Annotated in this window: 49 protein-coding genes and 3 pseudogenes (2 of these 52 cut by a window edge); 27 read left to right on the plus strand and 25 right to left on the minus strand. The window is 61.2% G+C overall.

Going from position 1 to position 57,496, the window contains the following annotated elements; genetic code table 11:
• Window positions 1-6 (minus strand): annotated as a pseudogene (locus tag RCCGE510_RS08140) (VOC family protein) (it extends 346 nt beyond the left edge of the window).
• A gap of 180 nt (window positions 7-186) precedes the next feature.
• On the opposite strand from RCCGE510_RS08140, the gene RCCGE510_RS08145 reads away from it, so the two are divergent.
• The gene (locus RCCGE510_RS08145; RefSeq protein ID WP_007628896.1) at window positions 187-801 is read left to right on the plus strand and encodes a GntR family transcriptional regulator; all 615 of its coding nucleotides are present in this window, start codon (window positions 187-189) and stop codon (window positions 799-801) included.
• A 51-nt stretch (window positions 802-852) separates the two neighbouring features.
• Here the strand turns inward: RCCGE510_RS08145 and RCCGE510_RS08150 are convergent, their stop codons facing one another.
• Window positions 853-1,665 (minus strand): ferredoxin--NADP reductase, encoded by an 813-nt coding sequence (locus RCCGE510_RS08150; RefSeq protein ID WP_007628897.1) that lies wholly within the window; start codon window positions 1,663-1,665, stop codon window positions 853-855.
• A 358-nt stretch (window positions 1,666-2,023) separates the two neighbouring features.
• On the opposite strand from RCCGE510_RS08150, the gene pcsA reads away from it, so the two are divergent.
• From pcsA to RCCGE510_RS08220, 14 genes are all read left to right on the plus strand, one after another.
• The gene (pcsA, locus tag RCCGE510_RS08155; RefSeq protein ID WP_007628898.1) at window positions 2,024-2,752 is read left to right on the plus strand and encodes a phosphatidylcholine synthase; all 729 of its coding nucleotides are present in this window, start codon (window positions 2,024-2,026) and stop codon (window positions 2,750-2,752) included.
• Window positions 2,753-2,762: 10 nt separating this feature from the next.
• Window positions 2,763-3,743, plus strand: a complete 981-nt coding sequence (locus RCCGE510_RS08160; protein WP_007628899.1) for a quinone oxidoreductase — start codon at window positions 2,763-2,765, stop codon at window positions 3,741-3,743.
• Window positions 3,744-3,782: 39 nt separating this feature from the next.
• Window positions 3,783-5,372 (plus strand): ABC transporter ATP-binding protein, encoded by a 1,590-nt coding sequence (locus RCCGE510_RS08165; RefSeq protein ID WP_037078097.1) that lies wholly within the window; start codon window positions 3,783-3,785, stop codon window positions 5,370-5,372.
• On the plus strand, window positions 5,362-6,447 hold the full coding sequence (locus RCCGE510_RS08170) for an ABC transporter permease (protein WP_007628902.1): 1,086 nt from the start codon (window positions 5,362-5,364) through the stop codon (window positions 6,445-6,447). Before RCCGE510_RS08165 ends, RCCGE510_RS08170 begins: the two co-directional genes overlap by 11 nt.
• Window positions 6,444-7,364 (plus strand): ABC transporter permease, encoded by a 921-nt coding sequence (locus RCCGE510_RS08175; RefSeq protein WP_007628904.1) that lies wholly within the window; start codon window positions 6,444-6,446, stop codon window positions 7,362-7,364. The genes RCCGE510_RS08170 and RCCGE510_RS08175 overlap by 4 nt, the downstream gene beginning before the upstream one ends.
• Window positions 7,365-7,418: 54 nt before the next feature.
• On the plus strand, window positions 7,419-8,495 hold the full coding sequence (locus RCCGE510_RS08180; RefSeq protein WP_007628906.1) for a BMP family ABC transporter substrate-binding protein: 1,077 nt from the start codon (window positions 7,419-7,421) through the stop codon (window positions 8,493-8,495).
• Window positions 8,496-8,638: 143 nt separating this feature from the next.
• Window positions 8,639-9,601 carry a galactofuranose ABC transporter, galactofuranose-binding protein YtfQ gene (gene ytfQ, locus RCCGE510_RS08185; RefSeq protein ID WP_007628908.1) on the plus strand — a complete coding sequence of 321 codons (963 nt, stop codon included), beginning with the start codon at window positions 8,639-8,641 and terminating at the stop codon, window positions 9,599-9,601.
• A 221-nt stretch (window positions 9,602-9,822) separates the two neighbouring features.
• Window positions 9,823-11,346: a galactofuranose ABC transporter, ATP-binding protein YtfR gene (gene ytfR, locus RCCGE510_RS08190; protein WP_007628910.1), complete on the plus strand. Its 1,524-nt coding sequence runs from the start codon at window positions 9,823-9,825 to the stop codon at window positions 11,344-11,346.
• Window positions 11,343-12,356, plus strand: coding sequence for an ABC transporter permease (locus RCCGE510_RS08195; protein WP_007628914.1), 1,014 nt, complete (start codon window positions 11,343-11,345; stop codon window positions 12,354-12,356). The genes ytfR and RCCGE510_RS08195 overlap by 4 nt, the downstream gene beginning before the upstream one ends.
• A complete protein-coding gene (yjfF, locus tag RCCGE510_RS08200; protein WP_007628916.1) occupies window positions 12,353-13,321 on the plus strand; it encodes a galactofuranose ABC transporter, permease protein YjfF in 969 nt (322 codons plus the stop codon). The genes RCCGE510_RS08195 and yjfF overlap by 4 nt, the downstream gene beginning before the upstream one ends.
• Window positions 13,322-13,336: 15 nt before the next feature.
• On the plus strand, window positions 13,337-14,122 hold the full coding sequence (locus tag RCCGE510_RS08205; RefSeq protein ID WP_007628918.1) for a FadR/GntR family transcriptional regulator: 786 nt from the start codon (window positions 13,337-13,339) through the stop codon (window positions 14,120-14,122).
• 166 nt (window positions 14,123-14,288) lie between these two features.
• Entirely contained in the window at window positions 14,289-15,650 is a 1,362-nt protein-coding gene (gene glmU, locus RCCGE510_RS08210; RefSeq protein ID WP_007628919.1) for a bifunctional UDP-N-acetylglucosamine diphosphorylase/glucosamine-1-phosphate N-acetyltransferase GlmU, read from the plus strand.
• 196 nt (window positions 15,651-15,846) lie between these two features.
• On the plus strand, window positions 15,847-17,673 hold the full coding sequence (gene glmS / locus RCCGE510_RS08215; RefSeq protein ID WP_007628920.1) for a glutamine--fructose-6-phosphate transaminase (isomerizing): 1,827 nt from the start codon (window positions 15,847-15,849) through the stop codon (window positions 17,671-17,673).
• Between the two features lie 134 nt (window positions 17,674-17,807).
• On the plus strand, window positions 17,808-18,515 hold the full coding sequence (locus tag RCCGE510_RS08220) for a DUF502 domain-containing protein (RefSeq protein WP_037078100.1): 708 nt from the start codon (window positions 17,808-17,810) through the stop codon (window positions 18,513-18,515).
• Here RCCGE510_RS08220 and recG read toward each other — a convergent pair.
• On the minus strand, window positions 18,512-20,617 hold the full coding sequence (recG, locus tag RCCGE510_RS08225) for an ATP-dependent DNA helicase RecG (protein WP_007628922.1): 2,106 nt from the start codon (window positions 20,615-20,617) through the stop codon (window positions 18,512-18,514). The two genes, RCCGE510_RS08220 and recG, sit on opposite strands and share 4 nt — an antisense overlap.
• Window positions 20,618-20,709: 92 nt before the next feature.
• Between recG and RCCGE510_RS08230 the strand changes: the two genes are divergently transcribed.
• From RCCGE510_RS08230 to RCCGE510_RS08240, 3 genes are read left to right on the plus strand one after another with little or no spacing between them, the layout of a single operon-like run.
• Window positions 20,710-21,015: a succinate dehydrogenase assembly factor 2 gene (locus RCCGE510_RS08230; protein ID WP_007628923.1), complete on the plus strand. Its 306-nt coding sequence runs from the start codon at window positions 20,710-20,712 to the stop codon at window positions 21,013-21,015.
• Window positions 21,012-24,515 (plus strand): transcription-repair coupling factor, encoded by a 3,504-nt coding sequence (gene mfd / locus RCCGE510_RS08235; RefSeq protein ID WP_007628925.1) that lies wholly within the window; start codon window positions 21,012-21,014, stop codon window positions 24,513-24,515. Before RCCGE510_RS08230 ends, mfd begins: the two co-directional genes overlap by 4 nt.
• A 16-nt stretch (window positions 24,516-24,531) precedes the next feature.
• Window positions 24,532-24,999, plus strand: a complete 468-nt coding sequence (locus RCCGE510_RS08240) for an OsmC family protein (RefSeq protein ID WP_007628933.1) — start codon at window positions 24,532-24,534, stop codon at window positions 24,997-24,999.
• A gap of 118 nt (window positions 25,000-25,117) precedes the next feature.
• Here the strand turns inward: RCCGE510_RS08240 and RCCGE510_RS08245 are convergent, their stop codons facing one another.
• From RCCGE510_RS08245 to RCCGE510_RS08255, 3 genes are all read right to left on the minus strand, one after another.
• Complete coding sequence (locus tag RCCGE510_RS08245) at window positions 25,118-26,071, minus strand: phosphatase PAP2 family protein (protein ID WP_007628935.1); 954 nt, start codon at window positions 26,069-26,071, stop codon at window positions 25,118-25,120.
• A gap of 330 nt (window positions 26,072-26,401) precedes the next feature.
• Entirely contained in the window at window positions 26,402-27,073 is a 672-nt protein-coding gene (locus RCCGE510_RS08250; RefSeq protein ID WP_007628942.1) for a DsbA family oxidoreductase, read from the minus strand.
• Between the two features lie 63 nt (window positions 27,074-27,136).
• On the minus strand, window positions 27,137-28,939 hold the full coding sequence (locus tag RCCGE510_RS08255) for an extracellular solute-binding protein (protein ID WP_007628944.1): 1,803 nt from the start codon (window positions 28,937-28,939) through the stop codon (window positions 27,137-27,139).
• 284 nt (window positions 28,940-29,223) lie between these two features.
• On the opposite strand from RCCGE510_RS08255, the gene RCCGE510_RS08260 reads away from it, so the two are divergent.
• On the plus strand, window positions 29,224-29,883 hold the full coding sequence (locus RCCGE510_RS08260) for an invasion associated locus B family protein (protein WP_007628947.1): 660 nt from the start codon (window positions 29,224-29,226) through the stop codon (window positions 29,881-29,883).
• Window positions 29,884-30,237: 354 nt separating this feature from the next.
• Here the strand turns inward: RCCGE510_RS08260 and hspQ are convergent, their stop codons facing one another.
• The 3 genes from hspQ to RCCGE510_RS08275 form a co-directional block, all read right to left on the minus strand.
• The gene (gene hspQ, locus RCCGE510_RS08265) at window positions 30,238-30,567 is read right to left on the minus strand and encodes a heat shock protein HspQ (RefSeq protein ID WP_007628948.1); all 330 of its coding nucleotides are present in this window, start codon (window positions 30,565-30,567) and stop codon (window positions 30,238-30,240) included.
• A 156-nt stretch (window positions 30,568-30,723) separates the two neighbouring features.
• Entirely contained in the window at window positions 30,724-32,133 is a 1,410-nt protein-coding gene (gene glnA, locus RCCGE510_RS08270; RefSeq protein WP_003559365.1) for a type I glutamate--ammonia ligase, read from the minus strand.
• 79 nt (window positions 32,134-32,212) lie between these two features.
• Entirely contained in the window at window positions 32,213-32,551 is a 339-nt protein-coding gene (locus tag RCCGE510_RS08275) for a P-II family nitrogen regulator (protein WP_003539626.1), read from the minus strand.
• Window positions 32,552-32,894: 343 nt separating this feature from the next.
• Between RCCGE510_RS08275 and RCCGE510_RS08280 the strand changes: the two genes are divergently transcribed.
• On the plus strand, window positions 32,895-34,367 hold the full coding sequence (locus RCCGE510_RS08280; protein ID WP_007628958.1) for a bifunctional ADP-dependent NAD(P)H-hydrate dehydratase/NAD(P)H-hydrate epimerase: 1,473 nt from the start codon (window positions 32,895-32,897) through the stop codon (window positions 34,365-34,367).
• 38 nt (window positions 34,368-34,405) lie between these two features.
• Here RCCGE510_RS08280 and RCCGE510_RS08285 read toward each other — a convergent pair whose 3' ends face one another.
• Genes RCCGE510_RS08285 through uvrA form a run of 3 tightly spaced genes read right to left on the minus strand, consistent with a single transcriptional unit; the run spans window position 34,406 to window position 38,616 of the window.
• Window positions 34,406-35,212, minus strand: coding sequence for a DUF72 domain-containing protein (locus RCCGE510_RS08285; protein ID WP_007628960.1), 807 nt, complete (start codon window positions 35,210-35,212; stop codon window positions 34,406-34,408).
• 24 nt (window positions 35,213-35,236) lie between these two features.
• Window positions 35,237-35,698, minus strand: coding sequence for an N-acetyltransferase (locus RCCGE510_RS08290; protein WP_007628961.1), 462 nt, complete (start codon window positions 35,696-35,698; stop codon window positions 35,237-35,239).
• On the minus strand, window positions 35,695-38,616 hold the full coding sequence (gene uvrA / locus RCCGE510_RS08295; RefSeq protein ID WP_007628963.1) for an excinuclease ABC subunit UvrA: 2,922 nt from the start codon (window positions 38,614-38,616) through the stop codon (window positions 35,695-35,697). Before uvrA ends, RCCGE510_RS08290 begins: the two co-directional genes overlap by 4 nt.
• Before the next feature lie 283 nt (window positions 38,617-38,899).
• Between uvrA and RCCGE510_RS08300 the strand changes: the two genes are divergently transcribed.
• Window positions 38,900-39,406, plus strand: a complete 507-nt coding sequence (locus RCCGE510_RS08300; RefSeq protein WP_007628964.1) for a single-stranded DNA-binding protein — start codon at window positions 38,900-38,902, stop codon at window positions 39,404-39,406.
• Between the two features lie 95 nt (window positions 39,407-39,501).
• Here the strand turns inward: RCCGE510_RS08300 and RCCGE510_RS08305 are convergent, their stop codons facing one another.
• Complete coding sequence (locus RCCGE510_RS08305) at window positions 39,502-40,149, minus strand: MarC family protein (protein ID WP_007628966.1); 648 nt, start codon at window positions 40,147-40,149, stop codon at window positions 39,502-39,504.
• A 248-nt stretch (window positions 40,150-40,397) separates the two neighbouring features.
• Between RCCGE510_RS08305 and gyrA the strand changes: the two genes are divergently transcribed.
• On the plus strand, window positions 40,398-43,220 hold the full coding sequence (gene gyrA, locus RCCGE510_RS08310) for a DNA gyrase subunit A (protein ID WP_007628968.1): 2,823 nt from the start codon (window positions 40,398-40,400) through the stop codon (window positions 43,218-43,220).
• A 330-nt stretch (window positions 43,221-43,550) separates the two neighbouring features.
• Here gyrA and RCCGE510_RS35135 read toward each other — a convergent pair whose 3' ends face one another.
• Both RCCGE510_RS35135 and RCCGE510_RS08315 read right to left on the minus strand, forming a co-directional pair.
• Window positions 43,551-43,706 carry a hypothetical protein gene (locus tag RCCGE510_RS35135; protein ID WP_003586478.1) on the minus strand — a complete coding sequence of 52 codons (156 nt, stop codon included), beginning with the start codon at window positions 43,704-43,706 and terminating at the stop codon, window positions 43,551-43,553.
• Window positions 43,707-43,799: 93 nt separating this feature from the next.
• Window positions 43,800-44,127, minus strand: a pseudogene (locus RCCGE510_RS08315) (hypothetical protein).
• A gap of 90 nt (window positions 44,128-44,217) precedes the next feature.
• On the opposite strand from RCCGE510_RS08315, the gene coaD reads away from it, so the two are divergent.
• From coaD to tgt, 5 genes are all read left to right on the plus strand, one after another.
• Window positions 44,218-44,712, plus strand: coding sequence for a pantetheine-phosphate adenylyltransferase (coaD, locus tag RCCGE510_RS08320; protein ID WP_007628971.1), 495 nt, complete (start codon window positions 44,218-44,220; stop codon window positions 44,710-44,712).
• A 73-nt stretch (window positions 44,713-44,785) separates the two neighbouring features.
• Window positions 44,786-45,358: a peptidylprolyl isomerase gene (locus RCCGE510_RS08325; protein ID WP_007628972.1), complete on the plus strand. Its 573-nt coding sequence runs from the start codon at window positions 44,786-44,788 to the stop codon at window positions 45,356-45,358.
• Window positions 45,359-45,387: 29 nt separating this feature from the next.
• Window positions 45,388-45,897, plus strand: coding sequence for a peptidylprolyl isomerase (locus RCCGE510_RS08330; protein WP_007628975.1), 510 nt, complete (start codon window positions 45,388-45,390; stop codon window positions 45,895-45,897).
• A gap of 71 nt (window positions 45,898-45,968) precedes the next feature.
• Window positions 45,969-47,072: a tRNA preQ1(34) S-adenosylmethionine ribosyltransferase-isomerase QueA gene (queA, locus tag RCCGE510_RS08335; RefSeq protein ID WP_007628977.1), complete on the plus strand. Its 1,104-nt coding sequence runs from the start codon at window positions 45,969-45,971 to the stop codon at window positions 47,070-47,072.
• A complete protein-coding gene (gene tgt, locus RCCGE510_RS08340; protein WP_007628979.1) occupies window positions 47,069-48,199 on the plus strand; it encodes a tRNA guanosine(34) transglycosylase Tgt in 1,131 nt (376 codons plus the stop codon). The genes queA and tgt overlap by 4 nt, the downstream gene beginning before the upstream one ends.
• Before the next feature lie 46 nt (window positions 48,200-48,245).
• On the opposite strand, the gene RCCGE510_RS08345 is transcribed toward tgt, so the two are convergent.
• The 10 genes and pseudogenes from RCCGE510_RS08345 to RCCGE510_RS08390 all read right to left on the minus strand — a co-directional run.
• Window positions 48,246-48,629: a hypothetical protein gene (locus RCCGE510_RS08345; RefSeq protein WP_007628981.1), complete on the minus strand. Its 384-nt coding sequence runs from the start codon at window positions 48,627-48,629 to the stop codon at window positions 48,246-48,248.
• A gap of 109 nt (window positions 48,630-48,738) precedes the next feature.
• Window positions 48,739-49,167, minus strand: a complete 429-nt coding sequence (locus RCCGE510_RS08350) for a DUF4864 domain-containing protein (protein WP_007628982.1) — start codon at window positions 49,165-49,167, stop codon at window positions 48,739-48,741.
• Between the two features lie 79 nt (window positions 49,168-49,246).
• Window positions 49,247-50,512 carry a beta-ketoacyl-ACP synthase II gene (gene fabF, locus RCCGE510_RS08355; protein ID WP_007628983.1) on the minus strand — a complete coding sequence of 422 codons (1,266 nt, stop codon included), beginning with the start codon at window positions 50,510-50,512 and terminating at the stop codon, window positions 49,247-49,249.
• Between the two features lie 13 nt (window positions 50,513-50,525).
• Complete coding sequence (locus RCCGE510_RS08360; RefSeq protein WP_007628984.1) at window positions 50,526-51,032, minus strand: helix-turn-helix domain-containing protein; 507 nt, start codon at window positions 51,030-51,032, stop codon at window positions 50,526-50,528.
• Window positions 51,033-51,096: 64 nt separating this feature from the next.
• Window positions 51,097-51,273, minus strand: a pseudogene (locus tag RCCGE510_RS08365) (DNA mismatch repair protein MutT); the annotation flags it as partial.
• A 133-nt stretch (window positions 51,274-51,406) separates the two neighbouring features.
• Complete coding sequence (locus RCCGE510_RS08370; protein WP_037078105.1) at window positions 51,407-52,228, minus strand: inositol monophosphatase family protein; 822 nt, start codon at window positions 52,226-52,228, stop codon at window positions 51,407-51,409.
• A gap of 46 nt (window positions 52,229-52,274) precedes the next feature.
• Entirely contained in the window at window positions 52,275-53,336 is a 1,062-nt protein-coding gene (locus RCCGE510_RS08375) for an ABC transporter ATP-binding protein (protein WP_007628987.1), read from the minus strand.
• Complete coding sequence (locus tag RCCGE510_RS08380; RefSeq protein ID WP_007628988.1) at window positions 53,333-55,564, minus strand: iron ABC transporter permease; 2,232 nt, start codon at window positions 55,562-55,564, stop codon at window positions 53,333-53,335. The genes RCCGE510_RS08375 and RCCGE510_RS08380 overlap by 4 nt, the downstream gene beginning before the upstream one ends.
• Window positions 55,565-55,651: 87 nt before the next feature.
• A complete protein-coding gene (locus tag RCCGE510_RS08385) occupies window positions 55,652-56,677 on the minus strand; it encodes an ABC transporter substrate-binding protein (protein ID WP_007628989.1) in 1,026 nt (341 codons plus the stop codon).
• A 115-nt stretch (window positions 56,678-56,792) separates the two neighbouring features.
• Window positions 56,793-57,496 carry the 3' portion of an ABC transporter substrate-binding protein gene (locus RCCGE510_RS08390; RefSeq protein WP_007628990.1) on the minus strand. 289 nt of this gene lie beyond the right edge of the window, so only the last 704 of its 993 coding nucleotides appear in the window; its start codon lies beyond the right edge, outside the window; its stop codon occupies window positions 56,793-56,795.

Genomic DNA, 57,496 nt, shown 5'->3' on the forward strand with positions numbered 1-57,496 from the left:
CGGAATGATGGCGCCCTCCGATAAGGTTCAGTCCACAAGAGTAGAAAGACATGGGGCGCACCCAAGTCGCCCGATCACACCGCTGTTATCTCTTTGTCTCCATTCTGATATTTCAATGCCGCCTTGTCTTCGGTTTTTGACCGTGCCACTATGTGATATATCAGTTTCGAGCGACGGATTCTCGGCATGCAGACGTCACAGAGCCATCTCGCCTATCTCGCGCTGGAGCATCTGATCGTCACGCTGGCGCTGAAGCCTGGGGCGCTGGTCACGGAAAAGCAGCTGATCGATATGGCCGGCCATGGGCGTACGCCGGTGCGCGAGGCGATTCAGAAACTTGCCTGGCAGGGGCTGATCCGGGTGAAGCCGCGTGTCGGGCTGCAGGTGGCTGAGATCGCGCCGGAGGATCACGGCAACGTCATGCAGGTGCGCCGTGAGCTGGAGCCGATTGCAGCGAGCCTCGTTGCCGAACATGCGACGGACGAACAGCGTAAGCGTCTCATCGATTGCGCCCGGGCGATGGAGGAATGCGCCGTCACCGGCGATCTCGCCGGCTTCTTCGCTGCCGACAAGGCCTTCGACGAAATTGTCGAGGATGTCTGCCCGAACGGCTTCATCATGGCAGCGCTCGGCCCGGTGCAGACGCATGCGCGTCGCCTCTGGTATTCCACCGCAAGCCCGGAGCGCATGGATAGAGCAATCGCGCTGCATGTCGCCGTCATCCGCGCTATTCATCAGGGCAGGGCGGATGAGGCCTGCGCCAGCATGGCGGTGCTGATCGACTATCTCGCGCACACATAAAAACGGCCCCGTTTCCGGAGCCGTCGTCAGATCTGATTGTTGAAGAAAACGTCAGCCGACGAAAGCGCGCTCGATGACGAACTCGGCAGGCTTGCTGTTGGCGCCTTCATCGAGGCCGGCCTTTTCGAGTAGTTCCTTGGTGTCCTTCAGCATCGCCGACGAACCGCAGATCATGCCGCGGTCGATTACTGGGTCGAGCGGCGGCACGCCGAGATCGGTAAACATCTTGCCGGAGGAAATCAGGTCGGTGATGCGGCCGCGATAAGCGAAATCTTCGCGTGTGACGGTCGCATAATGGCGCAGCTTGTCGCCGACGACTTCCTTCAACAGCTCGTCATTCTGGATTTCTTCGACGAGGTCGAAGCCGTATTTCAGCTCGGCGACGTCGCGGGTCGTATGGGTGAGGATGACTTCCTCGAATTTTTCATAGGTCTCCGGATCGCGGATCAGGCTGGCGAAAGGCGCAATGCCCGTTCCCGTCGAGAACATGTAGAGGCGACGGCCGGGTGTCAGCGCGTCGAGCACCAGCGTGCCCGTCGGCTTCTTGCGCATCAATACCTGGTCGCCCGGCTTGATCGCCTGCAGATGCGAGGTGAGCGGTCCGTCCGGCACCTTGATCGAGAAGAATTCAAGCTCTTCGGCCCAGGCGGGGCTGGCGATCGAATAGGCGCGGAAGACTGGTTTGCCCTCGACCATCAGGCCGATCATCGCGAATTCGCCGGAACGGAAACGGAAGCCTTGCGGCCGGGTCATCGTGAAACGGAAGAGCCGGTCGGTGTAATGCGTCACGGCAAGCACCGTCTCGGCGTAGACGCCGGCGGGGATGGACGAGGCGAAGTCTTCGGTCTTTGCAGGCGCGTTCATTGCGGTAGAGGATCCCGTTTCGTCGGATGAACAGTCGGATGCGAGCGAGATATTACAAATCGAGCCCGAATTAAAGGCATTCCATTCCACGCGACGCTTCTAAAGGGAAATATGCATGTCATTGTCAGGATTCAATGGCCAACCGGGGGGCGGGCGGGGAATGTCGTATTTCCCGCTGGCGAAGCCTGGCAAAGGATGCATATTAGAGCAGCACGCCGGAAACGGATGCCGGTTTTCGGCAAAAACGGTGCGACAACAAATACCTACGGCGTCCAACCCGATTCAGCCACAGGGTTCGGCGTTGGTGGATAAAAAAAGATGCTTGCCGGGGCGAGCGCGATAGGGCGGTCGGGGGAATATGAAGATTTTTAAGTACAAGCGCGTTCCTTACGCGGAGATGCGCGCCTTTTCCGTCCATATCCTGACGGCCTCCGGTTCCTTCCTTGCCTTTCTCGGCGTCGTGGCCGCCGCCGAGCACCGCTTCATCGACATGTTCTGGTGGCTGGGCCTTGCTCTTCTCGTCGACGGCATAGACGGGCCGATCGCCCGCAAGGTGCGCGTCAAGGAAGTGCTGCCGAACTGGTCTGGCGATACGCTCGACAATATCATCGACTACGTCACCTATGTGCTGCTACCGGCTTTCGCGCTCTATCAGAGCGGCATGATCGGTGAGCCCTGGTCCTTTGTCGCCGCCGGCATGATCGTCATCTCAAGCGCCATTTACTATGCCGATATGGGCATGAAGACCGAGGAATATTTCTTCTCCGGCTTCCCCGTCGTCTGGAACATGATCGTTTTCACGCTGTTCGTCATCGATGCCAGCGCAACGACGGCGCTCGCTGTCGTGGCGGTTTCGGTGGTGCTGACCTTCCTGCCGATCAATTTCCTGCACCCGGTCCGCGTGAAAAGGCTGCGCCCGCTCAATCTCGGCGTCTTCTTCCTTTGGTCGGCGCTCGGCATTTTTTCGCTGCTGATGCACTTCGACACGCCGGAATGGGCGCTCATTCTCTTCATCGTGACCGGGCTCTATCTTTACGTCATCGGCGCGGTGCTGCAATTCTTCCCCGCTATCGGACGCGATGCATAGGACAAGCCAGATGACCAAAACGCAGGCGGTTTCATTCTCGAGGACGGGCGGGCCGGAGGTTTTCGATTATGTCGAGCTCGATCTTGCGCCGCCCGCGGCTGGTGAGGTGCAGATCCGCCAGGCCGCCGTGGGCCTCAATTTCATCGATGTCTATTTCCGCAACGGCTCCTACAAGGCGCCGCATCTCCCCTTCGTCACTGGCAAGGAGGGCGCCGGCACCGTGACTGCGGTCGGCCCGGGTGTTACGGATTTCAAGCTCGGTGACCGTGTCGCCTATGCCAGCGCCGACGGTGCCTATAGCGCCGAGCGCAATATCGAGACCCGCCATCTGGTGCATGTGCCTGCTGGCATTGAACTCGAAACGGCCGCGGCGATGATGCTGAAGGGCATGACCGCCGAATATCTCCTGAACCGCACCTTCAAGGTCGGCCCTGAGACGGTCCTCCTGTTTCATGCTGCCGCCGGCGGTGTGGGGCTGATCGCCGGCCAATGGGCAAAGGCACTCGGCGCCACCGTCATCGGCACGGCAGGCTCTGAAGACAAGGTCGAGCTGGCGCTCGCCCATGGCTATGATCATGTCATCAACTATCAGAGCGAAGACTTCGCCGTCCGCGTCCGCGAGATTACCGCCGGCAAGGGCGTCGATGTCGTCTATGATTCGATCGGCCGGGATACTTTTCCACAGTCGCTCGACTGCCTGAAGCCGCGCGGCCTTTTTGCTTCCTTCGGCCAATCTTCCGGGCCGATCGAGAATTTCACCCTGGCAATGCTGGCGCAGAAGGGGTCGCTGTTTGCGACGCGGCCGACGCTCTTTACCTACATCGCCGCGCGCCAGGAGCTGATCGACAGCGCCAAGGCGCTATTTGATGTTGTGCAAAGCAACAAAGTGCGTATCAATATCAATCAAACCTATCCGTTACGTGAGGTTGGGCAGGCTCACGCGGATCTGGAAACAAGAAAAACAACAGGAACGACTCTGCTGATTCCATGAGATCCGAACGGACCGGTCGGCAGAAGAAATGAGGGGAACGTGTCGCCATTGAATGTGCCGGATTCCGGTGCGTTATTATCCGTCCAGAAGCTGACGAAGTTCTTCGGTGGCTTTGCCGCCTGCAATGAAATCGATCTCGATATAGCGCCGGGCGAAATTCATGCGCTGCTTGGCGAAAATGGCGCCGGCAAATCCACCCTGGTGAAGATGCTGTTCGGCGTTTTGGAGCCGACGGACGGGCACATCCTCTGGCAGGGCAAGCAGGTCTCGGTCACCTCGCCGGGTGAGGCCCGCAAGCTCGGCATCGGCATGGTCTTCCAGCATTTTTCGCTGTTCGAGGCGCTGACGGTTGCCGAAAACATCGCACTTTCGCTCGATGACGCCGTCCCGATCGACAGGATCGCCGAGGAGGCGAGGGCGCTGTCGCAAGCTTACGGCCTGCCGCTCGACCCGCATGCCCATGTCGCCGATCTCTCGGTCGGCGAGCGCCAGCGCATCGAGATCGTCCGTGCGCTGTTGCAGAACCCGAAGCTGATCATCCTCGACGAGCCGACCTCAGTGCTGACGCCGCAGGAGGCCGACAGGCTGTTTGAGACGCTCTTCAAGCTGCGCGCCGAGGGCCGGTCGGTTCTCTATATCAGCCACCGCCTGGAAGAGGTGCAGCGCATCTGCGATCGCGCCACCGTGCTGCGCCATGGCCGCGTCACCGGCGCCTGCGATCCGAAGCAGGAAACGCCCGCTTCGCTCGCCCGCATGATGGTCGGCAGCGAGGTGGCGACCGTCACCCATCCGGAGCGCAGCGACAAGGGCGATGTGCAGCTTGCCGTCGCCAATCTTTCCGTCGCAGCCCGCACGCCTTTCGCCATGCCGCTGCGCGATGTCTCGATGACGGTCCGCGCTGGCGAAATCCTTGCCATTGCCGGTGTCGCCGGCAACGGCCAGAGCGAGCTCTTCGATGCGCTGTCCGGCGAATATCCGGTCGCGTCGGCCGACGCGATCACCATCCGCAAAAAGCACGTGGGCAATCAGGGCATTACCGCCCGCCGTCTGCTCGGCGCCGGCTTCGTGCCGGAGGAGCGTCACGGCCATGCCGCCGTTTCCGCCATGAAACTATCGGACAATCTGGTGCTCGCCCGCAGCCAGTCCGACCGCAAGGCGTTTCTCGGCCTGCTCGGCATCATCCGCCATGGGGCGGTGAAATCTGCCGCGCGGCGCATTTCCGAGGCGATGGATGTCCGCAAGAGCGGCGATGATCCGGCCGCCGGTTCCTTGTCCGGCGGCAACCTGCAGAAATTCATCGTCGGCCGCGAACTCGACCGCCAGCCGGCCGTCCTCGTCGTCAACCAGCCGACCTGGGGCGTCGATGCCGGTGCTGCAAGCCGCATCCGTCAGGCCCTGGTCGATCTCGCCAGAAGCGGTTCGGCCGTCGTCGTCATCAGCCAGGATCTCGACGAGATCTTCGAAGTGGCGACCGATATCGCCGTCATCTGCGAGGGCCGGCTTTCCAGCCCGTTTCCCGCGGGCGAACTGACGCGTGAAAAGATCGGCCTGCTGATGGGCGGCTTGCACCAGAGCGGTGGTGCCCCGGAGGCGCCCATGCGCATTGAAGAGGCGCCCTATGCGCATTGAACTCGAAAAACGCCCCGACGTCTCGAAGCTTTACGCTTTCGTCTCGCCGCTGCTGGCCCTTGTGCTGACCTTGGTGTTCGGTGCCATCATGTTCGCCATGCTCGGTAAGGATCCGGTCGAGGCGCTGGATGCCTTCTTCGTCGAGCCGCTGCTCGAGGTCTGGTCGCTGCACGAATTGGCGATCAAGGCCGCACCGCTGATCCTGATCGCCGTCGGCCTTGCCGTTTGTTATCGCTCGAATAACTGGAATATCGGCGCTGAAGGGCAGTTCACCATCGGCGCCATCACCGGCTCCTATTTGCCGATCGTCTTTTACGACTGGCATTCGCCGCTGGTGCTGCCGCTGATGCTCATCCTCGGTGCGCTCGGCGGTGCGCTTTTCGCCGCCATTCCGGCGTTGCTGAAGGCGCATTTCAACACCAACGAGATTCTGACATCGTTGATGCTGGTTTACATCGCCCAGCTCTTCCTCGACTGGCTGATCCGCGGCGCCTGGCGCGATCCGAAGGGCTTCAATTTTCCGGTGTCGCGCGATTTTGCGCCGGAAGCGGTGCTGCCGGCAATCTGGGCAGAATCGGGCCGGGCGCATTGGGCCTTCGTCTTCGCCATCGTCGCGGCTATCGGCGTCTGGTTCATGCTGCGTTATACGTTGAAAGGCTTCGAGATCGTCGTGCTCGGCCAGTCGGAACGGGCAGGGCGCTTTGCCGGCTTCTCGTCGAAGAAGATGATCTGGTTCAGCTTCCTGTTCTCGGGCGCGCTTGCCGGCCTTGCCGGGATATCCGAGGTCTCCGGCTCGATCGGCCACCTGCAGCCGGCGATCTCGCCGGGCTACGGCTTCACCGCCATCATCGTCGCCTTCCTCGGCCGCCCCAATCCGCTCGGCATCATTGCATCAGGCCTGGTGCTGGCGCTGACCTATCTCGGCGGTGAGGCGGCACAGCTGTCGCTCGGCGTTTCCGACAAGGTCACCCGCGTCTTCCAGGGGCTGTTGCTGTTCTTCGTGCTCTCCTGCGATACGCTGATCTATTACAAAATCCGCATTGCCTGGGCGCGGCTAAGGGGCGGGGCGGTATGAGCATCTTCGAAGCCATTCTGCTGACGGTCATTACCGCCTCGACGCCGCTCGTCATTGCCGCCCTCGGCGAACTCGTCACCGAACGTTCCGGCGTTCTCAATCTCGGCGTCGAAGGCATGATGATCATGGGCGCGGTCGCCGCTTTTGCCGGCGCGCAAATGTCGGGCTCGCCCTATGTCGGCATCGTCTGCGGCATTGCGGCAGGTGCGCTTTTCTCGCTGTTGTTTGCCTTCCTGACGCTGACGCTGGTGGCGAACCAGGTGGCGACGGGACTGGCGCTCACCCTTCTTGGCCTCGGCGCCTCCGGCATGCTTGGCGAGGCCTATGTCAGCGTGCCCGGCGTCCGGCTGGGAGAGATCGTCATTCCGGCCTTGTCGGATCTTCCGGTCATCGGTCACGTTCTCTTCAGGCAGGATCTGATCTTCTACCTGTCGATTGCGCTTGTGGTCGGTGTCAGCTGGTTCCTGTTCCGCAGTCGCGCCGGATTGAAGCTGAGGGCTATCGGCGACAGTCACGGTTCGGCCCATGCGCTCGGTATTCAGGTTATCCGCACGCGCTATCTGGCGGTGATGTTCGGCGGTGCCTGTGCCGGTCTCGCCGGCGCCCAGCTGTCGCTCGTCTATACCCCGCAATGGGCGGAGAACATGTCGGCCGGTCGCGGCTGGATCACGCTGGCGCTGGTGGTCTTTGCCTCCTGGCGGCCGTGGCGGGTTTTTGCCGGCGGTTATCTCTTCGGCGCGGTTACCATCCTGCAACTGCACGCGCAGGCTTTCGGTCTCGGCATTCCCTCGCAGTTCCTCTCGATGCTGCCCTATGCCGCGACTATTGTGGTTCTCATCATCATTTCCCATAATCGGCGCACGACGTTGATCAACACGCCCGCCTCGCTCGGAAAAGCCTTTGTGCCGGAGCGATAGGGCAAGAACACAAAGACGGGTTTCCGCAATAACTTCAAACCAACAGGGGTCACCATGAAGAAGTTCGCATTCACACTTGCCGCCTCGGCCGCCGCCGTGATCGGCATCTCCTCCGCTGCTCAGGCCGCTGACAAGACGAAGGTCTGCTTCGTCTATGTCGGTTCGCACACCGATGGCGGCTATTCGCAAGCCCACGATCTCGGCCGTCAGCAGGTCCAGGCCGAATTCGGCGACAAGATCGACACACCTTACCTCGAAAACGTACCGGAAGGCCCGGATGCCGAGCGCGCCATCGAGCGTCTTGCCCGTTCCGGCTGCAAGCTGATCTTCACGACGTCCTTCGGCTTCATGGATGCGACCGTCAAGGTGGCCGCCAAGTTCCCGGACGTCAAGTTCGAGCACGGCACCGGCTACAAGTCCGGCCCGAACCTCGCCACCTACAATTCGCGTTTCTATGAAGGCCGTTACATCCTAGGCCAGATTGCCGCGAAAACCTCTAAGAATCACGGCGCCGCCTACATCGCTTCCTTCCCGATTCCCGAAGTGGTGATGGGCATCAACTCCTTCGAGCAGGGTGCCAAGTCGGTCGATCCGACCTTCAAGCTGAAGGTCATCTGGGTCAACACCTGGTTCGACCCGGGCAAGGAAGCCGATGCCGCCAAGGCGATGGTCGACCAGGGCGTCGACGTCTTGACCCAGCACACCGATACGACGGCGCCGATGCAGGTTGCCGAAGAACGCGGCATCCACGCCTTCGGCCAGGCGTCCGATATGATCGCAGCCGGTCCCAAGGCGCAGCTGACGGCGATTGTCGACACCTGGGGCACCTACTACTCCAAGCGCATCCATGCGCTTCTGGATGGCACCTGGAAGTCCGAGCAGAGCTGGGACGGCCTGAAGGATGGCATCCTGAAGATGGCGCCCTACACCAACATGCCCGACGACGTGAAGAAGATGGCCGAGGAAACCGAAGCCAAGATCAAGTCGGGCGAGCTGCATCCCTTCACCGGCCCGATCAACAAGCAGGACGGCACCCCCTGGCTGAAGGCCGGCGAGAAGGCCGATGACGGCACGCTGCTCGGCATGAACTTCTATGTCGAAGGCGTCGACGACAAGCTGCCGGCGCAATAAGTCGTCTTCAATTCGCAGTTGCGAAGGGCGCCCTCTGTGGGCGCTCTTTTTTTGCTGCAGTGCATCCCAAGATTCCGATTTACAAAAGTAATACTATATGATTTTTTGACCCTGCGCCGCGAGATGCGGCTTGGGAGGAAATCATGAAATTGAAGACTGCACTTTTGAGTGCCACGATTCTTGCTGCCTGCATGTTCGGTTCGGCTTCGGCCGCCGGGCTGACCGTCGGCTTCTCGCAGATCGGCTCGGAATCGGGCTGGCGTGCGGCTGAAACGACCGTGACTAAGGAGCAGGCCAAGAAGCGCGGCATCGATCTGAAGTTCGCCGATGCGCAGCAGAAGCAGGAAAACCAGATCAAGGCTCTGCGCTCCTTCATTGCTCAGGGCGTCGATGCCATTCTCATTGCGCCGGTCGTTGAAACCGGCTGGGACGACGTTCTCAAGGAAGCCAAGGAAGCCAAGATTCCGGTCATCCTTCTCGACCGCACCATCAAGGCTCCGGACGATCTCTACCTGACGGCTGTGACCTCAGACCTGGTTCATGAAGGCAAGGTCGCAGGCGATTTCCTGGTCAAGACTGTCGGCGACAAGAAGTGCAACGTCGTCGAACTGCAGGGCACGACCGGTTCGTCGCCGGCCATCGCCCGCAAGAAGGGCTTCGAAGAAGCTCTCGCCGGTCACGACAACCTCAAGATCGTTCGCAGCCAGACCGGTGACTTCACCCGCACCAAGGGCAAGGAAGTCATGGAAAGCTTCCTGAAAGCCGAAAATGGCGGCAAGGACATCTGCGCTCTCTACGCCCACAACGACGACATGGCCGTCGGCGCCATCCAGGCGATCAAGGAAGCCGGCCTGAAGCCAGGCAAGGATATCCTCGTCGTCTCCATCGACGCCGTTCCGGATATCTTCAAGGCCATGTCCGAAGGTGAAAGCAATGCCACGGTCGAGCTGACGCCGAACATGGCAGGCCCGGCCTTCGACGCGCTCGAAGCCTATCTGAAGGACAAGAAGGCTCCGGCGAAGTGGATCCAGACCGAGTCCAAGCTCTACACCCCTGCCGACGAGCCGTTGAAGGTCTACGAAGAGAAGAAGGGTCAGGGCTACTGATCTGATTTGACCCCGCTGCATAATTCGTGAAATCGGAATCGATTTGACGATAAAATTATGCAGCATTCAAAGCGCTGCAGCCTCACGCGCCATAAAGATGCGTGGCGCTGTAGAACCGCACCGGCCCGTCATGGACCGGTGCGGAACTGCCTTGCCGCCTTGGGACCTCATGTCCGGCCGCGGCGCGGCTTTTGCCGTCAATATCAGGAAAACAGACCCTTATGACTCACGATTTCGAGAACGTTCTCGCCGCTTCCGGAATATCGAAATTTTTTCCCGGCGCAGTGGCGTTGGACAAGGTCGATTTCACGCTGCGCAAGGGCGAGGTGCACGCGCTGCTTGGTGAGAATGGTGCCGGCAAATCGACGCTGATCAAGTGCATCACCGGCGCCTATCATCGTGACGAGGGAAGCCTGAAGCTCGACGGCCATGAAATCAATCCGGCCAATACGCTCGCCGCCCAGAAGCTCGGCATCGGCACCGTCTACCAGGAGGTCAACCTCCTGGCCAATCTGAGCGTCGCCGAAAACCTGTTTCTCGGACGCCAGCCAAGGCGTTTCGGCATGACCGACGTGCGGGCGATGAACCGCAAGGCGCGCGAGTTGCTGACCGGTTACGGCGTTGATATCGACGTCACTGCCGAACTTGGCCGTTTTTCCGTCGCTGTCCAGCAAGTGGTCGCCATCGCCCGTGCCGTCGATCTTTCCGGCAAGGTGCTGATATTGGACGAACCGACGGCAAGCCTCGACAATCAGGAAGTGGCGCTGCTCTTCCGCATCATCGAGGACCTGAAGAAGCGCGGTCTGGGCATCGTCTTCATCACCCATTTTCTCGAGCAGGTCTATGCGATCAGTGATCGCATCACCGTGCTGCGCAATGGCAAGCTCGTCGGCACCCGCGACGCCGCCGATCTGCCGCGCCAGGGCCTGATCGCCATGATGCTCGGCCGCGAACTGGCCCATGTCGAGGAGGCGGTCAGGGAACGCAGTCTTGCGGCCGGCGAGGTCCGATACCGATTTGCAGGCTACGGCAAACGCGGCAAGGTCATGCCCTTCGATCTCGACGTCCGCGCCGGCGAGGTGGTCGGCATTGCCGGGCTGCTCGGCTCCGGCCGCACCGAAACCGCCGAACTTCTCTTCGGCATCGAACATGCCGACAGCGGCAGCGCCACGATCGACGGTCAGCCGGTCACGCTTTCGAGCCCGCGCGCCGCAATCGAAAAAGGTTTCGGCTTCTGCCCCGAGGACCGCAAGACCGACGGCATCGTCGGCGACCTGTCGATCCGGGAGAACATTGCTTTAGCGCTGCAGGCCCGTCGCGGCTGGACGCGGCCGTTGTCGCGCGCCGAGCAGAATGCGCTTGCCGACCGCTACATCAAGGCGCTCGATATTCGTACCACCGATCGCGAAAAGCCGATCCGGCTGCTCTCCGGCGGCAATCAGCAGAAGGCGATCCTCGCCCGCTGGTTGGCGACCAATCCCAAGTTTCTGATCCTCGACGAGCCGACCCGCGGCATCGATGTTGGCGCCCATGCCGAGATCATTAAGCTCATCGAGCAGCTCTGCGCCGACGGCATGTCGCTGATCGTGATTTCCTCGGAACTTGAAGAGCTTGTCGCCTATAGTTCACGTGTCATCGTACTTCGCGACAGGCAGCATATCGCCGAACTGACAGGCGAGCGCATCACCGCCGCCGGTATCGTCGATGCCATCGCCGCCGCCGAGCACAAGATGGAGCAAGCATGAAGTCCTCGCTGAAGACGCTGGCATATCGCCTGGCGCCGCAATTGATCGCGCTCGCTGTCATTCTTCTGTTAAATTTCATAACGTCACCGCAGTTTTTTAATGTCGTGGTTCAAAATGGTCGGCTCTATGGCAGCCTGATCGACGTGCTGAACCGCGGCGCGCCGGTGGCACTGTTGGCGATCGGCATGACGCTGGTGATTGCCACCAAGGGCATCGATCTATCGGTCGGTGCGGTCGTCGCCATCTGCGGCGCCGTCGCGGCCTCGTCGATTGTCGCTGGAAATTCAGTTGCCTACACCGTCATCCTGACGCTGGCGATCGGCATTGCCTGCGGCGTCTGGAACGGTTTCCTCGTGGCAGTCCTCAATATCCAGCCGATCATCGCCACGTTGGTGCTGATGGTCGCCGGCCGCGGCATCGCCCAGCTGATCACCGAAGGCGCCATCCTGACCTTCAACGATGACGGCCTGACCTTCTTCGGCAGCGGTTCCATGGCCCTGCTGCCGATGCCTGTCGTCATCTGGCTGCTCGTCGGTCTGCTCGTCATCCTGCTCGTCCGCCGAACGGCGCTCGGCATGCTGATCGAGGCCGTCGGCATCAATCGCCGCGCCAGCACGCTCTCCGGCATTCAAACGCCGGTGCTGCTGATGGCGGTCTATATGCTGAGCGGGCTCTGCGCTTCGATTGCGGGCATCATCGTCGCCGCCGACATCAAGGGCGCCGACGCCAACAATGCCGGTCTCTGGCTCGAACTCGACGCCATCCTCGCCGTCGTCGTCGGCGGCAATTCGCTGCTCGGCGGTCGCTTCAGCATCCTCGGATCGCTGATCGGCGCGATGATCATCCAGGCGGTGAATACCGGCATCCTGTCCTCCGGCTTCCCGCCTGAATTCAACCTGATCATCAAGGCCGTCATTATTATCGTCATCCTCGTCATCCAGTCGCCAGCGGTGCAATCGCTTGCCATCTTCGCCAGCCGCCGGCAGAGCGGCAGGGAGCAGCCGAAATGAACTCCAAATACCTGCCGCTGCTTGCGACCATCGTCATCTTCGTGCTCGCCTATGCCGGCTGCACGCTGCAATATCCGAACATGCTGTCGACGCGCGTCATCGGCAATCTTTTGACCGACAACGCCTTTCTCGGCATTGCCGCCGTCGGCATGACCTTCGTCATCATTTCGGGCGGCATCGATCTGTCGATCGGATCGGTCATTGCCTTCACCGGCGTCTTCCTTGCGGTGATCCTGCAGAACACCTCGATCCACCCGCTGCTTGCCTTCGCGCTGGTGCTCGTCGTCACCACCGCCTTCGGCGCGGTCATGGGCGCAATCATCCACTATCTCGAAATGCCGGCCTTCATCGTCACGCTTGCCGGCATGTTCCTGGCGCGCGGCATGGCCTTCGTGCTCTCGATCGACAGCATCCCGATCGACCACGAATATTATTCGACGCTGACCAGCCTCTATTACCGTCTGCCTGGAGGCGGCCGGCTGACGCTGATCGGCGGCATCATGCTTCTGGTCTTTGCCGTCGGCATCTTCATCGCCCAACGCACCCGTTTCGGCACCAACGTCTATGCCCTTGGCGGCGGCCCGCAGACGGCGCGGCTGATGGGTGTGCCTGTGGGACGCACGACTATCCAGATCTATGCGCTGTCGGGCTTTCTGGCAGGCCTATCCGGGATCGTTTTTTCGCTGTACACCTCTGCCGGATATTCTCTTGCAGCAGTCGGCGTCGAACTCGATGCTATTGCGGCGGTCGTCATCGGGGGGACGCTGCTGACCGGAGGAGCGGGATTCGTGGCGGGAACCTTGATCGGTATCCTGATCCAGGGGCTCATTCAGACCTACATCACCTTCGACGGTACGCTGTCGAGCTGGTGGACCAAGATCCTGATTGGCCTTCTGCTGTTTGCATTCATCCTGATGCAGAAAGCCATCCTGTTCGTTTCCGGTCTGAACAAGAGGTACGCCTGAGGGGAGAGGGATCGCTTGCGCAACAAATTGGACGAGACCCGCAAGACGGGACGCAGAGCCCGGACGAGCCACGCGCAGGTGGTCGACGAACTCGGCAAGGGTATCGTCGCCGGGACCTATCCCGTCGGCTCGATCCTGCCTGGCGACACCGAACTGGCGCAACGCTTCAAGGTGTCCCGCACCGTCTTGCGTGAGACGATGAAGACACTTGCCGCCAAGGGCATGGTCGTCGCCAAGGCGCGGGTCGGCACGCGTGTGACCGAGAAGAACCTCTGGAACATGTTCGACAGCGAGATCATCGCCTGGCACTTCGACAATGGCGTGACGGAAGAGTTCCTGCTGCAGCTCTACGATATTCGTCTCGCCATCGAACCCTTCGCCGCCGGTCTCGTCGCCGAGCGGGCGAATGCCGAAGATATCGAGACGCTGCGCGAACTGGCGCTCGAGATGGCCGCGAGCGGCCATACTGCCGACAGCCTGGCACTCGCCGACCTTAACTTTCACCTGGCGCTCGCCGAGGCCTCGCACAATCCCTTCATGCGCACCTTGGGCAGCCTGATCGAGGCGGCCCTGGTCGGCATGTTCCGCATGAGCACGCCGCCATCCGAAAACGGCTTCGCCGATATCGCCGACACACATATGCGCATCGTCGACGCGATCGTTGCCGGCGACAGCCTTGCGGCGCGCCGCGCGATGGAGCTTGTCATCCTGGACGGCCGCCATCATGTGCACGAGGCCTTCGCCGCCCGCGGTTCGGAGACCGTCATAGTGCCGATTTCGGCCGAAATTTCACACCTGTAAAGACTTTGCTGATCTGAGAGCGCCGCGCGTCTTTTTCGGGCGCGCAACGGACGCTGCACGACTTTCAATCCACGCATCGTGCTTTCCGAAAATCGATTCCGATTTCTGGAATTATGCAGTAAGAGGCAAGAAAGCCGCCTCATGGCGCGGATTCGCGGAGCACATCATGGAACGCACTTGTCTTGCCGTCATCCTTGCCGCCGGTGACAGCACGCGAATGAAATCCTCGAAATCGAAGGTGCTGCATCCGGTTGCCGGCCGGCCGATGATTGCCCATGTGGTCGAGGCGGTCGCCTCCGCCGGCATCTCGTCCGTCGCACTCGTCGTCGGCCGCGATGCCGAGGACGTGGCAAAGGCAGCAAGCATTGGCGGTGTCGGCATCGAATCCTGCCTGCAGAAGGAACGCCTCGGCACCGGCCACGCGGTATTGGCGGCGCGCGAAGCGATTGCCAAGGGTTACGACGATATCCTCGTCACCTATGGCGACGTACCGCTGCAGACCGACGGTCCCCTCAAGGCCGCCCGCCAGGGCCTTGCCGATGGCAGCGATATCGTCGTCATCGGCTTCCACACCGACCGCCCGACCGGCTACGGCCGCCTGCTCGTCAAGGACGGCGAACTCATCGCCATCCGCGAGGAGAAGGACGCCACCGATGCCGAGCGCACCGTCACCTGGTGCAACAGCGGACTGATGGCGATCAACGGCCGCAAGGCACTCGATCTGCTCTCACGCATCGGCAACGACAACGCCAAGGGCGAATTTTATCTGACCGATCTCGTCGAGATCGCCCGTTCGCTCGGCGGGCGTGTCACCGCCGTCGATGCCCCTGAAATCGAGATGACCGGCTGCAACACCCGAGCCGAACTCGCTGTCATCGAGCGCTTCTGGCAGCAGCGCCGCCGCCACCAGATGATGCTGGCCGGCGTCACCATGATCGCGCCGGAAACCGTTTTTCTCTCCTACGACACAGTCATCGGCCAGGATGCGCTGATCGAGCCGAATGTGGTCTTCGGTCCCGGCGCGGTGATCGACAGCAGCGCTGTCATCCATGCCTTCTCGCATATCGAAGGTGCTCATGTCAGTCAGGGTGCGACCGTCGGCCCCTTCGCGCGGCTGCGGCCGGGTGCCGATCTCGGCAACGGCGCCAAGGTCGGCAATTTCTGCGAGGTCAAGAATGGCCGGATCGGCGAGGGCGCCAAGGTCAACCACCTCACTTATATCGGCGATGCCGTCATCGGCGCCGGCAGCAATATCGGCGCCGGCACGATCACCTGCAATTATGATGGCGTCAACAAGAGCGAGACGGTGATCGGCGAAAACGCCTTCATCGGTTCCAACTCCTCGCTGGTCGCGCCGGTGACGATCGGCGACGGCGCCTATATCGCTTCCGGCAGCGTCATCACCGTGAATGTGCCGGCCGATGCGCTGGCGCTCGGCCGCGCCCGCCAGGAGATCAAGCCCGGCCGCGCGACACTGCTGCGCGAGCGGGCGCTCGCCATCAAGACGGCGAAGAAGGCCAAGGCTTGAGGGCGCTCTGCGTAACTGGCGGAAATTCAAAGTGACCGCCGAGGTGATTGAGAAATAAGCGGAAATGATTAGGACTGGCCTCGTTATTTGGGCCAAAAGCAATTCCAGCAAAAGTGCGCAGCGGTTTTGCGTCCGGAAATTGCGCGAAGAAAACAGAAAGAGCATTTCCTCAAAAATGCTCGGGTGGGGATATTGTATGTGCGGCATTGTCGGGATCGTCGGAACTCAGCCTGTTGCCGGGCGCCTGGTCGATGCGCTGAAGCGCCTGGAATATCGCGGTTATGATTCCGCCGGCGTCGCCACCATCCATGACGGCGTGATGGATCGCCGCCGCGCCGAAGGCAAGCTGTTCAATCTGGAAAAACGCCTCGACGCCGAACCGCTGCCGGGTGTGGTTGGCATCGCCCATACGCGCTGGGCGACCCACGGCGTTCCCAACGAAACCAATGCCCATCCCCATTTCGTCGAAGGTGTCGCCGTCGTCCATAACGGCATCATCGAGAATTTCTCCGAGCTTCGCGACGAACTGACCGCCGAGGGTTCGGTCTTTGAAACCCAGACCGATACCGAGGTCGTCGCTCAGCTGATGGCCAAATACCTGCGCGAGGGCCTGGAGCCGCGCGCCGCAATGTTGCAGATGCTGAACCGACTGACCGGCGCCTATGCGCTGGCCGTCATGCTCAAGGCCGATCCCGGCACGATCATGGCCGCCCGTTCGGGCCCGCCGCTTGCGGTCGGTTATGGCCGCGGCGAGATGTTCCTGGGTTCGGATGCGATTGCGCTGTCGCCCTTCACCAACGAGATCACCTATCTCGTCGACGGCGATTGTGCCGTTCTCACCCGCGACAGCGTCGCCGTCATCGATTTCGCCGGCAAGCCGGTCAAGCGCGCCCGGCAGATCTCGCAGGCGACCGCCTATGTCGTCGACAAGGGCAACCACCGCCATTTCATGGAAAAGGAAATCTACGAACAGCCGGAGGTGATCTCCCACGCACTCAGCCATTACGTCGATTTCGCCGAGAACACGATTGGCGCCAATGCCGCGGCGATCGACTTCAAGGCGGCGACCGGCCTGGCGATCTCGGCCTGCGGCACAGCCTATCTCGCCGGCCTCGTCGGCAAATACTGGTTCGAGCGCTATGCCCGTCTGCCGGTCGAGATCGACGTCGCCTCCGAATTCCGCTACCGCGAAATGCCGCTGTCGCCATCGCAGGCAGCGCTCTTCATCTCGCAATCAGGCGAAACCGCCGATACATTGGCATCACTGCGCTATTGCCGCGACAACGGCCTGAAGATCGGCGCCGTCGTCAATGTCCGCGAATCGACGATCGCGCGCGAATCCGACGCCGTCTTCCCGATCATGGCCGGCCCCGAAATCGGCGTCGCCTCGACCAAGGCCTTCACCTGCCAGCTGGCCGTGCTGGCATCGCTGGCGATCGGCGCCGGCAAGGCGCGCGGCACGGTGAGTGCCGATGAGGAGAGGGCGCTGGTGCGCCATCTGGCCGAAATGCCGCGCATCATGAGCCGGGTGCTGAACCTTATCCAGCCGCAGATGGAAAGCCTGGCGCGGGAGCTGTCGAAGTGCAAGGACGTGCTCTATCTCGGCCGCGGCACCAGCTTCCCGCTTGCCATGGAAGGCGCGCTGAAGCTCAAGGAAATCTCCTATATCCATGCCGAAGGTTATGCTGCCGGCGAGTTGAAGCACGGACCGATCGCACTGATCGACGAGAACATGCCGGTCATCGTCATCGCTCCCTACGACCGCTTCTTCGAAAAGACCGTCTCGAACATGCAGGAGGTTGCAGCCCGCGGCGGCCGCATCATCTTCATCACTGACGAGGCGGGTGCGGCGGCCTCGAAACTGCCGACCATGGCGACCATCACCCTGCCGGTTGTCGACGAAATCATCGCGCCGATGATCTTCTCGCTGCCGATCCAGCTGCTCGCCTATCACACCGCCGTCTTCATGGGCACCGATGTCGACCAGCCACGCAATCTGGCGAAATCCGTGACCGTGGAATAAGCCTGTAACGACCCGATCTTCGCTTCGAAACATATTGTGCCGGGCCCCGAATTCTGGCAATTTTGGTCGGCGGACAAGGGGGAAGGGCCGGCGTACCGGCCTGTCCAGGACTGAGATGGAGTTCATCAGTAGAGATGACCGACAACACCCCCAGAATGCCGGTGGCGACCCGGTTAAGGAACAATTTTCTCGCAGGCCTGATCATCTGCGCGCCGATCGCCATTACCATCTGGCTGACCTGGACCTTCATCCACTGGTCTGACAGCTGGGTCAGGCCCTATATTCCGGCGCGTTGGAACCCGGAAAGCTATCTCAATTTCGCCATTCCCGGTTTCGGTCTGCTGACCGCCATCGTGTTGATCACCGTCGTCGGCTTTCTCGGCAAGAACCTGATCGGCCAGAGCATCGTCCGTTTCGGCGAATCGATCGTCCAGCGCATGCCGCTGGTGCGCACGATCTATAGAAGCGTGAAGCAGATTTTCGAAACCGTGCTGAAGGAACAGGCGAATTCCTTCAAGAAGGTCGGCCTCATCGAATATCCCGGTCCCGGCCTCTGGGCGCTGGTCTTCATCGCCACCGATGCCAAGGGCGAGATCGCGTCGAAGTTCAACGCCATGGGCCAGGATATGGTCGCCGTCTTCCTGCCGCCGACGCCGGTGCCGACGGCCGGTTTCCTCGTCTTCGTGCCGCGCGATAAGATCGTCATGCTCGACATGAGCCCGGAAGACGCCGCCAAATTCCTGATTTCCGGCGGTCTCGTCGCCCCCGGACACAAGCCGTCCGAGCCGAAGCAGAAACATTTGCCGCGGCCAAAGCCGGTGGCGGTTTCTAAAGCCGACTAACCAGCCCTGAGAAAACGGATCGCCTCGTCGCGGCGGAAGAGATAGAGCAGGGTACGGATCGCCGTTCCCCTGTCACTGGTCAATTCCGGATCGCGCTCGATGAGATAGGCCGCGTCCTTGCGGGCGATTTCCAAGAGGTCGGCATGCGCCTCGAGGCTGGCGATGCGGAAGCCCGGCGTGCCGGACTGGCGGGTGCCGAGCAATTCGCCTTCGCCGCGCAGCTTCAGGTCCTCCTCGGCGATGCGGAAACCGTCCTCGGTCTCGCGCATGATCGACAGCCTGGCATGGCCGGTTTCGCCGAGCGGCCCTTTGTAGAGAAGGATGCAGGTCGAAGCCTCGTCGCCGCGCCCGACGCGGCCGCGCAGCTGATGCAATTGTGCCAGGCCGAAGCGTTCGGCATGCTCGATCACCATGATCGTCGCATCCGGCACGTCGACGCCGACCTCGACGACGGTGGTGGCGACCAGAAGACGGGTTTCGCCGTTCTTGAACGCCATCATCGCCGCGTCCTTCTCCGGGCCGCTCATCCGGCCGTGGATGAGGCCGACATTAGGACCGAGTGCCGAGACCAGCGTCGCATGCCGCTCCTCGGCCGACATCAAGTCGAGCTCTTCGGACTCTTCGACCAGCGGGCAGATCCAGTAGGCCTTTTTGCCCTCGACAATTGCGCTTTGAAGCCGCCCGACGATTTCGCCGGTGCGTTCCATCGGCACGGTGATCGTCTGGATCGGCTTGCGGCCGGCCGGTTTCTCGGTGAGTTTGGAAACATCCATATCGCCGAAGGCGGCAAGCACCAGCGTGCGCGGGATCGGCGTCGCCGTCATCACCAGCATATGCGGCGAGATGCCCTTGGCGGTCAGCCTCAAGCGCTGATGCACGCCGAAACGGTGCTGCTCGTCGACCACGGCCAGCATCAGCTTTGCGTAGGTGACGCTATCCTGGAACAGCGCATGCGTGCCGATGATGATCTGCGCTGCGCCCGAGGCGATGCGCTCGAGGATGTCCTCCCGCTCACGTCCCTTGGTGCGGCCGGTCAGGATCTCGATGCCGAGCCCGGCGGAGGCGGCGAATTTTGAAATCGTCGCATGGTGCTGCCGTGCCAGGATTTCGGTCGGCGCCATCAGCACGGCCTGGCCGCCGCTCTCGATGACCGCCGCCATCGCCATCAGCGCCACCAGCGTCTTGCCGGAGCCGACATCGCCCTGCAGCAGCCGCAGCATGCGCTCGGCTCTGGCCATGTCCTTTAAGACCTCGGCGATCGCCTCGTTCTGGCTTGATGTGAGCGAGAAGGGCAGGGACTTCAGGATCTTGCCGCTGATGTCTCCCGTCGCATGCACCGGCTGGGCCGCCATCTTGCGCAGCCTCTGCCGCACCAGGCTCAGCGACAGCTGACCGGCGAGGAATTCGTCATAGGCAAGTCGCCGCCGGGCAGGGGCCTGCGCGTCGATATCGGCAGGGTCGCGTGGCTCGTGCAGCATATGGAAGCTGTCGCGGATCGACGGCAGGCCCTCTCTCTGCGTCAAGGCGAGATCGATCCATTCCGGCAATTCAGGAAAACGCGGCAGGGCAGCGTCGATGATCTTGCGCAGCGTCTTCGGCGAAAGCCCCGCCGTCAGCGGATAGATCGGCTCGACGAGCGGCAGGTTCTCTGCCTCCTCCGCCCTGACGATATAATCGGGATGCACCATCGAGACGCGGCCGTTGAACCAGTCGACCTTGCCACTGACCGTCACCTCCGTATCGATCGGCAGCTGTTTTTCCAGCCAGGCGGCCTGGCCGCGGAAGAAGACCAGCGCCAGCTCGCCGGTCTCGTCATGCAGGAAAACGCGGTAGGGGTTATTGCTCTTGCCGCGCGGCGGCACCTGGTGCCGGTCGACGCGCGCGGTGATGGTCACGATCGCGCCCTGCGGCGCGCGGGCGATACCCGGCTGGTTGCGCCGGTCGATCAGCGAAAAAGGCGCGTGGAAGATCAGATCGATGACCCGGCAATCCTCCAGCGTCTCGCGCCCGAGCAGCTTGACCAGTAGGTCGGCGATCTTCGGGCCGACGCCCGGAAGGCCTGAAATTGGGGAAAACAGAGGATCGAGAATGGCGGGGCGCATGCTGCCAAAATGCGATGAACAATGCGGCCTTGGCAAGGCTGACAAGCCGCTTTCCAGGGTCTATAGAGGCGCATCAACAGGAAGGTAATGCCATGACAGGTGTCACGCTCACCAGTGCCGGTCTCGACCCGCGCCGACGCCGGATCCTTTTCCGCTGCTGGCACCGCGGCATCCGCGAGATGGACCTGGTCTTCGGCCAGTTCGCCGAAGCCGAGATTGCGACGCTGTCGGAGGAAGAGCTCGACGAATTCGAGACGATCATGGCGGAAGAGGACAATGATCTCGTTCGCTGGATCATGGGAACATGGCCTGTGCCTGAGCGTTTCCAGACACCGATGTTTACCCGCCTTGCCGCCTACACCCCCGATTTCGACAAGCCCCTCAGGACGCCGGAATGATCCCTGGTTTCGATGCGAAGAAGCTTGCGGCCATTGCCGAGCCGCTGACGATCGGCAATGTGCCGTCAGGTCTGGAACCTCTGTTGCTCGCCGAGCTCGCCCGAGCGGGAGAGCCGGTCGCCTATGTCATATCAGACGGCCATCGCATGGCCGACCTCGAGCAGATGTTGGGCTTTGTCGCCCCCGATATTCCGGTTCTCACCCTGCCGGCCTGGGACTGCCTGCCTTATGACCGCGTTTCGCCGAGTGCCGATACCTCGGCCCGCCGGCTCGCAGCACTCGGCGGCCTCATCGCCCACCGGAAGAAGCCGCATGCGGCCATCGTGCTCGTCACCGCCAATGCCATGCTGCAGAAGGTGGCGCCGCAGGATGTCATCGAAAGCCTGAGCTTTTCGGCCCGTCCCGGCAACCAGCTGCGCATGGACGATCTTGCTGGCCGCCTGGAGCGCAACGGCTTTGAGCGTGTCGCAACCGTACGCGAGGTCGGCGAATATGCCGTGCGCGGCGGCATTCTCGATGTTTTCGTGCCGGGTTCGGAAGAGCCGGTCCGCCTGGATTTCTTCGGCGATACGCTGGAATCGATCCGTAGCTTCGATCCAGGAAGCCAGCGCACGACCGGGCAGGTGCGCTCCCTCGATCTCAACCCGATGAGCGAGGTGACGCTGACGCCGGACACGATCAGCCGCTTCCGCAAGAATTACCTCTCCGCTTTCGGCGCCACCACGCGCGACGACGCGCTCTATCTCGCCGTCTCCGAAGGCCGCCGTTATCCGGGCATGGAGCACTGGCTGCCGCTGTTCTACGAGAAGCTCGATACCGTCTTCGATTATCTCAGCGGCTTCCGTATCGCCACCGACCATACGGTGCGTGAAGCGGCCGAAGAGCGCTCCAAGCTGGTCTTCGATTATTACGACGCCCGCCTGAATTCCGGCCAGCCGGCCAAGGGCCAGATGGCGCAGGGCACGCCCTACAAGCCGGTGACGCCCGGCCAACTCTACCTCGACAGCAAGCTTTTCGCCAAAACCCTCGACGCGCTCGGGGCGATCCGCATCAGCCCCTTCAACGAGCATGAGGGCGAGGCGCGCCGCGTCGTCAATATCGACGCCCGTCAGGGCCAGCGCTGGGCTCGCTCGAACGCCGAAGGCGGCGGCGATGCCGAACGCATCAACATCTTCGACGTCGTCGTCAAACATATCGCCGACCGCCGTGCCGGCGGGGCGAAGGTGCTCGTCACTGCCTGGACCGAAGGCTCGCTGGAGCGCCTGCTGCAGGTGCTGAACGAGCACGGCCTGGAAAAGGTCAAGCCGATCGAGGCGCTGAAGGATCTCGGCTCGCTGGCGAGAGGCGAGGCGGCCGCCGCCGTGTTCAGTCTCGAAGCCGGCTTCGAAGCCGGCGACCTCGTCGTCATCGGCGAGCAGGATATTCTCGGCGACCGCATGGTGCGCCGCTCCAAGCGCCGCAAGCGCGCTGCCGATTTCATCTCGGAAGTCGCAGGCCTCGACGAAGGCTCGATCGTCGTCCACGCCGAACACGGCATCGGCCGCTTCATCGGGCTGAGGACCATCGAGGCCGCAGGCGCCCCGCATGCCTGCCTCGAACTGCAATATGCCGACGAGGCCAAGCTCTTCCTGCCGGTCGAAAATATCGACCTTCTTTCGCGTTATGGCGGTGAGGGCACCGAGGCCCAGCTCGACAAGCTCGGCGGCGGCGCCTGGCAGATGCGCAAGGCCAAGCTGAAGAAGCGGCTGCTCGATATGGCTGATGCGCTGATCCGCATCGCCGCCGAGCGCCTGACGCGCCATGCGCCGATGCTGACGACGCCGGAAGGCCTTTACGACGAATTTGCCGCCCGCTTCCCCTATGATGAGACCGAAGACCAGGATGCTGCGATCGAGGCCGTGCGCTCCGATCTCGGCGCCGGCCGGCCGATGGACCGCCTCGTTTGCGGCGACGTCGGCTTCGGCAAGACCGAAGTGGCGCTGCGTGCCGCTTTCGTCGCGGCGATGAACGGCGCCCAGGTCGCCATCGTCGTGCCGACGACATTGCTCTCCCGCCAGCATTTCAAGACTTTTTCCGAGCGATTCCGCGGCCTGCCGGTGCGCATCCAGCAGGCGTCGCGCCTGGTTGGAGCCAAGGAACTGGCGCTGACCAAGAAGGAAGTCGCCGAAGGCAAGACCGATATCGTCGTCGGCACCCATGCGCTGCTCGGCGCCGGCATCAAGTTCGCCAATCTCGGCCTGCTTGTTATCGATGAGGAGCAGCATTTCGGCGTCAAGCACAAGGAGCGGCTGAAGGAGCTGAAGAGCGACGTGCATGTGCTGACGCTGTCGGCAACGCCGATCCCGCGTACGCTGCAGCTTGCGATGACCGGCGTGCGCGAACTGTCGCTGATCACCACGCCGCCGGTCGACCGCATGGCGGTGCGCACCTTCATCTCGCCTTTCGACAGTCTGATCATCCGCGAGACGCTGATGCGCGAGCATTACCGCGGCGGCCAGAGCTTCTATGTCTGCCCGCGGCTTGCCGACCTGGAGGATGTGCATGCCTTCCTGCAGTCGGATTTGCCGGAGCTGAAGGTCGCCGTCGCCCATGGCCAGATGCCGGCCGGCGAACTCGAAGACATCATGAATGCCTTTTATGAAGGCCGTTACGACGTGCTGCTGTCGACCACCATCGTCGAATCCGGCCTCGACGTACCCACAGCCAACACGCTGATCGTCCACCGCGCCGATATGTTCGGCCTTGCCCAGCTCTATCAGCTGCGCGGCCGCGTCGGCCGCTCGAAGGTGCGCGCCTTCGCGCTCTTCACCCTGCCTGTCAACAAGGTGCTGACGGCCACCGCTGAGCGCCGGCTGAAGGTGCTGCAATCGCTGGATACGCTCGGCGCCGGCTTCCAGCTGGCAAGCCATGATCTCGATATTCGCGGCGCCGGCAACCTGCTCGGCGAAGAGCAGTCGGGCCACATCAAGGAGGTCGGCTTCGAACTTTATCAGCAGATGCTGGAAGAGGCGGTCGCCGAGGTCAAAGGTGTCGACGAGATCCACGATACCGGCTGGTCGCCACAGATATCGGTTGGCACGACGGTGATGATCCCGGAGGGCTACGTTCCCGACCTGCACCTACGCATGGCGCTCTACCGCCGTCTTGGCGAAATCACCGAACTCAAGGAGATCGACGGCTTCGGCGCCGAGATGATCGACCGCTTCGGGCCGATGCCGATCGAGGTCCAGCACCTGCTGAAGATCGTCTACATCAAGTCGCTCTGCCGCACCGCCAATGTCGAAAAGCTCGATGCCGGCCCGAAGGGCGTCGTCGTGCAGTTCCGTAACAAGGAATTCCCCAACCCGGCAAACCTCGTCGGCTATATCGGCAAGCAGGGCGCGATGGCGAAGATCCGCCCCGACCACAGCCTGTTCCTGACCCGCGACCTGCCGACCCCGGAAAAACGCCTGCAGGGCGCTGCCGTTATCATGACGCAACTGGCCGAGATGGCGAAATAGACCGAGGGAGACGGGCGTGGCTACATACGGCGCAACGATCGCCTGGCAGCGAGACGGCGAGACCTTCACCGATACCCGCTACAGCCGCGCCCATCGCTGGACCTTCGACGGCGGCATCGAGGTGCGGGCGTCCTCCTCGGCGCATGTCGTTCCGCTGCCCTATTCGGTCGAAGACGCCGTCGATCCGGAAGAGGCTTTCGTCGCCTCGCTCTCCAGCTGTCACATGCTCTGGTTCCTGTCGATTGCCGCAAAGCAGCGATTCTGCGTCGACAGCTACACCGATGCCGCCGAGGGCATCATGGAGAGGAATGCCGAAGGCCGTCTCGCCATCACCGTCGTGACGCTGAGACCGCATGTCGTCTTCTCCGGCGACAAGCAGCCCTCCCGAAGCGAACTCGAAACCCTGCACCATCGCGCCCACGACGAATGCTTCATCGCCAATTCGGTGAAGACCGAGGTGCGTTGCGTTCCGGTTTTGGGCTAAGTGGGAGCCGTTATCAGGCAAGAAACCCTATAACTTCGCGTTGCAGGGAAGCTGGAATGCGCTGCTCATTCAGGTCCCTTGATATGATTCGTCAGCTGAAGAGCCGGATTGCGTACAATTAGCGGTCCGATGCTAAGGTACTAAATCCACTACGTGTTTTCCCTGGATAAAATTGGACGCTGCCGCCACGGGAAATATATAACACAAAGGCTATGCTGAAGCCCGCAACACCAATTCCAGCAACCAAATCGACCACATAGTGGCCGCCTTCGGTGATGGCGGACAGCAGCATCAATGCATTCAAGAAGATCATCGGAAATCGAATCCATCTTATTATCCAAGCGCCCCAACTGCACAATACAGCCACCGCCGCGTGGACCGACGGGAAAGAGATGATGCCGCTTGCATACTGTAATTGCAGGATAAAATTTGGGTCATCCCTGACGGCTACGATTTGAGGGACGTATTCCACGCCGAGCATGCCATTGATATTTTTGAGATCGTGGGGACTGACTGCAAAATCAGTGTAGGTTCCGAGCGCGGGATACCAAATGGTGATGATGCTCGCGATGACACAAATAAGGCCGTATGTGCCGACGATCTGATACGCGCGAGCGCGTTGACCGCATAGGCTTAACAGCACCGGAAGAAATAAAAGCTGAAGGTGGAATGTTTGATAAGCAAAGGTCAATGATTTTGCGAGCAGCGGATTTGTGTCGAAAAAAGCAATCAAGCTCAACCAATCGATACCGAGACGGCGATCCAATTGTAGAAGCTGTTGATCCTGCAGAGGTTGCTTCAGAGCAAAAGCAACGTAGGTGGACACTACAAGTGGCGCAGTTAGCAATACACCGAAGCCGGTGCATTCTACGATGCATTTCAGAGACGGGATTCTACGCCAATGGCAAAGCGGGCCGAGGACCATGAGGAAAACCAGAGCGGCGCCGATTGGCTGGGCGAAGCCTCTTAGATCCACCGATAGGCCAACGAACCAGGCCAGTATTGGGACGATGGCATAGGCGCATCCGGTAAGACCTATTAAAAAGCCTCGCGCTCTGGATGTATCGGACATGGGATCCTTATAATGCATCCCTAAGCAGTATCAACCAGAGGTTAAGTTTTCGTGCATTTGATAGTCGTCGGACGCCTGTCTGCAACCCTGATGAGGTATTTCTGGGAGAGGATGAAGCTCGAAACCAGCCCGTTCGAATGCGCCATGATCGTTCGCTGTCGGTGGATAATGATGATATCCTTCGATGAAGGCCGGGAACGGTAGCCGACCCGTTGTGATGCAGATAGGCTCAGGCAGGCGCCACTTGCAGGACGGCGCGCTTGAGCATTGCGAAATCCTCGGCCCAGCTTTGTCGCTGCTCTTAAATCTCGACCCGCATGGCCGGCGGTATTAGTTCAGCCCCGACCGCGCCTCGGCCTTCGCCTTGGCGATATCGCGCAACGCGTTTGCCAGCACGTCGGGCGTCTGGGCGCCGCTGACGGCGTATTGCTGGTCGAAGATGAAGAACGGCACACCGTTGACGCCCATCTCCTGGGCTGCGGTGATCTCGGCAATAATGAGATCATGGTCGGCATCGGAGGCGAGCAGCGAGGCGATAACCGAGCGGTCGAGGCCGGCCTTCTCGGCGATATCGAGCAGCACCGCGTGGTCGCCGACATTGCGGCCTTCCTCAAAATTCGCCGTGAACAGGGCGGCAACGACCTTGTCCTGCTTCTCGCGGCCTTCGATCAGCGCCCAGTGGATCAGCCGATGGGCGTCGAGCGTGTTCGGGCCGATCTTGATCGCTTCGAAATCGAAGGCGATGCCGACCTCACGCCCTAAATCAGTGAGCATCTTATGGGCCTGCGCCACCCGTTCTTCGCCGCCGAGCTTCTCCGCCAGCGCCTTCTTCTGGTCGACACCCTCCTTGGGGAAGTCGGGATTGAGCCGGTACGGACGCCAGTTGATATCAACGCCGATTTGGTCCTGCACCTCGGCGATGGCGAGATCCAGCCGCGCTTTGCCGAGATAGCACCAGGGGCAGACGACATCCGAGACGACGTCGATGGTGATACGCTCCATGATAATTTTCCTTATTCTATCCGTCTCAGAACGGAGAATTTCAGCCGGCCCGATTCGGCTTTCTTACTGCACGCTCGTATCCCACCAGACCGGCAACTGATAGCCATTGAGCGGCACGCTGTCGGGATGGCCGATGCGCTTGCTGCGCGCCACCCATTGCTGGTCGATATGGTAGAGCGGCAGCACGTAATGGCCGGAAAGCAGCAGCCGGTCGTAGGCGCGCACCGCTGCGGTGAAATCCTCGGCAGAGCGCGCCCTGAGCAGATGGTCGATCAGCGTATCGATATCGGGATCGGCGACACCGGCGAAACTGTCGGTGCCCTCGCGGGTCTTGGAGGCCGAAGACCAGCGGCCGAGCTGTTCGTTTCCAGGCGACAGTGACGAAGTGTAGGACTTCATGATCATGTCGTAGTCGAAGCTGTTCGTCCGGCTCTGATATTGCGAATCGTCGACCGTGCGAATCGAAGCGGCAATGCCGATCGTCTGCAGCGATCGCTGATAGGCAACGGCGAGCTTCTCCTGGTCGGCATTCTGCGTCATGATTTCAAAGGCGAGCTGGCGGCCGGAGGCATCCACCATCTTGCCGCCCTGGATCGCATAGCCGCCCTCTTTCAACAATCCAACAGCCTGTTTCAGCACATTGCGGTCGCGGCCGGAGCCGTCGGTGACCGGCAGCTTATAGGTGCCGTCGAGAATGTCAGGTGCGATTTTGCTCTTGATCGGCCCGAGCAGGGCAAGCTCGGCGGCATTGGCGGGTACGCCGAAGCTTGACAGCTCGGAGTTCTGCCAGAAGCTCTGGGTCCGCTTGTAGGCACTGGAATAAAGGTTCTTGTTTGCCCATTCGAAATCGAACACCAGCGACAGGCCTTCCCGCACTTTGAGATCGGCAAAGATCGGCCGGCGCGTGTTGAACACGAAGCCGAGCATGCCGCTCGGCAGTTTCGGCGTTGCCACGTCCTTGACGACAGAGCCCGAGGTGACGGCGGGGAAATTATAGGCATTGGCCCAATGGCCGGGATTGCCGTCGGGATAGACGTCGACATCACCCTTCTTGAAAGCCTCGAACAGCGTCGTATCCTGCAGGAAATACTGGACGGTGATCGTGTCGTAATTATCGGTGCCGACCTTGGCCGGAATGTCCTTGCCCCAGTAATTCGGATCACGTTCATAGGTGATGCTCTCGCCGGGCTTCACAGTCTTCACCTTGTAGGGACCGGATCCCACAGGCGGCGTCAGTGACGAACGGTCGAAGGTTTCCGGATCGATCGCATGTTTCGGCAGAACCGGGAAAAGGCCGAAGATCAAAGGCGTCTCCCGGTCGGCCTTCTCGTTGAAGGTGAAGCGCACGCTGTGTTCGCCGACCTTCTCCATCTTGGCGACGACGTTGAGGCGGTTGGCGAAAGGTACGCGGCCCTTGTCGCGCATCAGCTCGAAGCTGAACATCACGTCCTCAGGCGTCACCGGCTGGCCGTCGGCCCATTTTGCCTTCGGATTGAGGTTGAACTGGATGAAGCTCCTGTCGTCGTCCCATTCGACCGTCTCGGCCAGCAGGCCGTACAGCGTGAAGGGCTCGTCCCTGGAGCGCTGCATCAGCGATTCGTAGACGAGATTGCCATATTCCGGATCCCACATGCCGCGCGCCGTCGTGCGCATGCTCTTCAGGATGAACGGGTTGAGGCTGTCGAAGGTGCCAACGACGCCGTAGGTGATCCTGCCGCCCTTCTTCACATCCGGATTGACGTAAGGGAAGTGTTTGTAATCCGCCGGCAAAGCCGGCTCGCCATGCATCGCGATGCCATGCAGCGGCTCGGCGGCGGCAGCGCCGCACAGCAGCGACAAGACGAGGAAGACGATGATCCGGAGCATTCGGCAATCCTTGAGACCACAAAAACGGGGCATGATTCACCGCGGAGATTATCATGGGGTCGAGCGATTCCAACACGGAGCGCCGAATTCTTTGGCATCGCGACGAAATGCTCCTCAAATCGCCAAAGAAATGCTGGATATCTTGAACGCTGCGATGTAACAGGTGAACCCGAAGTTTCGGGGTCATGCATTTGCCTTATTTTTTTAAGAGGTGAGTGCCGAACGACCCGAGGTTGGGGCGGCAAGTCGCCGTCTCGAACGGATATCAGGAGACGGAATTCGTTATGATGTTCAAGTCTGAAAAGAAAATGCGGGCAGCGCTGTCCGTTCTGGCAGTGATGTTCGGCGCCGCTTCGGCTCCGGTCTCCTCCTTCGCCCAGGAAGCGGCGGCTCCTGCCGATGGCCAGGCGCAGGCCACCGGCGCGCCGAAGCTCGGCTGGTACAAGACCTGCAGCAAGCAGGAAGACAACGACATCTGTGTTGTCCAGAACCTGATTCTCGCCAATGGCGGCCAGCTCGTCACGGCCGTTGGCCTGATCTCGGTTTCCGGCAAGATCAACCGCAAGCTCCTGCAGGTCTCGGTTCCGACGGCTCGCCTGATCCCCCCGGGCGTCATCATGCAGATCGACGGCGGCAAGGGCCAGAAGCTTGACTACGCCGTCTGCCTGCCGGACAAGTGCACGGCCGAAGTTCCGCTGACCGACGCGATGATCGCCAGCCTGAAGAAGGGCAGCGACGTGATCTTCACCTCGATCAATTTCCGTCGCGCTCCGAACCCGATCAAGATCTCGCTCGAAGGCTTCACCGGCGCTTATGACGGCGAACCGGTTTCCGAATCCAAGCTCGCTGAAAGCCAGCGCAGCCTGCAGGACAGCATGCAGAAGAAGGCCGAGGAAGCCCGCAAGAAGCTTGAAGACGCCCAGAAGGCAGCCAAGGCGCAGTAATCCCTGCCGCCTGCCGCCGTATTGAATAGAACCCGGCTTCGTGCCGGGTTTTTTGTTGATCGACTGCTGGCGCCATGGCTGTTCGTTTCGAACCTGAAGCTGCCCCTCACCCTAACCCTTTCCCCTTGAAAAACGGGGAGAGGGGACGTGCCTTACGAGAGGGCTGAGGGGGACAGAGAGCTTGCGGCTTGGTCCCTTCGCCCCGCGTGCGGGGGTCCGAAGGACGGGTCGAGACCCGTGGCTCGACCCCGGTCGGTGGCGGCAGCCGGGATGAGGGGCTTTTCTCGGCAGAAGGCAAAAGAAAAGGCCTCGCTGGGAGAGGCGAGGCCTTGTTTGTTGATCGGCACGTTTGATCTAGTGGGCGAAGCTCATCTTGGGTTTGAACTGCCCTGACGGGGCCTGATCGAAAATCTGGTAGATCTGCGGGTTGCGAAGCGGCGTGCCGCTTTCATCGTTCATCAGGTTCTGTTCGGAAACATAAGCGACATATTCGCTGTCGTCATTTTCGGCGAGCAGGTGATAGAAGGGTTGGTCCCTGCTTGGGCGCACCTCGGCCGGAATGGAATTCCACCATTCCTCCGTATTCGCGAACTCCGGATCAACGTCGAAGATGACGCCGCGAAACGGGAAAACCTTGTGCCGAACCACTTCGCCAATACTGAACTTTGCTACTCTTTCTTTCATGGTACGACTTCCTTTCATCACCAAATTTGGTGATTGGTGCCACGCAAATCAAGATTTTTGCGCAAGCTCGTCACATGAACGTCATATCCTCCTGCTGGCGTCCATGACCCTGGAGGGGAAAGCCCCGGGGACCGGGACTTTCCGTGTTCGGGCCAATCAGGCCGAATAGTACATGTCGTATTCTACCGGATGCGGCGTCATTTCGAAACGCATCACCTCTGCCATCTTCAGCTCGATGAAGGCATCGATCTGGTCGTCGTCGAACACGCCGCCGGCCGTCAGGAACTTGCGGTCCTTGTCGAGGCTTTCGAGTGCTTCGCGCAACGAGCCGCAGACGGTCGGGATCTTCTTCAATTCCTTCGGCGGCAGGTCGTAGAGATCCTTGTCCATGGCCTTGCCAGGATGGATCTTGTTCTTGATGCCGTCGAGGCCGGCCATCAGCATGGCGGCGAAGGCGAGATAGGGGTTGGCGGTCGGATCCGGGAAACGGACTTCGACGCGTTTTGCCTTCGGGTTGGTGCCGAATGGAATGCGGCAGGAGGCCGAGCGGTTGCGCGCGGAGTACGCCAGCAGAACCGGTGCCTCATAGCCCGGGACGAGGCGCTTGTAGGAATTCGTCGACGGATTGGTGAAGGCGTTGATTGCCTTGGCATGCTTGATGATGCCGCCGATGTAGTAGAGGCAGCTCTCGGAAAGGCCGGCATATTCATCGCCTGCAAAGGTCGGCTTGCCGCCCTTCCAGATCGACTGGTGCACGTGCATGCCCGAGCCGTTGTCGCCGAAGATCGGCTTCGGCATGAAGGTCGCCGTCTTGCCATAGGCATTGGCCACCTGATGCACGACGTATTTGTAGATCTGCATCTTGTCGGCGTTGCGCACCAGCGTATCGAACTTGATACCGAGTTCGTGCTGGGCAGCGGCGACTTCATGGTGATGCTTTTCGACGACGACGCCCATCTCGGAGAGAACCGTCAGCATTTCGGAACGCATGTCCTGGGCGCTGTCTACCGGCGGAACCGGGAAATAGCCGCCCTTGACGCGCGGGCGATGGCCGAGGTTGCCTGTTTCGTAATCGGTGTCGTCGTTCGACGGCAGTTCGGTCGAATCGAGTTTGAAGCCGGTATTGTAAGGATCGGCCTTGTACTTGACGTCGTCGAAGACGAAGAATTCGGCTTCCGGGCCGACGAAGATCGTGTCGCCGATGCCGGATGCTTTGAGATAGGCTTCGGCCTTTTTGGCGGTGCCGCGCGGATCGCGGTTATAGGCCTCGCCGGAAACCGGATCGAGAATATCGCAGACGATGACCATGGTCGACTGTGCGAAGAACGGGTCCATATGCACCGTCTCGGTATCGGGCATCAGCACCATGTCGGACTCGTTGATGGCCTTCCAGCCGCCGATCGAGGAGCCGTCGAACATCACGCCGTCAGCGAACATGTCCTCGTCGACGCAGACGACGTCCATCGTCACATGCTGCAGCTTGCCCTTCGGGTCGGTGAAGCGCAGATCGACGAACTTCACGTCGTTCTCCTTGATCTGCTTCAGAATTTCGCTTGCGGTCGCCATTAAATACCTTCCTCCGATTTGCGATGACAATACATAGCTGCGCTGACCGTATCGAACTTTGCGCGCTAGGCAAAGTGGGTCAGATGGCGTCGATGCCGGTCTCGCCGGTACGGATGCGGATGACCTCTTCGACGTTGGAGACGAAGATTTTTCCGTCTCCGATGCGGCCGGTCTGCGCCGCCTTGCGGATCGCGTCGATGACGGCCTCCGCGTTCTCGTCGGCCAGCACGACCTCGACTTTTACCTTCGGCAGAAAATCGACGACGTATTCGGCTCCGCGGTAAAGTTCCGTGTGGCCCTTCTGACGGCCGAAACCCTTGGCTTCCGTCACCGTGATACCTTGCAGGCCGACTTCCTGAAGGGCTTCCTTCACTTCGTCCAGCTTGAAAGGCTTAATGATCGCTTCGATCTTTTTCATGAGAAAATGTCTCTCCGCTTCTCCCGTTGTGGCAGGAATTTTCCCGCTCGCCGGATATGATGCAGATATCGTGCCAGTTTGAAATCCATCTTCTTAAAAAAATACGAGGATTTTGCCGAAACCGCCGCGTTTGCGGGGATTTTGATGAGGATTTGGTGGCAAACCAGCGGAAAAACTCTGTGCCTCGATCAAAATCATATCGAAATTCGAAAAAGACATGTGTTTAAGGAGTCGCGCAAATATGTCTCGGTAAGATGAAAATATAGGCAAATGCACAAAATTAGTTCTTTTCTTTGGTGTTTCAGGCGGTTGTTTTTTAGGCGTTTTTTGATTGAATAGGCCGATGAGCCACGAACTCTCCGATCTTCTTCTCACGCCTGCCGAAATGGCCGCGGTCGACGCTGCCGCTGCCGCGTCCGGCATCGATTCCTTTGCCTTGATGGAAAGGGCAGGGGCGGCGGTCGCGGCGGCTGGCTTGCGCCTTCGTCCCGGAGCTTTGCGCTTCGTCGTGCTCTGCGGGCCTGGCAACAATGGCGGCGACGCCTATATCGCGGCAAGACATCTGCAGGAGGGCGGGGCACCAGTGGCGCTCTTCCATCTCGGCAACCCCGCCAGGCTGAAGGGCGACGCTGCACGTGCCCGCGACGGCTGCGCATTGGAGGGACAGGCACTCGACCTCTATCGGCCCGAAACCGGCGACGTCGTCATCGACGGCCTGTTCGGTGCGGGGCTCGGCCGCGAGGTGCCGGCCGATGTCCGCATGGTGATCGAGCAAGTCACTAAGGGCGGTCTTCCCGTGCTTGCCATCGATCTGCCCTCCGGCCTGGATGGCCGCACCGGCAGGGTGCTTGGGGCCGCCTTCCAGGCCTGCAACTCCATCACCTTCATGACCCGCAAGCCCGGCCATCTGCTGATGCCGGGCAGGGAGCTTTGCGGTGAGTTGGAGATCTTCGATATCGGCATTCCCGCCCGCATCGTCAGGGCTGCGGCGGGCGGCGTCATCGCCGAGAACAGGCCGGATGCCTGGAAGGATGTGCTGCCGGCCGAGCAGCTGGAAACCCATAAATACAAGCGCGGCCATCTGGTCGTCTTCTCAGGCGAAGCCGACAAGACTGGGGCCGCGCGCATGTCGGCGATCTCCGGCCTGAAGGCCGGTGCCGGCCTGGTGACGATCGCAGCCCCGCGCGCGGCGATGGCCGCCAATGCTGCGCATCTCACCGCCGTCATGCTGCACGCAATCGACGACGAGGCCGACCTCGAAGACTGGCTTGCCGATAAGCGGTTGCAGGCCTTTGTTCTCGGCCCCGGTTTCGGCATCGGCGCCAGGGCGCGCGGCCTCGTCTCGACCCTTGCCGAGCGCCATCTCGTGCTCGATGCCGATGGCATTTCCTCGTTCAAGGACGACCCGCAGCAGCTATTCGATCTTTTCCGGGGTGAGCCGCGCCTGGTGTTGACCCCGCACGAAGGCGAATTCGCCCGGCTCTTTCCCGATATATCAGGCGACGATACGCTTGGGAAAGTCGATAAATCCGTGGCCGCTGCCCGCCGCGCCAATGCCGCGATCGTCTACAAAGGCGCCGATACCGTCATCGCCGCGCCGGACGGCCGTGCGCTGATCAATACCAACGCGCCCGTCTGGCTTGCCACTGCCGGTTCCGGCGACGTGCTCGCCGGCATCATCGGCGGATTGCTCGCACAGGGCCTTCCGGCCTTCGAGGCCGCAGCCGCTGGCGTCTGGCTCCATGGAGAAGCCGGCCAGCGTGCGGGAAAAGGCCTGACGGCGGAGGAGCTCGCCACCCACGTCTTGCCGCTTTAGCCCGTTCGACGCATTCCGGTTCGAGGCTCGGCGTTGGCTTATTTCGCCAGCGCCTGCTGCAGGGCGATCGCCCCATGCGGGGCATTGACCTTGCCCTCGTGGATCATGAAGGCAAAGACGTCGCGCGGCTCGGCCCTCACCTTGCGATCCCCATCGATCAGTGGCAGATCGTCCGGGACCTTGCCCCCCGCCCAGGTCTCCAGTCGGTTTGCCCAGGCCTTCAGGTCCTTATCGGGATAGCAGGTTGGGATATCGTCCGATCCCTTTTGCAGCCTGGCATAGACGAAGTCGGCCGTAACATCGGCGATCATCGGATATTCGAAATGTTCGGCGCAGACCGGCGCCACGCCGTATTTCGCCAGCAGTGCCACGAATTCCGGCACTTTGAAGGAATCGTGCCGGACCTCGACCACGTGGCGGAGCGCCAGCCCGTCCTGTTTTGCCGGCAGCAGCTTCAGGAAGGCCTCGAAATCTTGCGGATCGAACCTCTTCGTCGGCGCGAATTGCCAGAGCAGCGGCCCGAGATGATCGCCAAGTTCGCTGATGCCCGATGACAGGAACCGCTCCATCGATTCACCGGCTTCGGCAAGCACTCGCCGGTTGGTGACGAAACGCGTCGCCTTCAGCGAAAAGATGAAACCGTCGGGCACATCCGCCGCCCATTTGGCGAAAACCGCCGGCTTCTGCGTGCTGTAATAGGTACCGTTGACCTCGATGACCTTCAGCTGGCGGCTGGCATAATTCAGCTCGTCCTTCTGTCTCAGGTCATCGGGAAAGAAATGCCCGCGCCAGGGCTCGAAGGTCCAGCCGCCGATGCCGGTGCGTATAGTGCCGGATTTCGTCATGTCGTCCTCCCCATTCGCAACCGCTCAGGCCGCGTCGATCTGTTTTGTCATATCCACGAGCGTCCACCCTGGCCGATAAGGGTTCGGCCGGCGACCCGTTTCCTGAAAGCCGAAGGCGCGATAGAGCCCGATGTTCCGCTCCATCAGTGCATTGGTATAGAGCCGGATCTCAGGCTGCGCCCATTCGCGCGCCTTGCCCTCCACCCACTTGAGCATCGCCAGACCATGTGCGGCCCCCTGAAAGGCCGGCGAGACCGCGATGCTGAACAGCATAAGATGATCGGAATGCTGCTCGACGACGACTAGGCCGGCCGTTTCGCCGCCGACCTCGCGCAGCCAGATCTCGCCGCGTTCGATGCGAGGCGCGTAATCCTCCGTCACCGGGATCGGCGGAACGCCGAACAGTTCGGTATAGGGCCGATAAGCGGCTGCTGTCAGCGTCGTGATCCTTTGCAGATCTTCGGGCGACGCTGGCCTCATCGTCATTCCGCCGCAGCCGCCCTCTTCGCCGGCCGCCGTTCCAGCAATTCCTTGAGGAAGTGCCCGGTGTAGGAGCGCTTCTCCTTGACGATCGCCTCGGGCGTGCCGAAAGCCACGATCTCGCCGCCGCCATCGCCGCCTTCGGGACCGAAATCGAGCACCCAGTCGGCCGTCTTGATGACTTCGAGATTGTGCTCGATCACCACCACCGAATTGCCCTGATTGACCAGTTCGTGCAGCATTTCAAGCAGCTTGGCGACGTCGTGGAAATGCAGGCCGGTCGTCGGTTCGTCGAGAATATAGAGCGTGCGCCCCGTCGAGCGTTTCGACAGCTCCTTGGCTAGCTTGACGCGCTGCGCCTCGCCGCCGGAAAGCGTGTTGGCCTGCTGGCCGACCTTGATATAACCGAGGCCGACATCCTTCAGCGATTGCAGTTTGTCGCGCACGGCCGGCACCGCCGCGAAGAAATCGACGCCTTCCTCGACTGTCATATCGAGCACGTCGGCAATCGACTTCTGCTTGAAGGTGACGTCGAGCGTCTCGCGATTGTAGCGCTTGCCGTGGCAGACGTCGCAGGTGACGTAGACATCGGGCAGGAAGTGCATCTCGATCTTGATGACGCCGTCGCCCTGGCAGGCCTCGCAGCGCCCGCCCTTGACGTTGAAGGAGAAGCGGCCCGGCTGGTAGCCGCGCGCTTTTGCTTCCGGTAGGCCGGCGAACCAGTCGCGGATCGGCGTGAAGGCGCCGGTATAGGTCGCCGGGTTCGAGCGCGGCGTGCGGCCGATTGGCGACTGGTCGATGTCGATCACCTTGTCGATATGCTCGAATCCGTCGATGCGGTCGTGATCGGCCGGATTTTCGCGCGCGCCCATGACCCGCCTTGCCGCCGATTTATAAAGCGTCTCGATCAGGAAGGTGGATTTGCCGCCGCCGGAAACGCCGGTTACCGCGGTGAACACGCCGAGCGGGATTGCCGCCGTGACGTTCTTCAGATTGTTGCCGCGCGCCCCGACCACCTTGATCTCGCGGCCCTTCTTCTGCTTGCGGCGCTCGTTGGGAACGGGAACGCCAAGTTCGCCCGACAGATATTTGCCGGTCAGCGACTGCGGATTGTCCATGATATCCTGTGGCGTGCCGTGGGCGATGACCTGGCCGCCGTGAATGCCGGCGGCCGGGCCGATATCGACCACGTCGTCGGCCGTCATGATCGCATCCTCGTCATGTTCGACGACGATGACGGTGTTGCCGATGTCGCGCAGGTGCTTCAGCGTGTCGAGCAGCCGGGCATTGTCGCGCTGATGCAGGCCGATCGACGGCTCGTCGAGCACGTAGAGCACGCCGGTCAGCCCCGAGCCGATCTGCGAGGCCAGCCGGATGCGCTGGCTTTCGCCGCCAGACAGCGTGCCGGAATTGCGCGACAGGCTGAGATATTCCAGGCCGACATCGTTGAGGAAGCGCAGCCGGTCGCGGATTTCCTTGAGGATGCGCACGGCAATCTCGTTCTGCTTGGCGTTGAAGCTGGCCGGCAGCGTCTCGAACCAGTCGCGGGCGACGCGGATCGACATGCCAGTCACTTCGCCGATATGCAGCGTGGCGATCTTCACCGCCAGCGCTTCCGGCTTCAGGCGGAAACCGTTGCAGGAAGGGCAGGGTGCCGCCGACATGAAGCGCTCGATGTCCTCACGCGCCCAGGCGGAATCGGTCTCCTTCCAGCGACGCTCGAGATTGGTGATGATGCCTTCGAAGTTCTTCTGCGTCGTATAGGAGCGGGCGCCGTCGGCATAATGGAATTCGATCTTGTCGTCGGTGCCGTTGAGAATGACGTCCTTGGCCTCGTCGGAAAGATCGTTCCAGCGGGTGCCGAGCTTGAAGCCGTAATGTTTGCCCAGTGCTTCCAGCGTCTGGTTGTAATAGGGCGAGGTCGATTTGGCCCAGGGCGCGATCGCCCCGTCGCGCAGCGTCCGCTCAGGCTCGGGCACGATCAGATCCCGATCGATCTTCTGCTGGGCGCCGAGGCCGTCGCAGGTCGGGCAGGCGCCGAAGGGATTGTTGAAGGAGAACAGCCTGGGCTCGATCTCGGGAATGGTGAAGCCGGAGACCGGGCAGGCGAATTTCTCCGAAAACAGCACGCGCTCATGCGTCTCGTTCAGCGACTTGTTGGCCGAACCGCCAGCCGAGGTCTCTTCCGGCGGCAGCGGCTTGTCGGCGAATTCGGCCACCGCCAGCCCGTCGGCGAGCTTCAGGCAGGTTTCCAGGCTGTCCGCCAGGCGGGCCGAGACATCCGAGCGCACAACAATGCGGTCGACGACCACGTCGATGTCGTGCTTGTATTTCTTGTCGAGCACCGGCGCCTCGGCGATCTCGTAGAACTGGCCGTCGACCTTGACGCGCTGGAAGCCCTTCTTCATCAGCTCCGCCAGTTCTTTCTTGTATTCGCCCTTGCGCCCGCGCACCAGCGGCGCCAGAATATAAAGACGGGTGCCCTCGCCGAAATCGAGTACGCGGTCGACCATCTGGCTGACGGTCTGGCTCTCGATCGGCAGGCCGGTCGCCGCCGAATAGGGCACGCCGACACGGGCAAAGAGCAGCCGCATATAGTCGTAGATCTCGGTCACAGTGCCGACCGTCGAGCGCGGATTGCGCGAGGTAGTCTTCTGCTCGATCGAGATCGCCGGCGACAGTCCGTCGATCTGGTCGACATCGGGCTTCTGCATCATCTCGAGGAACTGCCGGGCATAGGCCGACAGGCTCTCGACATAACGGCGCTGGCCCTCGGCATAGATCGTGTCGAAGGCAAGCGAGGACTTGCCCGAACCCGAAAGCCCGGTCATGACGATCAGCTTATTGCGCGGCAGATCGAGATCGATGCCTTTGAGATTGTGCTCGCGCGCGCCGCGGATGGAGATCGTCTTCAGTTCGCTCATCGTCTCAGCTTGGTCCTTTGGGATAACAGCCCTTATTTAGTGATGCCGACCGGCGAGTCGAGGCTGAATGTCCGCAACACTGAAGGTTTTCGATTCTGTTGACAGGATGATACGGATAAACTAGAACAAAGAAAGAACAAAATTCCTGATGGATGAATGCGGCGTTCTGATGGATAAACATGTGGATTAAATGCCGCCCATGCGCATCGGCGGTCCGTGATGGTTTAAGGTGCGCCGATCGATTGAAACGCCGCCGGGCAGGGCGGCAGGTAGGGTGAGAAGCATGGCTGGTAGCGTAAACAAGGTAATTCTGATCGGAAATGTCGGTGCGGACCCGGAAATCCGCCGCACTCAGGATGGCCGGCCGATCGCCAATCTTCGTATCGCGACCTCGGAGACCTGGCGCGACCGCAATTCCGGCGAGCGTCGTGAAAAGACCGAATGGCACACCGTCGTCGTCTTCAACGAGGGTCTGTGCAAGGTCGTCGAGCAATATGTAAAGAAGGGCGCCAAGCTCTATATCGAAGGCCAGTTGCAGACCCGTAAGTGGCAGGACCAGCAGGGACAGGACCGCTACTCGACGGAAGTGGTGCTGCAAGGCTTCGGCTCTACGCTGACCATGCTCGACGGTCGCGGTGAAGGTGGCGGCGCAAGCGGCGGCCGTGGCAGCAGCGGCAACAATGATTATGGCGACGACTACGGCGCCCCGGCTCCGTCATCATCGCCAAGCCGCGGCGGTGGCGGCGGCGGAAACTTCTCGCGGGATCTCGACGACGACATCCCGTTTTGATCGGCCGCTTTTCCTGGCTCTATGAACTATCCGAGAGCATGATGCCTTTGACGGCGTCATGCTCTTTTTCTTTGACCGCGGCAGATGCTTGCCGTTCAGTGCGGCGTTGCGCTGATCAGGTTGAACGCCGATTTCGCCCCGTCGACGACGAACTGTGCGGCAAGGGCTGCGAGGATAACGCCGAGAAGCCGCGTCAGGATTGCCCGGCCGGTGACGCCGAGGAAACGGTCCAGCCGTTCGGCGACGAGGAGCATCAGGAAGGTCAGCAGCAGATTGGCGGCAATGACGCCGATCAATTGCGCTTTCCCGATGGAGGTGGCGAGCGTCCCGGCAAGCAGGATCGTCGCGGAGATGGCGCCCGGGCCGGCAATCAGTGGCAAGGCCAGCGGGAAGACGGCGATATTCTCGATATGATCCTTGGTGATGGCCGCCTCGGTGGCCTTCTCCTTGCGTTCCTGGCGTCTCTCGAAGACCATCTCGAAGGCGATCCAGAATAGCAGCAGACCGCCGGCGATGCGGAAGGCGCCGATCGAAATCCCGAGCACGCCGAGCACGCCGGCCCCGAACAGCGCGAAGACGGCGAGGATGGTGAAGGCGATCACCGAGCCGCGCAGCGCCACCTGCGTGCGCTGGGCGCGGCTCATGCCCATCGTCAGCCCCAGGAAGATCGGTGCCAGCCCCGGCGGATCGATGGTGACCAGCAGCGTCGTGAAGGCGTTGATCAATTGGTCGGCGCTTGCCATCGTCTCTCCGGAACCCCATATAGCCGCGTGGTTTTTATGCGTGGTTTTATGATTGTGAAGCGGCGATTCCGATTTGGCAAATATCCCACGGCGGCCCGCGGCGGATTTGCCCGGTCCGGCCGCGCAACTTGCATGTTTTACCCTCTTTAAGCCGCAAAAGCCTGTTCAAAACGCCGCGTGAAATTGGCGCGGCAACGGGCTTTCCGCTATAAATCTTCAAGTGATTCTAGAAGAGATCGTGATCTGTTTTGACTGAGCAAACACCCCCCGGCGGCGGGAAGCTCCCGCCAGGCATCGAGCCCATCTCCATCATGGAGGAAATGCAGCGGTCGTATCTCGATTACGCCATGAGCGTCATCGTCAGCCGCGCGCTTCCCGACGTGCGCGACGGCTTGAAGCCCGTGCACCGGCGCATCCTCTACGGCATGTCCGAACTCGGCATCGACTGGAACAAGAAATACGTCAAATGCGCCCGCGTCACCGGTGACGTGATGGGTAAATTCCATCCGCACGGCAATTCGGCGATTTATGATGCGCTCGCCCGTATGGCCCAGCCCTGGTCGCTGCGTCTGCCGCTGATCGACGGCCAAGGCAATTTCGGATCGGTCGATGGCGATCCGCCGGCGGCCGAACGTTACACCGAATGCCGCCTCGAAAAGGCTGCCCATTCGCTGCTTGACGATCTCGACAAGGAAACCGTCGATTTTCGCGACAACTATGACGGCACGCTCTCCGAGCCGGTCGTGGTGCCGGCCAAGTTCCCCAATCTGCTCGTCAATGGCGCCGGCGGCATCGCCGTCGGCATGGCGACCAACATCCCGCCACACAATCTCTCCGAAGTCATCGACGGCTGCATCGCGCTGATCGACGATCCGGCGATCGAGCTGCCGGAACTGATCCAGATCATTCCCGGCCCCGACTTCCCGACGGGTGCGAAGATCCTCGGCCGTGCCGGCATCCGCTCGGCTTATGAGACCGGCCGCGGCTCCGTCATCATGCGCGGCGTCGCCGCCATCGAGCCGATGCGTGGTGACCGCGAGCAGATCATCATCACCGAGATTCCCTACCAGGTGAACAAGGCGACGATGATCGAAAAGATGGCCGAACTGGTGCGTGACAAACGTATCGAAGGCATCTCCGACCTGCGCGACGAATCCGACCGTCAGGGTTATCGCGTCGTCGTCGAGCTGAAGCGCGACGCCAATGCCGAGGTCATCCTCAACCAGCTTTATCGCTATACACCGCTGCAGACCTCCTTCGGCTGCAACATGGTGGCGCTAAATGGCGGCAAGCCGGAACAGCTGAGCCTGCTCGACATGCTGCGCGCTTTCGTCTCCTTCCGCGAAGAAGTCGTTAGCCGGAGAACGAAATTCCTGTTGCGCAAAGCGCGTGACCGCGCCCATGTGTTGGTCGGTCTCGCCATTGCCGTCGCCAACATCGACGAAGTCATCCGCGTCATTCGCCGGGCACCCGATCCGCAGTCGGCCCGCGAAGAATTGATGACCCGCCGCTGGCCGGCCGAAGATGTCGAAAGCCTGATCCGCCTGATCGACGATCCGCGCCATCGCATTAACGAGGACCTGACTTACAACCTCTCCGAAGAGCAGGCCCGCGCCATCCTCGAACTGCGCCTTGCCCGCCTGACGGCCCTTGGCCGCGACGAAATCGGCGACGAACTCAATAAGATCGGTGAGGAAATCAAGGATTACCTCGATATTCTCTCCTCGCGCGTCCGCATCCAGACCATCGTCAAGGACGAACTCCTCGCTGTCCGCAACGAATTCGGCACACCGCGCCGCACCGAGATCATCGATGGCGGCCTCGAAATGGACGACGAGGATCTGATCGCCCGCGAGGACATGGTCGTCACCGTCTCGCATCTCGGCTATATCAAGCGCGTGCCGCTGACCACCTATCGTGCCCAGCGCCGTGGCGGCAAGGGCCGCTCCGGCATGACCACTCGCGACCAGGATTTCGTTAGCCGGCTATTTGTTGTCAACACCCATACTCCGGTCCTGTTCTTCTCCTCGCGGGGTATCGTCTACAAGGAAAAGGTCTGGCGTCTGCCGATCGGCACGCCGACCTCACGCGGCAAGGCACTGATCAACATGCTGCCGCTTGCACTCGGCGAGCGCATCACCACCATCCTGCCCTTGCCCGAGGACGAGGAGAGCTGGGACAATCTCGACGTCATGTTCTCGACGACGCGCGGCACGGTCCGCCGTAACAAGCTGTCGGACTTCGTCCAGGTCAACCGCAACGGCAAGATCGCCATGAAGCTCGAAGAGGAAGGCGACGAAATCCTCTCCGTCGAGACCTGCACCGAGAATGACGACGTGCTTTTGACGACGGCGCTCGGCCAGTGCATCCGCTTCTCCGTCGACGACGTCCGCGTTTTCGCCGGCCGCAACTCGATCGGCGTGCGCGGCATCAGCCTTGCCGGCGGCGACCGCATCATCTCGATGACCATCGTCCGCCATGTCAATGCCGAACCATGGGAGCGCGCCGCTTACCTGAAGCGCGCCGCCAACGAACGCCGCCTGACGACGGGCGAGGCCGAGGAGATCGCGCTGGTCGGTGAGGAAGTCACCGAGGAGGGACAGCTCTCAGACGAGCGTTACGAAGAGCTGAAACAGCTTGAGCAATACGTTCTCACCGTCTCCGAGAAGGGCTTCGGCAAGCGTTCGTCGTCCTACGATTTCCGCATCTCCGGCCGCGGCGGCAAGGGCATCCGCGCCACCGACACGTCGAAGACCGGCGAGATCGGCGAACTGGTCGCGGCCTTCCCCATCGAGGACGGCGACCAGATCATGCTGGTTTCCGATGGCGGCCAGCTCATCCGCGTGCCGGTCGGCGGCATCCGCATCGCCAGCCGCGCCACCAAGGGCGTCACCATCTTCTCGACGGCCAAGGACGAGAAGGTCGTCTCGGTCGAGCGCATCAGCGAGCCGGAGGAGGACGAGACGGAGGAGACGGTTGAGGTCACCGAAGACGCCGCTGTTACCGACGAAGGTGCTGCCGGCGAAGCGCCGATTGCCGATGGCGATCCGGCCGGGCCGGCCGAGGAATGATCAGATGAACGGGGCGGCTTCGAGCCGCCCTTTTCTTTTCAGGCCGGGGATTGGTTCGAAGCCACGCCCAACGAAAAAGCCGGACGCTGGGTGCATCCGGCTTAGAATGACCTTGAGCCGCGGAAGGGTGCCGCTCAAGGTGGAAGTAAAAAAGGAAAGTCAGAACGCTCTATGTTTTTCGTTCAGCGCCTTTACCTCTTCGCCTTCGCGCCGGAGCGCTGAAATCGTCGAGGTTACAGATACGCAGAACATGACGCTGATAAGGGCCGTGAGCACTGTCAAGATCGTGAACATAGGCATTCCTTTCCTGGGGAGTTGCGTTCTCGCCCCTCAGTACTGGCCCAGTACGGCCGTGCGGGCCGAAGCATAGGGACCATAAACCTTGGACGTATCAATCTTCTGATCATAGAGAGCGACAGTTGCGGTCAGCATGCCCGTGACCATTACCATCCAGAGCACGTTAATCATCGTAATCTTGCCGGGCATCTTTAGTCCTTCCTGCCGCGATAATCGCATCTATGTGTCGGTTGAATGAACGCATCCGTTTTAAAATGGTTCCGCCGGATGTTGAGGGGGTGTTTACCAACGCAGATCTGAAGCCTCCTTGAATGTCTCGTTCATCTGGCGTTCAGATTCCAACGTCGTTTTTTCGCGCAGTGGGCCTTGGGCGCGCACGATCGCTGCATGTTCAGCAAGCGCCGGCTGCACCCAGCTCACCTCATAGCGATCGGCGAAATAACCATAGGCCATCTCGGCGGCAAGCGAGGAAACGACGGCAAGTGCAACGAGCACGATCAGCATGGACTTGGTCTTTCGAGGAGGCGCCGGATGCCGGAATGGCATCGGCTGTCTTGATGATTTGAGTTAAGCAGACCCTGTCTGAAACCGCCTTGAACGGGCCGTTCATCCACCGTTCAACCGTCCGGGACGATTGGCCAAATCGCTTGCGGCAAGGCGGCATCCGTGACAAAAGGCGTCAAACCAACGGCCGGGCCAGATGACGACAGCTTTTTATCCGGGGTCCTTCGACCCGATCACCAATGGGCATGTGGATGTTCTGGTCCAGGCGCTGAACGTCGCCGAAAAGGTGATCGTCGCGATCGGCATCCATCCCGGCAAGGCGCCGCTCTTTTCCTTCGAGGAGAGAGCCGAGCTCATCCGTCTTTCTCTGGCCGACGCGCTGCCCGGCAAGACCGGTGACATCGACGTCGTCGCCTTCGACAATCTGGTCGTCGATGCCGCTCGCAGCCATGGCGCCACGCTTCTGATCCGTGGTCTTCGCGATGGCACCGATCTTGATTACGAAATGCAGATGGCCGGCATGAACAGGACGATGGCGCCCGATATCCAGACCATCTTTTTGCCGGCGGGCACGGCCTCCCGGCCCATTACCGCCACATTGGTCCGCCAGATCGCCGCCATGGGCGGTGATGTCAGCGCTTTCGTGCCGGCCGCCGTCTTGCAAGCCCTCACATCCAAGCGCCCAAACTAACAAGCACAAAGTCTAGCAAGCACAAAGACTGCAAGCGCAAAGACCAGGCGGAACCCGCCGCAACGGAGCCCATATGAAACTCTTTTATCTCGCATTTGCCGGCGTGCTGTATCTCGCGTCCTTCGCGGGGGATGCCTTCGCCCAGTCGGCCGATCATTATCTCACCATCCAGCTGAAGGACGGCCCCGTCGTCATCCAGCTGATGCCAGAGGTCGCGCCGAAGCACGTCGCCCAGATCGAGGCGCTGGCCAAGAAGGGCGAATACGACAATGTCGCCTTTCACCGCGTCATCGACGGCTTCATGGCCCAAACCGGCGACGTCAAATTCGGCAACATGGAGAAGGGTTTCGATGCGAGCCTCGCCGGCACCGGCTCCTCCGACATGCCTGATATTCCGGCCGAGTTCTCCAAAACCCCGTTCGTACGCGGCACGGTCGGCATGGCCCGTTCGCAGGATCCGAATTCCGCCAATTCGCAGTTCTTCATCATGTTTGCCGAGGGCTCCTTCCTCAACGGTCAATACACCGTCGTCGGCAAGGTCGTTTCCGGCATGGAGAATGTCGATAAGATCAAGCGCGGCGAAGGCCAGAACGGCGAAGTCAAAAGCCCCGATCGGATGATCAAGGTCACCCTGGGCAAGAAGTAAGTTACCAGAGAAAACAACAGGAGAAGACAATGGCCGAGATCAAGGATCCCGAAAACACCGTCATTCTGGAAACCACCAAGGGCAAGATCGTTATCCAGCTTTTGCCGCAGGTCGCCCCGGAGCATGTCGCCCGCATCAAGGAACTCGCCCGCGAGAAGGCCTATGACGGCGTCGTCTTCCACCGCGTCATCCAGGATTTCATGGCCCAGACGGGCGACGTCGAATTCGGCAAGAAAGGTTCGGAAACCTTCAATCCGGGCCGCGCCGGTATGGGCGGCTCCTCCAAGCCGGATCTGAAGGCTGAATTCTCCGCGACCACGCATACGCGCGGCACCTGCTCGATGGCCCGTTCGCAGAACCCGAACTCAGCCAATTCGCAGTTCTTCATCTGCTTCACCGATGCGCCCTGGCTGAACAAGCAGTATTCCGTCTGGGGTCAGGTCATCGAAGGCATGGACAACGTCGACAAGATCAAGCGCGGCGAGCCGGTTTCCGATCCGGATTCGATCGTCTCGATGCGGGTTGCCGCCGACGTCTGATTGTGATTTCTGCTGAAACCCGCTCTTGCGCCTAACCGCGCGGGGGCGGGTTTCGCTTTGAAAGTACCCTTATGCGCGTAGACCTTTTCGATTTCGATCTGCCCGATGAACGCATCGCATTGCGGCCCGCCGAGCCGCGCGACAGCGCCCGCCTGCTCGTCGTCAATCCACACGCGAAAAGCGTGCCCGATGCGGAAAGCGTGCTTTCGGATCATCGCGTCGGCGATCTGCCGTCGTTCCTTCGGGCGGGCGACGCGCTGGTCTTCAACGATACCAAGGTCATTCCGGCCCAGCTCGAGGGCATCCGCCACCGCGAGGGTGCGGGCGGCCAGCAGGTGTCGGCAACGTTGCATATGCGCGTCGGCCCAAGCCGTTGGAAGGCCTTCGCCAAACCTGGAAAACGCATCAAGGAGGGCGACCGCATCGCCTTCGGCCATAGCGGTGAAAGCTGCTTTCTCGGCTCGCTCGACGCCACTGTCGAGGAAAAGGGCGAGGCCGGCGAGGTGATGCTCGCCTTCGATCTTTCCGGCCCGGCGCTCGACGAGGCTATCGCCGCCGTTGGCCATATTCCGCTACCGCCCTATATCGCCGCCAAGCGCCCCGAGGACGAGCGCGACCGCGCGGACTACCAGACGATCTACGCCCGCGAGGAGGGCGCCGTCGCCGCCCCGACCGCCGGCCTGCATTTCACGCCCGGCCTGTTCGAGGCGCTCGACAGCGCCGGCATCGAACGCCATTTCGTCACCCTGCATGTCGGCGCCGGCACCTTCCTGCCCGTGAAGGCCGACGACACCGACGATCACAAGATGCATCTTGAAAGCGGCTATGTCAGCGGTGAGATCGCCGCCCGGCTGAATGCCGTCAAGGCAAGGGGCGGGCGTATCGTCTGCGTCGGCACCACCTCGCTGCGGCTGATCGAAAGTGCAGCGGGGGAAAGCGGAGAGATCAAGCCTTGGGCCGGCGCTACGGGTATCTTCATCACGCCCGGTTACCGCTTCAAGGCTGTGGACATGCTAATGACCAATTTTCACCTGCCGCGCTCGACGCTGTTCATGCTGGTCTCGGCTTTTGCTGGCTTTGACACCATGCACGCCGCCTACAAACACGCCATTTCGACTGGCTACCGCTTCTACTCTTACGGCGACGCGAGCCTTCTTTTCCGGAAAGACCAATGACAGAGAACTTCCAATTCACGCTTGATAAGACCGATGCCGGCGCGCGCCTCGGCGAGATTTCCATGCCGCGCGGCACGATCCGCACGCCGGCCTTCATGCCTGTGGGCACCGTCGGCACCGTCAAGGCGATGTATCTCGACCAGGTGCGCGAAACAGGCGCCGACATTATCCTCGGCAATACCTATCACCTGATGCTGCGCCCCAGCGCCGAGCGCGTCGCCCGCCTCGGCGGCCTGCACAAGCTGATCCGCTGGGAGCACCCGATCCTGACGGATTCCGGCGGCTTCCAGGTCATGTCGCTCTCCGGCCTGCGCAAACTCGATGAGCAGGGCGTCACCTTCAAATCGCATGTCGACGGCAGCCTGCATCATATGTCGCCGGAGCGCTCCATAGAAATCCAGGGGCTGCTCGGCTCCGACATCCAGATGCAGCTCGACGAATGCGTGGCGCTGCCGGCCGAGCCGAAGGAAATCGAGCGCGCCATGGAAATGTCGCTTCGCTGGGCCGAGCGCTGCCGGATCGCCTTCGGCGAACAACCTGGAAAGGCGATGTTCGGCATCGTCCAGGGCGGCGACATTCCGGCGCTACGCATCCGTTCGGCTGAGGCGCTGAGCCAGCTCGATCTCAAAGGTTATGCCATCGGCGGCCTCGCCGTCGGCGAGCCGCAGGACGTCATGCTGCAGATGCTGGAAACGACGCTGCCCGTGCTTCCTCTGGAAAAGCCGCGTTACCTCATGGGCGTCGGCACGCCCGACGATATGCTGAAATCGGTCGCCCGCGGCATCGACATGTTCGATTGTGTCATGCCGACCCGTTCCGGCCGCCATGGCCTGGCCTTTACCCGCCGCGGCAGGGTCAATATCCGCAACGCCCGCCATGCCGAGGATATGCGCCCGCTTGACGAACAGTCGAACTGCCCGGCCTCGCGTGATTACTCACGTGCCTATTTGCATCATCTTGTCCGCTCCAACGAGGCGCTCGGCGGCATGCTGCTCTCCTGGCACAATCTCGCCTATTACCAGGAATTGATGCAGGGCATCCGCAAGGCGATCGCCGAAGGCCGCTTCGCCGATTTCATGGCGGAGACGATGGAGGAATGGGCGAGGGGCGATCTTCAGCCCGTGTGATCGACCTTTCGCGGTGACGACCGCCTGCTGTGGTATTCTTTACTCGTCAGCGAGCTGGTGTGCAGCTTCCCACATCCGTCGGCTTGACGCGGCCGGCCTGCAGATCGCTCCATTGTGGTATGGACGGATCGGGGCCACCGATCGAGGCCTCAAAGGCGGCACGGTCCAGCTTGATCAGCCGTCCGCTTGCAAGGATGCTCACCATCTCTTTCTTGCTGACATAGGCCAGGCTGGCATTCAGCCGGCAGAAGAACCGATTGCTGCCGTTCGAGACGACCCAGCCGTAACCGCCGGCCTTCCCCTTGGTGAGTTTGCCGACGGCGTAATCCTGCTGGGCAAGCTTGGAAAAGGATTCTGCCTGAGCAATACCCGGCATAACGCCAAAGCCGACCACTGCGGCGGCGAGCAGCCGCTTGAATGAAATATGCATTGAGTTCCAGCCCCTGGATAAAAAGACATGTGCCCTGTACGTTCCAGGAGCGCCTGACACAACTTTAATCTGCAGGGATGCTTATTCCGCTAAAACGCGTCGCGAATTTTCAGATCCCCTTGCTGTCCGCATCCGGCATGATTTGCACGCCGTTGATCCTGTAGCTGCCGTCCGGCTGGCGGGTCATCTGGTAGATCGCCGTCCAGTCCTTGCCGTCGCGGCCTGAAATCAGCACTTCGTGATAGATCAGCGCACCGTTGTCGATCGAGCGGCTGCGGCCGAAGGCGTAGTTGCCGGGATGATAGACCGGCTCGTAGCTCTTTTTCACCATCGCGAAGAACAGGTTCTTGTCGGGATACATCGCCCTGATGCCGGGAGCGGCGTAGGAATAGGCGGCTTCGGCATCATCCTTCAGGAAGGCTGTGATCTGCTCCTCGATCATCGTCCGTGTGGCGTCGATCGGATCTTCGGCGCGGGCCGAGACAGGGGAGAGGAGGGACGCGGCACACAGAATGAGAACTGCGAAGAAGGCGCGCATGGAGGATCTCCGGCTCTATCGGGGGAAGATCCCGATAGAGCGGAAGTGTAGGCCATTTCCAGCGCAAGAAAAGCGGACTTTACGACCAGCGGCGGAAGAGGGCGCTGGCATTCACCCCGCCGAAGCCGAAACCGTTGGTGATGGCATAGTCCATTGCCAGCGGCCGCGCCGTCTTGCCGACGATATCGATGCCGTCGGCATCAGGATCGGCCTGATCGAGGTTGCGGGTCGGCGGCGCAATCTGGTCGCGCAGCGCCAGGATGGTGAAGATCGCTTCCAGCCCGCCGGCGGCCCCGAGCAGATGGCCGGTGGCCGATTTCGTCGCGCTGACGGCGATGCCGCCATTGCGGCCGAAGACCGTGCCGATCGCCGCGATCTCGCCCCTGTCACCGACCGGTGTCGAGGTCGCATGCGCGTTCAGGTGCTTGACCTCCGAAGCCGGGATCTTCGCTTGCTTAAGCGCTGCCTCCATCGCCCGGCGCGCGCCGTTGCCGTCTTCGGGGCCTGAGGTCATGTGATAGGCGTCCGCCGCCGTGCCGTAACCGACAAGTTCGGCGAGCGGCGTGGCGCCGCGGGCAAGCGCGTGTTCGAGTGTTTCGATGACCAGGATGCCGGCGCCTTCGCCCATGACGAAACCGTCGCGCGCCGTGTCGAAGGGCCGCGACGCCAGCTCCGGCGTCTCGTTGAAGCCGGTGGAAAGGGCACGCGCGGCGGCAAAGCCGCCGAGGCTCACCTTGTCGATGCAGGCTTCAGTGCCGCCGCAGATCGCCACATCCGCTTCGCCGGAGCGGATCAGCCGCGCCGCATCGCCGATCGCCTGGACGCTGGCCGCACACGCCGTCACCGGAGCGCCGAGCGGCCCCTTGAAGCCGTAGCGGATGCTGACCTGGCCGGCGGCGAGGTTGACGAGGAAGGAGGGCACGGTGAAGGGCGACAGTCGCCGCACGCCGCGCGTTTCGCCGATCCGCACCGCTTCGGCGATCGCCGGGAAGCCGCCGACGCCCGAGGCGATGATCGTTGCGGTGCGTTCGCGTTTGCCTTCGTCGGTCGGCATCCAGCCGGCCTGCTTCACCGCTTCCTCCGTCGCCGCCATGGCGAACTGGATGAAGCGGTCCATCTTCTTTTGATCCTTGGGGATGATGTACCGGTCCGGATCGAAACCGGCCTCCGCATCCTCGCCGGTGCCGGGAACGATGCCGCCGACCTTGGCCGGAAGCTCGCCGACGACACCGTCCGAAAGCACCCTCAGCCCCGAGCCGCCGTCAAGGAGGCGCTTCCAGGCGGGCTCGACGCCGGTGCCGAGTGGCGACACAAGTCCCATGCCGGTGACAACAATGCGATCCATGATATTTTCCTCTCTAAGCGTCGATGCCGAGATACCAGGCGCGCATGCGGGCGATCCGCTTGTGCACCTCGTCGTCGGCCGCGGGGCCTGCAAGCAGGCTGGTGTTTTCGGGGGTTACTTGTTCACCGGTCCGTGCGTCGACCAGCACCGTCTCGCGCGCTTTGCCGGAGGCGGCATCGCCGAGCAGATAGGCAAGGTCCTCTTCCGGGATGTGCCGGCTTCCCCAGGAAAACAGCGTCATCAGCACCGGAAAAAAGTCGCGGCCCTTGTCCGTCAGCCGATATTCATAGCGGGCAGGGCGCTGATGGTAGAGCCGCCGCTCGAACAGTCCCTGGTCCGTCAGGTGTTTCAGCCGCCGCGTTAGGATGTTCGGCGCCACGCCGAGGCTCTTCTGGAAATCGTCGAAACGTGACAGCCCCTGAAAGGCGTCGCGCAGGATCAGGATGCTCCACCAGTCGCCAACGCTGTCGAGCGCGCGTGCCGCCGGGCATTTGAATTGGCTGAAGCTCGTCCGCTGCATGATGATAGCCACTACAGTAGTGACTATCATCATGCAAGTGACATCAAACTGAAAGGTGACAACGTCAGCGAGGATCGCGCTGTGTGCGCCCGCGAACTTCAAATTCCACGAGCAGCGCCTTGAGTTCGACCTCGCGTACGCGTCGTGCCGCTTCATCGGGGCTCACCCATTCGAGAATACGCTGGCCTTGCTCCTTGGGGTCATCGCTGATCTCGATGGCTTCAACCTGAAACACGTCGACATGGCGATTAGGAGTTGCCGTTGTTGCGTGTCCCTTCACCGGTCTGAGCGTGTTTGTGTCACATGATGACAATCATCCGCACGAGCAACCACCCGCCGTTAGCATGCAAGACGGCCCCGCTACCTTGCCTTCTCTACAATCCGGTCCTGTTGCCGACATGCAGGTTGTGAATCGCCAGCAACTCCGGATAGGCGGAAACGTTGCTGGCCAAGACGGGATGTCCCTTGAACAAATCTTCCCCCTCGGTCGGGAAGGGAAGGTACTCGCCTCCAGCTTCTTTCACCAGGCAATAACCCGCCAAGCAGTCCCAAGCCCGCATGTGAGGTTCATAATAGCCGACAAGACGCCCTGCAGCCACATAGGCAAGCATAAGCGCTCCGGAGCCGTTCCGAATGAAGGTGCCGCCGCTGCCAAGCAACGCTGTTATGATGGAGCCGACAACTTCGGGAGCGACGTACGTATTGCAGCCAATACCCGTCATGGCGTTCTGTATCGTGCGGGAGGGGTCGAGCAAAAGCATCTCGCCATTCAAGCGCGCGCCATGGCCGGTGGCTGCGGCATAAAGCTCATTCGCACACGGCACATGGATCACGCCGATGACCGGGACGCCTTGGTAGAGGACAGCGATCGAAACGCACCAGGTGGGCATGCCATTGACGAAGGGCGCGGTGCCGTCGATTGGGTCGACAACCCAGGTGTAGCCGGAACTTCCCGCTTGATGACCGAACTCCTCGCCGAGGAAACCGTCATCGGCAATTGCTGCCGCAACCCGCTCGCGCAGAAAGGTCTCGACGTTCCGATCCGCAATCGACACGACATCTTGAAGATCGCGCTTCGTCTCGATCACAAGGGTCTCGCGCTTATTGAAATAGTCGAGCGCCAAAGCACCAGCCTCCTCAGCAAGGGATTTGGCCAGGGTGAAGCGCCGCTCCAGATCCGCGTCATGCATAGTCATATTGCTATCCTTTATTAGCATTCCGAATGTTTCAGGCCGAAATGTTTCAGGCATTGATCAGCGCAATGCCACGGTTCTCGAACCCGAGTATGACCTCGCTCGAGGGTGGAAGGTTTCTGTCGACGGCATGGTCAATGATGAAGAGGGTCCCGACGTCGGTCTCGATCTCATATTCGACATGTCCGCCGAGATAGGCGCTGTGGAGAACGCGCCCAGGCAAGCCCTGCTGGCCGGGCGCCGCTATGGTGATCGATCCGGGCCTGACAGCGAGTTTTGCCATGCCGGGTTTTGCGCTGCGGCTTGGCAAACGATGGTCCACACCGGCAACGCGGATAAGCGCCTCCGCGCCTTCGACGCCGAGTACCTCACAGGGAATGACATTGGCCTCCCCCATGAAGTCGGCGATGAAGGAAGATGCCGGTGCTTCATAGAGCTCTCGCGGCGTCCCCGACTGGGCGACCTCGCCATCCTTCATGACGATGATGCGGTCCGACACCGCCAGAGCCTCATCCTGGTCATGCGTGACGTAAACGGCCGTGAAGCCGAGTCGCTGCTGCAGCTCGCGGATTTCCGTGCGTACCCGCCGGCGCAGGCGCGCATCCAGGTTGGAGAGCGGTTCGTCGAGCAGTAGGACCTGCGGCTCGAGCACAAGCGCACGGGCAACCGCGACGCGTTGCTGCTGGCCCCCCGAAAGCTCCGCCGGCAGGCGATGGCCCATGCCCGCAAGGCCGACAAGCTTCAATCCTTCCTCGGCCTTTTCCCTGGCCTCCTTCTTGCGGATGCCCGATGACTGAAGACCATAGGCGACATTGTCGAGCGAGGTCATATGCGGAAACAAGGCATAGGACTGAAAGACCATCGAGACGTCACGCTCATTGGCGGGCAGCATGGTGACATCAGCGCCACCGATCAGAATGCGCCCGGATGTCGGATGCTCCAGCCCGGCCAGCATGCGTAGCGTGGTGGTTTTGCCGCAGCCTGATGGACCCAGCAATGTCACCAGCGTGCCCGGCTCGATGGAGAGAGAGAGGTCCGGAATGGCCGTGAATGCACCGAAAGTTTTGCGCACATTCTGGAAGGTGACGGAACCGGGTTTGACGTTGATCATGCGGTTTTCTCCTGACCGAAGGGAACAGAGGCAGCTGGGTTGCTGCCTGCGACGCGGTTTTCGCGCCGTAGGCGGCGCTCGCCGACGGCGAGCTGGAAGCCGGCGATGATGGTGCTCATCACCACGATCAGCATGGACGAATAGGCGATCGCCACACCGTATTCGCCGTTCTCGACGAGGCCGACGATGTAGGACGTGGCCATGTTGTATTCAGCGCTGACGAGGAAGATGACGGCACTGATCGAGGTTATGGCGCGCACGAAGGAATAGACCAGGGCAGCCGTGATGGCTGGCCGCAGCAGCGGCAGGATCACCTTGCGGATTGTGCGAAAACTATCCGCACGCAAGGTCAGCGATGCTTCGTCCAGGCTCTTGTCAAGCTGGCTCATCGCCGCGATACCGCCACGTACGCCGACCGGCATGTTTCGAAAGACGAAGCAGAGGATCAGGATCAGTGCGGAGCCGGTCATCTCGACCGGAGGCAGGTTGAAAGCCATGATGTAGCTGACGCCGATGACCGTTCCGGGGATGGCGAAGCTCATCATCAGGGCGAACTCGAAGACGTTCCGCCCAACGAATTTCTGCCGCACGATAATATAGGCCGTGAGCAAACCCACCGCAGCGGTCAAGGGGGCGGAGATGAGCGCTATCTTCATCGTCGTCCAGAAGGAACTCCATGCGACCCCGGTCCAGGCGATCGCGCCATTGCCGAAATCGATCGAGAAGGCTCGAATGTAGTGATCGAGGGTCAGCGAATTGTCGAGACCCCAGGTCGTCACGAAGCCGCCGACCAGGATCATCCCATAAACGACGACGGTGAAGATCATCCATGGAACGACCACCGCATGCACGATGATGGAAAGGCCGCGCGGCAATGCGATATGAGCGCCGCTGTCGCCCTTGCCGGTCACCGTGGCAAAGTTCTTGCCCGATAGCCAGAAACGCTGAGCGACGAAAGCTGAAAGAGTGAAGCAGAGCAGCACGATGGCAAGAACGGCGGCGCGCGACGGATCGTTCTGCGACCCAACGACGGCAAAGAAGATTTCCGTCGAAAGCACGCCATGCGTGCCGCCAAGCACGAGCGGATTGCCGAAATCAGCCATGCTTTCGATGAACCCGATCAGGAAGGCATTGGCGAGACCGGGCTTCATCAGCGGCAGGGAGACCCGCCAGAATGTACGCCAGCGACCGGCACGCAGGGTCTGCGATGCCTCCTCCAACGACGGGCTGACGCCTTCGACGACGCCGATAAGAACGAGGAAGGATATCGGGGTAAAAGAAAGCACCTGAGCAATCCAGATACCTGTGAGCCCATAGAGCCAGCGACCTGGTTCGATACTCAAGAGGCTGGACAACGCCTCGGTGATGACCCCGGCACGGCCGAACAGAAGCGTCAGCGCCAGGCCGATGACGAAGGGTGGCGTAATAATCGGCAGGACCGTCAGCAGCCGCAGTCCCTTTTTGAAGGGAAAGCGCGTGCGCGTCGCGATTAGGGCAAAGCCGAGGCCGAGCAGGGTCGAGGCGGAGGCGGTCATCAGGGCGAGAAGCAGCGTGCGCCAGGCGACGCCGCAACGTTCTTCTCCCGATATGCAGGCAAAGCTCCAAATGCCGGGATCCTGAATGTTGCGTATAAGACCATCCGGATTGAAGGAGCCATCGAAGTCCTGCACCGAAGCGATGAACATGCTGCCGATCGGGTAGAAAACGAAGACGGTGACTAGAAACGCAAGAATGCAAATCGAGGCGACGATGAAGGCGTCTCCCTTCATCACCCCGCGTTCGGCCAGTCCGAACGCAAAGAGGAGAACGAAAACCAGCGCCATGAGCACCGCGCCGGCACCCATCGAAGGCTGTCCCGCAGACAACTTGCCGAACAGGTTTTCACTGATCGCCCAGGTCCAACCGGAAAAGCCGATCGCCAATCCCTGCAGACACAGGACGACGAGACCGACGGCGCCGATAAAGGCGAGCAGGGTTCCGCGCCGCATCGGATCTTGCACCAGGCGCGCCAAACAGCCGAGCAAAAAGAGCAGAACCACGCCGGCAAGCCAACTTCTTCCATGTTGCAGGATTTGCAGCAGGCCAGGCGCCGTATCGGCGGAGAACGGGAATGCAGACAGCCAGTTGAATCCGAAGAAGCCGCCTTCGATGCGATACCACGGGATCAGGATCAGGGCAGCCGCCCCCAGGCCAAGGACGATGTCCAATCGGCGATTGCCACGTCTCATGGCATACCTCGCTTATTTCACGTTGATGGAAATAGAGAATGGGGCGGCATCCGGATCGGTCCGGAATGCCGCGCCGTTCATCGACCCTCAGTTGGCAACGGCGCCGACTTCGCGGTCCCAGCGCTCAAGCAGAGCCTTACGCTTTGCCGGGTCCCCGTAGGTCTTGAAGTCGTAGTCGATCAGCTTGATGTCCTCGAACTTCGGCGCTTCCTTGGGCACCTCCGCCGACTTGTTGGACGGCAACTGGAAAGACTTGGCATCCTTCATGCGCGATTGCACTTCGGGGCGCAGCGCCCAGTCGTACCAAGTCTTGGCGTTGTCGAGATTGCGGGCGCCTTTGATGATCGACATGGAGCCGATTTCATAGCCGGTGCCCTCGCATGGCGCGACCGATTTGACCGGAAAGCCTTCGGCGGTCTGGGCGACGGCGTCATGCATGAAGACGATACCGAGGGCCGTTTCGCCTCGCGCCGCCGCTTTCACCGGAGCCGATCCGGACTTGGTGTATTGCGAAACGTTGGCGTTCAGCTTCTTCAGGTAGTCGATGGCTTGGTCTTCTCCCATGATCTGTACCAGCGAAGCGAGTGCCGTATAGGCCGTGCCCGACGAGTTAGGATTGGCAATTTGGATTTCGCCCTTCAGTTCCGGCGCCAGAAGGTCGGCCCAGCACCGGGGTTCCTTGTAGCCCTTGGTCTTGAAGATCTCGGTGTTGTAACCCCAGCCCAGCGCACCGGCGTAGACGCCGACCGTCTTGAAGCCGGTGCTCTCCGCCTGCTTTTTCGCCCAATCCTGCAGCTGGTCGAGCATCGGCGACTTGTACTCGAGCGTCAGGTTCTCCGATGCCGCCTGTACATGCGGATCACCGGTGCCGGCCCACCAGAGATCGGTTTTCGGGTTGCGAGCTTCGGCGCGTATTTTGGCATAGGTCTCGCCCGACGACAGGCGCACCATGTTGACCTTGATGTCATGGGCCTTTTCGAAATCGCCCTTCATCTGCTCGCAGATGACGACATCGGCCGAGCAGATGAGATTGAGCTCGCCGGCGGCCTGTACCGAACCGGCGCCAAGCGCTGTTCCGGCAAAGAGAAGCGTGGAAAGAAGTGTCAGTCGCATGGGTATCCTCCTGTTGCTTGCTTCTGAGAGGGGTGGGTCAGCGACAAAAGCGCTGCCCGTCGCGGCGCGATGATCGCACCGTGTTTGGAGTGTCAAATTGAAGTTGGATCCCGCCTTATTGGCTCGGGGAAATCTCGCCGTCGAAACGAGCTAAGAGCCGACTTCGCTCATCGGGTAAGCCAAACGTGGCAAAGTCATAGTCCACCATCTTGATCATCGCGATGTCGGGAGCGGCCAGCGGTAAAGCCGCCTTGGCATTGGACGGAACCTGGTTTTGGCCCGCGGCGGCCCCCGTCGCCTGACCTTCAGGACTGAGGGAAAAATCGACAAATGCCTGGGCAAGACGGGTATTTTGCGTACCCTTGACAATGCTGACTGCGCCGATCTCGTAGCCGGTCCCCTCACAGGGAGCGACAATGACCAGGGGCGCGCCCGCTTCCTTCAGCGTCACGGCGTCATGCATGAACGAGATGCCGATCAGGATTTCACCGCGGGCGGCAGCCTTTACCGGGGCTGAGCCGGACTTGGTATATTCCGCAATATTGCGGTTGAGCGCGGCCAAGTAACGGAACGCTTCCTCCTCGCCGAGGAGTTGCACGAGCGTGGCCAGCATCGTGAAAGCCGTTCCGGAAGAATTCGGATTGCCCGACTGGATATGGCCGCGATAAACCTCTTTTGTCAAATCCTGCCAGCAGATTGGGGCTGGAAGCTTCAGCGCTGCGAGAAGATCGAAATTGTAGGCGAAACCCAGAGCCCCCGCATAGATGGCGGCCGAACGTGAGCCGGACATGGCGAAGAAGTTCTGCGCCCAGGGCAGCA

The organism is Rhizobium sp. CCGE 510 (assembly GCF_000292525.1).
Classification (GTDB): Bacteria; Pseudomonadota; Alphaproteobacteria; order Rhizobiales; family Rhizobiaceae; genus Rhizobium.

Coding starts and splice junctions, on each gene's coding strand:
- RCCGE510_RS08145 (WP_007628896.1), top strand. CDS start 187: ATGCAGACGTCACAGAGCCATCTCGCCTATCTCGCGCTGGAGCATCTG.
- RCCGE510_RS08150 (WP_007628897.1), bottom strand. CDS start 1,665: ATGAACGCGCCTGCAAAGACCGAAGACTTCGCCTCGTCCATCCCCGCC.
- pcsA (WP_007628898.1), top strand. CDS start 2,024: ATGAAGATTTTTAAGTACAAGCGCGTTCCTTACGCGGAGATGCGCGCC.
- RCCGE510_RS08160 (WP_007628899.1), top strand. CDS start 2,763: ATGACCAAAACGCAGGCGGTTTCATTCTCGAGGACGGGCGGGCCGGAG.
- RCCGE510_RS08170 (WP_007628902.1), top strand. CDS start 5,362: ATGCGCATTGAACTCGAAAAACGCCCCGACGTCTCGAAGCTTTACGCT.
- RCCGE510_RS08175 (WP_007628904.1), top strand. CDS start 6,444: ATGAGCATCTTCGAAGCCATTCTGCTGACGGTCATTACCGCCTCGACG.
- RCCGE510_RS08180 (WP_007628906.1), top strand. CDS start 7,419: ATGAAGAAGTTCGCATTCACACTTGCCGCCTCGGCCGCCGCCGTGATC.
- ytfQ (WP_007628908.1), top strand. CDS start 8,639: ATGAAATTGAAGACTGCACTTTTGAGTGCCACGATTCTTGCTGCCTGC.
- ytfR (WP_007628910.1), top strand. CDS start 9,823: ATGACTCACGATTTCGAGAACGTTCTCGCCGCTTCCGGAATATCGAAA.
- RCCGE510_RS08195 (WP_007628914.1), top strand. CDS start 11,343: ATGAAGTCCTCGCTGAAGACGCTGGCATATCGCCTGGCGCCGCAATTG.
- yjfF (WP_007628916.1), top strand. CDS start 12,353: ATGAACTCCAAATACCTGCCGCTGCTTGCGACCATCGTCATCTTCGTG.
- glmU (WP_007628919.1), top strand. CDS start 14,289: ATGGAACGCACTTGTCTTGCCGTCATCCTTGCCGCCGGTGACAGCACG.
- glmS (WP_007628920.1), top strand. CDS start 15,847: ATGTGCGGCATTGTCGGGATCGTCGGAACTCAGCCTGTTGCCGGGCGC.
- RCCGE510_RS08220 (WP_037078100.1), top strand. CDS start 17,808: ATGACCGACAACACCCCCAGAATGCCGGTGGCGACCCGGTTAAGGAAC.
- recG (WP_007628922.1), bottom strand. CDS start 20,617: ATGCGCCCCGCCATTCTCGATCCTCTGTTTTCCCCAATTTCAGGCCTT.
- RCCGE510_RS08230 (WP_007628923.1), top strand. CDS start 20,710: ATGACAGGTGTCACGCTCACCAGTGCCGGTCTCGACCCGCGCCGACGC.
- mfd (WP_007628925.1), top strand. CDS start 21,012: ATGATCCCTGGTTTCGATGCGAAGAAGCTTGCGGCCATTGCCGAGCCG.
- RCCGE510_RS08245 (WP_007628935.1), bottom strand. CDS start 26,071: ATGTCCGATACATCCAGAGCGCGAGGCTTTTTAATAGGTCTTACCGGA.
- RCCGE510_RS08250 (WP_007628942.1), bottom strand. CDS start 27,073: ATGGAGCGTATCACCATCGACGTCGTCTCGGATGTCGTCTGCCCCTGG.
- RCCGE510_RS08255 (WP_007628944.1), bottom strand. CDS start 28,939: ATGCTCCGGATCATCGTCTTCCTCGTCTTGTCGCTGCTGTGCGGCGCT.
- RCCGE510_RS08260 (WP_007628947.1), top strand. CDS start 29,224: ATGATGTTCAAGTCTGAAAAGAAAATGCGGGCAGCGCTGTCCGTTCTG.
- hspQ (WP_007628948.1), bottom strand. CDS start 30,567: ATGAAAGAAAGAGTAGCAAAGTTCAGTATTGGCGAAGTGGTTCGGCAC.
- glnA (WP_003559365.1), bottom strand. CDS start 32,133: ATGGCGACCGCAAGCGAAATTCTGAAGCAGATCAAGGAGAACGACGTG.
- RCCGE510_RS08275 (WP_003539626.1), bottom strand. CDS start 32,551: ATGAAAAAGATCGAAGCGATCATTAAGCCTTTCAAGCTGGACGAAGTG.
- RCCGE510_RS08280 (WP_007628958.1), top strand. CDS start 32,895: ATGAGCCACGAACTCTCCGATCTTCTTCTCACGCCTGCCGAAATGGCC.
- RCCGE510_RS08285 (WP_007628960.1), bottom strand. CDS start 35,212: ATGACGAAATCCGGCACTATACGCACCGGCATCGGCGGCTGGACCTTC.
- RCCGE510_RS08290 (WP_007628961.1), bottom strand. CDS start 35,698: ATGACGATGAGGCCAGCGTCGCCCGAAGATCTGCAAAGGATCACGACG.
- uvrA (WP_007628963.1), bottom strand. CDS start 38,616: ATGAGCGAACTGAAGACGATCTCCATCCGCGGCGCGCGCGAGCACAAT.
- RCCGE510_RS08300 (WP_007628964.1), top strand. CDS start 38,900: ATGGCTGGTAGCGTAAACAAGGTAATTCTGATCGGAAATGTCGGTGCG.
- RCCGE510_RS08305 (WP_007628966.1), bottom strand. CDS start 40,149: ATGGCAAGCGCCGACCAATTGATCAACGCCTTCACGACGCTGCTGGTC.
- RCCGE510_RS35135 (WP_003586478.1), bottom strand. CDS start 43,706: ATGCCCGGCAAGATTACGATGATTAACGTGCTCTGGATGGTAATGGTC.
- coaD (WP_007628971.1), top strand. CDS start 44,218: ATGACGACAGCTTTTTATCCGGGGTCCTTCGACCCGATCACCAATGGG.
- RCCGE510_RS08325 (WP_007628972.1), top strand. CDS start 44,786: ATGAAACTCTTTTATCTCGCATTTGCCGGCGTGCTGTATCTCGCGTCC.
- RCCGE510_RS08330 (WP_007628975.1), top strand. CDS start 45,388: ATGGCCGAGATCAAGGATCCCGAAAACACCGTCATTCTGGAAACCACC.
- queA (WP_007628977.1), top strand. CDS start 45,969: ATGCGCGTAGACCTTTTCGATTTCGATCTGCCCGATGAACGCATCGCA.
- tgt (WP_007628979.1), top strand. CDS start 47,069: ATGACAGAGAACTTCCAATTCACGCTTGATAAGACCGATGCCGGCGCG.
- RCCGE510_RS08345 (WP_007628981.1), bottom strand. CDS start 48,629: ATGCATATTTCATTCAAGCGGCTGCTCGCCGCCGCAGTGGTCGGCTTT.
- RCCGE510_RS08350 (WP_007628982.1), bottom strand. CDS start 49,167: ATGCGCGCCTTCTTCGCAGTTCTCATTCTGTGTGCCGCGTCCCTCCTC.
- fabF (WP_007628983.1), bottom strand. CDS start 50,512: ATGGATCGCATTGTTGTCACCGGCATGGGACTTGTGTCGCCACTCGGC.
- RCCGE510_RS08360 (WP_007628984.1), bottom strand. CDS start 51,032: ATGCAGCGGACGAGCTTCAGCCAATTCAAATGCCCGGCGGCACGCGCG.
- RCCGE510_RS08370 (WP_037078105.1), bottom strand. CDS start 52,228: ATGACTATGCATGACGCGGATCTGGAGCGGCGCTTCACCCTGGCCAAA.
- RCCGE510_RS08375 (WP_007628987.1), bottom strand. CDS start 53,336: ATGATCAACGTCAAACCCGGTTCCGTCACCTTCCAGAATGTGCGCAAA.
- RCCGE510_RS08380 (WP_007628988.1), bottom strand. CDS start 55,564: ATGAGACGTGGCAATCGCCGATTGGACATCGTCCTTGGCCTGGGGGCG.
- RCCGE510_RS08385 (WP_007628989.1), bottom strand. CDS start 56,677: ATGCGACTGACACTTCTTTCCACGCTTCTCTTTGCCGGAACAGCGCTT.